54 protein-coding genes and 2 pseudogenes are annotated in these 56,082 nt (G+C 72.9%); 25 read left to right on the top strand and 31 right to left on the bottom strand.

What is annotated here, in order from left to right; genetic code table 11:
* The first annotated feature begins 123 nt into the window (after positions 1–123).
* The 4 genes from MTP10_RS32220 to MTP10_RS32205 are packed head-to-tail and all read left to right on the top strand — an operon-like array spanning position 124 to position 2,681.
* Positions 124–747, top strand: coding sequence for a hypothetical protein (locus tag MTP10_RS32220; RefSeq protein WP_310714152.1), 624 nt, complete (start codon positions 124–126; stop codon positions 745–747).
* Positions 744–1,070: a transcriptional regulator gene (locus tag MTP10_RS32215; RefSeq protein ID WP_310714150.1), complete on the top strand. Its 327-nt coding sequence runs from the start codon at positions 744–746 to the stop codon at positions 1,068–1,070. The genes MTP10_RS32220 and MTP10_RS32215 overlap by 4 nt, the downstream gene beginning before the upstream one ends.
* Positions 1,067–1,948 carry an ABC transporter ATP-binding protein gene (locus MTP10_RS32210; protein ID WP_310714148.1) on the top strand — a complete coding sequence of 294 codons (882 nt, stop codon included), beginning with the start codon at positions 1,067–1,069 and terminating at the stop codon, positions 1,946–1,948. Before MTP10_RS32215 ends, MTP10_RS32210 begins: the two co-directional genes overlap by 4 nt.
* The gene (locus tag MTP10_RS32205) at positions 1,941–2,681 is read left to right on the top strand and encodes an ABC transporter permease (RefSeq protein WP_310714147.1); all 741 of its coding nucleotides are present in this window, start codon (positions 1,941–1,943) and stop codon (positions 2,679–2,681) included. The genes MTP10_RS32210 and MTP10_RS32205 overlap by 8 nt, the downstream gene beginning before the upstream one ends.
* 118 nt (positions 2,682–2,799) lie before the next feature.
* Here the strand turns inward: MTP10_RS32205 and MTP10_RS32200 are convergent, their stop codons facing one another.
* The 8 genes from MTP10_RS32200 to MTP10_RS32165 all read right to left on the bottom strand — a co-directional run bounded on the left by MTP10_RS32200 (position 2,800) and on the right by MTP10_RS32165 (position 11,444).
* Positions 2,800–4,044 (bottom strand): trypsin-like peptidase domain-containing protein, encoded by a 1,245-nt coding sequence (locus MTP10_RS32200; protein WP_310714145.1) that lies wholly within the window; start codon positions 4,042–4,044, stop codon positions 2,800–2,802.
* Positions 4,045–4,200: 156 nt separating this feature from the next.
* Positions 4,201–5,751: an AMP-binding protein gene (locus MTP10_RS32195; protein WP_310714143.1), complete on the bottom strand. Its 1,551-nt coding sequence runs from the start codon at positions 5,749–5,751 to the stop codon at positions 4,201–4,203.
* A 114-nt stretch (positions 5,752–5,865) separates the two neighbouring features.
* Positions 5,866–6,693, bottom strand: a complete 828-nt coding sequence (locus tag MTP10_RS32190) for a MetQ/NlpA family ABC transporter substrate-binding protein (RefSeq protein WP_310714141.1) — start codon at positions 6,691–6,693, stop codon at positions 5,866–5,868.
* A gap of 36 nt (positions 6,694–6,729) precedes the next feature.
* Positions 6,730–7,386, bottom strand: a complete 657-nt coding sequence (locus tag MTP10_RS32185) for a methionine ABC transporter permease (RefSeq protein ID WP_310714139.1) — start codon at positions 7,384–7,386, stop codon at positions 6,730–6,732.
* The gene (locus tag MTP10_RS32180; RefSeq protein WP_310714138.1) at positions 7,383–8,333 is read right to left on the bottom strand and encodes an ATP-binding cassette domain-containing protein; all 951 of its coding nucleotides are present in this window, start codon (positions 8,331–8,333) and stop codon (positions 7,383–7,385) included. Before MTP10_RS32180 ends, MTP10_RS32185 begins: the two co-directional genes overlap by 4 nt.
* A 307-nt stretch (positions 8,334–8,640) precedes the next feature.
* Entirely contained in the window at positions 8,641–8,769 is a 129-nt protein-coding gene (locus MTP10_RS32175; protein WP_310714137.1) for a hypothetical protein, read from the bottom strand.
* 115 nt (positions 8,770–8,884) lie between these two features.
* Positions 8,885–10,147: an alpha-amylase family protein gene (locus MTP10_RS32170; protein ID WP_310714134.1), complete on the bottom strand. Its 1,263-nt coding sequence runs from the start codon at positions 10,145–10,147 to the stop codon at positions 8,885–8,887.
* Positions 10,131–11,444 carry an FUSC family protein gene (locus MTP10_RS32165; protein ID WP_310714132.1) on the bottom strand — a complete coding sequence of 438 codons (1,314 nt, stop codon included), beginning with the start codon at positions 11,442–11,444 and terminating at the stop codon, positions 10,131–10,133. Before MTP10_RS32165 ends, MTP10_RS32170 begins: the two co-directional genes overlap by 17 nt.
* Before the next feature lie 73 nt (positions 11,445–11,517).
* Here MTP10_RS32165 and MTP10_RS32160 point away from each other — a divergent pair, with 73 nt between their 5' ends.
* Entirely contained in the window at positions 11,518–11,982 is a 465-nt protein-coding gene (locus MTP10_RS32160; RefSeq protein WP_310714130.1) for a MarR family transcriptional regulator, read from the top strand.
* 99 nt (positions 11,983–12,081) lie between these two features.
* Here the strand turns inward: MTP10_RS32160 and MTP10_RS42085 are convergent.
* From MTP10_RS42085 to lon, 3 genes and pseudogenes are all read right to left on the bottom strand, one after another.
* Positions 12,082–12,267: pseudogene (locus MTP10_RS42085) on the bottom strand (alpha/beta fold hydrolase); the annotation flags it as partial.
* A 280-nt stretch (positions 12,268–12,547) separates the two neighbouring features.
* A pseudogene (locus MTP10_RS42080) lies at positions 12,548–12,829 on the bottom strand (alpha/beta fold hydrolase); the annotation flags it as partial.
* 262 nt (positions 12,830–13,091) lie between these two features.
* On the bottom strand, positions 13,092–15,464 hold the full coding sequence (gene lon, locus MTP10_RS32150) for an endopeptidase La (RefSeq protein ID WP_310714126.1): 2,373 nt from the start codon (positions 15,462–15,464) through the stop codon (positions 13,092–13,094).
* A 161-nt stretch (positions 15,465–15,625) separates the two neighbouring features.
* Between lon and MTP10_RS32145 the strand changes: the two genes are divergently transcribed.
* Positions 15,626–16,201, top strand: a complete 576-nt coding sequence (locus MTP10_RS32145; RefSeq protein WP_310714125.1) for a TetR/AcrR family transcriptional regulator — start codon at positions 15,626–15,628, stop codon at positions 16,199–16,201.
* Positions 16,185–17,297: a hypothetical protein gene (locus MTP10_RS32140; protein ID WP_310714123.1), complete on the top strand. Its 1,113-nt coding sequence runs from the start codon at positions 16,185–16,187 to the stop codon at positions 17,295–17,297. Before MTP10_RS32145 ends, MTP10_RS32140 begins: the two co-directional genes overlap by 17 nt.
* A 59-nt stretch (positions 17,298–17,356) precedes the next feature.
* On the opposite strand, the gene MTP10_RS32135 is transcribed toward MTP10_RS32140, so the two are convergent.
* Positions 17,357–17,551, bottom strand: a complete 195-nt coding sequence (locus MTP10_RS32135) for a hypothetical protein (RefSeq protein WP_310714121.1) — start codon at positions 17,549–17,551, stop codon at positions 17,357–17,359.
* 510 nt (positions 17,552–18,061) lie between these two features.
* Here MTP10_RS32135 and MTP10_RS32130 point away from each other — a divergent pair.
* The 3 genes from MTP10_RS32130 (at position 18,062) to MTP10_RS32120 (ending at position 20,838) form a co-directional block, all read left to right on the top strand.
* A complete protein-coding gene (locus tag MTP10_RS32130; RefSeq protein ID WP_397200058.1) occupies positions 18,062–18,709 on the top strand; it encodes a heme oxygenase (biliverdin-producing) in 648 nt (215 codons plus the stop codon).
* Positions 18,710–18,776: 67 nt separating this feature from the next.
* Positions 18,777–19,382: a TetR/AcrR family transcriptional regulator gene (locus MTP10_RS32125; RefSeq protein WP_310714117.1), complete on the top strand. Its 606-nt coding sequence runs from the start codon at positions 18,777–18,779 to the stop codon at positions 19,380–19,382.
* A 58-nt stretch (positions 19,383–19,440) separates the two neighbouring features.
* Positions 19,441–20,838: an MFS transporter gene (locus tag MTP10_RS32120; RefSeq protein WP_310714114.1), complete on the top strand. Its 1,398-nt coding sequence runs from the start codon at positions 19,441–19,443 to the stop codon at positions 20,836–20,838.
* A 14-nt stretch (positions 20,839–20,852) separates the two neighbouring features.
* Here MTP10_RS32120 and MTP10_RS32115 read toward each other — a convergent pair whose 3' ends face one another.
* Positions 20,853–22,097 carry a cytochrome P450 gene (locus MTP10_RS32115; protein ID WP_310714112.1) on the bottom strand — a complete coding sequence of 415 codons (1,245 nt, stop codon included), beginning with the start codon at positions 22,095–22,097 and terminating at the stop codon, positions 20,853–20,855.
* A 153-nt stretch (positions 22,098–22,250) separates the two neighbouring features.
* Between MTP10_RS32115 and MTP10_RS32110 the strand changes: the two genes are divergently transcribed.
* Positions 22,251–23,702 (top strand): FG-GAP-like repeat-containing protein, encoded by a 1,452-nt coding sequence (locus MTP10_RS32110; protein ID WP_310714110.1) that lies wholly within the window; start codon positions 22,251–22,253, stop codon positions 23,700–23,702.
* Here the strand turns inward: MTP10_RS32110 and MTP10_RS32105 are convergent.
* Genes MTP10_RS32105 through MTP10_RS32080 form a run of 6 tightly spaced genes read right to left on the bottom strand, consistent with a single transcriptional unit; the run spans position 23,687 to position 29,610 of the window.
* Positions 23,687–25,189: a HAMP domain-containing sensor histidine kinase gene (locus tag MTP10_RS32105; RefSeq protein ID WP_310714108.1), complete on the bottom strand. Its 1,503-nt coding sequence runs from the start codon at positions 25,187–25,189 to the stop codon at positions 23,687–23,689. The genes MTP10_RS32110 and MTP10_RS32105 overlap by 16 nt on opposite strands.
* Before the next feature lie 16 nt (positions 25,190–25,205).
* On the bottom strand, positions 25,206–25,898 hold the full coding sequence (locus MTP10_RS32100) for a response regulator transcription factor (protein WP_310714105.1): 693 nt from the start codon (positions 25,896–25,898) through the stop codon (positions 25,206–25,208).
* Positions 25,895–26,461 carry a hypothetical protein gene (locus tag MTP10_RS32095; protein ID WP_310714101.1) on the bottom strand — a complete coding sequence of 189 codons (567 nt, stop codon included), beginning with the start codon at positions 26,459–26,461 and terminating at the stop codon, positions 25,895–25,897. Before MTP10_RS32095 ends, MTP10_RS32100 begins: the two co-directional genes overlap by 4 nt.
* A 37-nt stretch (positions 26,462–26,498) precedes the next feature.
* Complete coding sequence (locus MTP10_RS32090; protein ID WP_310714099.1) at positions 26,499–27,755, bottom strand: ABC transporter permease; 1,257 nt, start codon at positions 27,753–27,755, stop codon at positions 26,499–26,501.
* Positions 27,752–28,483, bottom strand: coding sequence for an ABC transporter ATP-binding protein (locus MTP10_RS32085; protein ID WP_310714097.1), 732 nt, complete (start codon positions 28,481–28,483; stop codon positions 27,752–27,754). The genes MTP10_RS32090 and MTP10_RS32085 overlap by 4 nt, the downstream gene beginning before the upstream one ends.
* On the bottom strand, positions 28,480–29,610 hold the full coding sequence (locus MTP10_RS32080) for an efflux RND transporter periplasmic adaptor subunit (RefSeq protein WP_310714095.1): 1,131 nt from the start codon (positions 29,608–29,610) through the stop codon (positions 28,480–28,482). Before MTP10_RS32080 ends, MTP10_RS32085 begins: the two co-directional genes overlap by 4 nt.
* 203 nt (positions 29,611–29,813) lie before the next feature.
* Here MTP10_RS32080 and MTP10_RS32075 point away from each other — a divergent pair, with 203 nt between their 5' ends.
* Complete coding sequence (locus tag MTP10_RS32075) at positions 29,814–31,454, top strand: efflux RND transporter periplasmic adaptor subunit (protein ID WP_310714093.1); 1,641 nt, start codon at positions 29,814–29,816, stop codon at positions 31,452–31,454.
* Positions 31,455–31,512: 58 nt separating this feature from the next.
* Here MTP10_RS32075 and MTP10_RS32070 read toward each other — a convergent pair whose 3' ends face one another.
* The 8 genes from MTP10_RS32070 to MTP10_RS32035 form a co-directional block, all read right to left on the bottom strand.
* A complete protein-coding gene (locus tag MTP10_RS32070) occupies positions 31,513–33,069 on the bottom strand; it encodes an alkaline phosphatase D family protein (protein WP_310714090.1) in 1,557 nt (518 codons plus the stop codon).
* Positions 33,070–33,184: 115 nt separating this feature from the next.
* On the bottom strand, positions 33,185–33,778 hold the full coding sequence (locus tag MTP10_RS32065; protein WP_310714088.1) for an HAD family phosphatase: 594 nt from the start codon (positions 33,776–33,778) through the stop codon (positions 33,185–33,187).
* Positions 33,775–34,593 carry a hypothetical protein gene (locus MTP10_RS32060; RefSeq protein WP_310714086.1) on the bottom strand — a complete coding sequence of 273 codons (819 nt, stop codon included), beginning with the start codon at positions 34,591–34,593 and terminating at the stop codon, positions 33,775–33,777. The genes MTP10_RS32065 and MTP10_RS32060 overlap by 4 nt, the downstream gene beginning before the upstream one ends.
* A gap of 96 nt (positions 34,594–34,689) precedes the next feature.
* Positions 34,690–35,070: an ArsC/Spx/MgsR family protein gene (locus tag MTP10_RS32055; protein ID WP_310714084.1), complete on the bottom strand. Its 381-nt coding sequence runs from the start codon at positions 35,068–35,070 to the stop codon at positions 34,690–34,692.
* A gap of 59 nt (positions 35,071–35,129) precedes the next feature.
* Positions 35,130–35,537, bottom strand: coding sequence for an alternative ribosome rescue aminoacyl-tRNA hydrolase ArfB (gene arfB / locus MTP10_RS32050; RefSeq protein WP_310714082.1), 408 nt, complete (start codon positions 35,535–35,537; stop codon positions 35,130–35,132).
* A 170-nt stretch (positions 35,538–35,707) separates the two neighbouring features.
* A complete protein-coding gene (locus MTP10_RS32045) occupies positions 35,708–36,295 on the bottom strand; it encodes an NAD(P)H-dependent oxidoreductase (RefSeq protein WP_310714163.1) in 588 nt (195 codons plus the stop codon).
* 228 nt (positions 36,296–36,523) lie between these two features.
* Complete coding sequence (locus tag MTP10_RS32040) at positions 36,524–38,524, bottom strand: AarF/UbiB family protein (RefSeq protein WP_310714080.1); 2,001 nt, start codon at positions 38,522–38,524, stop codon at positions 36,524–36,526.
* Between the two features lie 128 nt (positions 38,525–38,652).
* Positions 38,653–39,582: an acyl-ACP desaturase gene (locus MTP10_RS32035; protein WP_310714078.1), complete on the bottom strand. Its 930-nt coding sequence runs from the start codon at positions 39,580–39,582 to the stop codon at positions 38,653–38,655.
* A gap of 74 nt (positions 39,583–39,656) precedes the next feature.
* Here MTP10_RS32035 and MTP10_RS32030 point away from each other — a divergent pair, with 74 nt between their 5' ends.
* Positions 39,657–40,130 carry an NUDIX hydrolase gene (locus MTP10_RS32030; RefSeq protein WP_310714077.1) on the top strand — a complete coding sequence of 158 codons (474 nt, stop codon included), beginning with the start codon at positions 39,657–39,659 and terminating at the stop codon, positions 40,128–40,130.
* Here MTP10_RS32030 and MTP10_RS32025 read toward each other — a convergent pair.
* A complete protein-coding gene (locus tag MTP10_RS32025; RefSeq protein ID WP_310714075.1) occupies positions 40,087–40,716 on the bottom strand; it encodes a hypothetical protein in 630 nt (209 codons plus the stop codon). The genes MTP10_RS32030 and MTP10_RS32025 overlap by 44 nt on opposite strands.
* 50 nt (positions 40,717–40,766) lie before the next feature.
* The gene (locus MTP10_RS32020) at positions 40,767–41,546 is read right to left on the bottom strand and encodes an HAD-IIA family hydrolase (RefSeq protein ID WP_310714073.1); all 780 of its coding nucleotides are present in this window, start codon (positions 41,544–41,546) and stop codon (positions 40,767–40,769) included.
* 71 nt (positions 41,547–41,617) lie between these two features.
* On the opposite strand from MTP10_RS32020, the gene MTP10_RS32015 reads away from it, so the two are divergent.
* From MTP10_RS32015 to MTP10_RS31980, 8 genes are all read left to right on the top strand, one after another.
* Positions 41,618–42,841 carry a M20 family metallopeptidase gene (locus MTP10_RS32015; protein WP_310714071.1) on the top strand — a complete coding sequence of 408 codons (1,224 nt, stop codon included), beginning with the start codon at positions 41,618–41,620 and terminating at the stop codon, positions 42,839–42,841.
* Between the two features lie 42 nt (positions 42,842–42,883).
* Entirely contained in the window at positions 42,884–43,687 is an 804-nt protein-coding gene (locus MTP10_RS32010) for an aminotransferase class IV (RefSeq protein ID WP_310714069.1), read from the top strand.
* A 175-nt stretch (positions 43,688–43,862) separates the two neighbouring features.
* A complete protein-coding gene (locus MTP10_RS32005) occupies positions 43,863–45,689 on the top strand; it encodes an ABC transporter substrate-binding protein (RefSeq protein ID WP_310714067.1) in 1,827 nt (608 codons plus the stop codon).
* A gap of 7 nt (positions 45,690–45,696) precedes the next feature.
* On the top strand, positions 45,697–46,704 hold the full coding sequence (locus MTP10_RS32000; protein WP_310714065.1) for an ABC transporter permease: 1,008 nt from the start codon (positions 45,697–45,699) through the stop codon (positions 46,702–46,704).
* Positions 46,701–47,639, top strand: a complete 939-nt coding sequence (locus tag MTP10_RS31995) for an ABC transporter permease (RefSeq protein ID WP_310714061.1) — start codon at positions 46,701–46,703, stop codon at positions 47,637–47,639. Before MTP10_RS32000 ends, MTP10_RS31995 begins: the two co-directional genes overlap by 4 nt.
* A gap of 2 nt (positions 47,640–47,641) precedes the next feature.
* On the top strand, positions 47,642–48,682 hold the full coding sequence (locus tag MTP10_RS31990; protein WP_310714059.1) for an ABC transporter ATP-binding protein: 1,041 nt from the start codon (positions 47,642–47,644) through the stop codon (positions 48,680–48,682).
* Positions 48,679–49,689, top strand: coding sequence for an ABC transporter ATP-binding protein (locus MTP10_RS31985; protein ID WP_310714058.1), 1,011 nt, complete (start codon positions 48,679–48,681; stop codon positions 49,687–49,689). Before MTP10_RS31990 ends, MTP10_RS31985 begins: the two co-directional genes overlap by 4 nt.
* Complete coding sequence (locus tag MTP10_RS31980; RefSeq protein WP_310714057.1) at positions 49,686–50,609, top strand: GNAT family N-acetyltransferase; 924 nt, start codon at positions 49,686–49,688, stop codon at positions 50,607–50,609. The genes MTP10_RS31985 and MTP10_RS31980 overlap by 4 nt, the downstream gene beginning before the upstream one ends.
* 2 nt (positions 50,610–50,611) lie before the next feature.
* On the opposite strand, the gene MTP10_RS31975 is transcribed toward MTP10_RS31980, so the two are convergent.
* Positions 50,612–51,724 carry a DUF1343 domain-containing protein gene (locus MTP10_RS31975; protein ID WP_310714055.1) on the bottom strand — a complete coding sequence of 371 codons (1,113 nt, stop codon included), beginning with the start codon at positions 51,722–51,724 and terminating at the stop codon, positions 50,612–50,614.
* Between the two features lie 57 nt (positions 51,725–51,781).
* Here MTP10_RS31975 and murQ point away from each other — a divergent pair, with 57 nt between their 5' ends.
* Entirely contained in the window at positions 51,782–52,753 is a 972-nt protein-coding gene (gene murQ, locus MTP10_RS31970) for an N-acetylmuramic acid 6-phosphate etherase (RefSeq protein ID WP_310714053.1), read from the top strand.
* Between the two features lie 128 nt (positions 52,754–52,881).
* Positions 52,882–53,943: a serine hydrolase domain-containing protein gene (locus MTP10_RS31965; protein ID WP_310714051.1), complete on the top strand. Its 1,062-nt coding sequence runs from the start codon at positions 52,882–52,884 to the stop codon at positions 53,941–53,943.
* 27 nt (positions 53,944–53,970) lie between these two features.
* Here MTP10_RS31965 and MTP10_RS31960 read toward each other — a convergent pair whose 3' ends face one another.
* Positions 53,971–54,873, bottom strand: a complete 903-nt coding sequence (locus MTP10_RS31960) for a TIGR03619 family F420-dependent LLM class oxidoreductase (protein ID WP_310714048.1) — start codon at positions 54,871–54,873, stop codon at positions 53,971–53,973.
* A gap of 18 nt (positions 54,874–54,891) precedes the next feature.
* Between MTP10_RS31960 and MTP10_RS31955 the strand changes: the two genes are divergently transcribed.
* Positions 54,892–55,746: a phosphotransferase gene (locus MTP10_RS31955; protein ID WP_310714046.1), complete on the top strand. Its 855-nt coding sequence runs from the start codon at positions 54,892–54,894 to the stop codon at positions 55,744–55,746.
* Positions 55,747–55,803: 57 nt separating this feature from the next.
* The gene (locus tag MTP10_RS31950; protein ID WP_310714042.1) at positions 55,804–56,061 is read left to right on the top strand and encodes a zf-TFIIB domain-containing protein; all 258 of its coding nucleotides are present in this window, start codon (positions 55,804–55,806) and stop codon (positions 56,059–56,061) included.
* The last annotated feature ends 21 nt before the right edge of the window (positions 56,062–56,082 follow it).

Below are 56,082 nucleotides of genomic sequence, written 5' to 3'. Positions count from 1 at the left end.
CACGGGTGACCAGGGAATACTGCAGCGCGCATCCGACCCGAACAGTGACATTTCGTCGAGTGTTGTGTTGGCGACATCAGCTGGTTTAATATACAAACCAGTTTGGCGGTGAGAGAGGTTGAGATGACAGACGACGCCGAGGCCCCGCCCAGTCCCGCGGAGACGCTGCGGCTCATCGAGGAGCAGCAGGCCGCCACGGTCAGGCGGCTCCAGGGCGAGCCGCTGCTGCTCTACGTCCCCTGGGGGGTCGCCTGGCTGATCGGTTTCACCGCGCTGTTCCTGCACTTCGGGCTGGACGGCCGGCCGCTGGCGCCGATCTCGCAGATGCAGGCGGTCGGCGTGCTCCAGGGCGCCCAGGTGCTGGCGGGCGCGTTCGCCGGCTACGGCATCGCGAGGATGAGCGGGCAGCTGCGCGGCGACAGCTCGGCGCGCGGGACGATGATCGGCTTCACCTGGCTCGCCGGGATGGTCCTCGTGTTCGCCATCGGCATCCGCATCTCCCTGGTCCTGCGGGAGGAGGAGGCCCAGCTGCTCTGGGCGGGCCTGTCGCTGCTCGTCGTCGGCGTGATCTACATGATGACGGCGGCGGTCTGGCTGAACTGGCCGATGTTCTTCCTCGGCGCCTGGACGATCGCGGTCAACGTCGTCGGGATCATGCTGGGCGCGGGCTGGCAGGCGCTGCTGAACGCGGTCCTGGTCGGCGGCGGGTTCATCGGGGCGGGGATCTGGCTGCGGTGGCGCGGATGACGGCCGACCCACCTCCGCCACCCGAGCTCGACCCCGTCATCCACGCCCAGGCCCGGCTGCGGGTGGTGGCGGCGCTCAACACGCTGGGAGACCGCGACGACATGGCGTTCCCGGCGCTGAAGGACCTGCTCGGCATGACCGCGGGCAACCTGTCCGTCCACCTCACCAAGCTGGAGGACGCCGGATACGTCCGGATCACCAAGACCCACAGAGGCCGCACCCCCGTCACGTACGTCGGGCTCACGAAGCGCGGACGGCTGGCCTTCGACGAATACACCAGGGCCATCCGCGCCCTGATCGACACCGCTGGAGGCTCCACATGACGGTCCTCGCCCGCACGGCCGAGGTGACCCGGAGGTACGGCGACGTGCTCGCGCTCGACCGGGTGTCGATCGACATCCGCGCCGGGGAGCTCGTCGGCCTGCTCGGCCCGAACGGGGCCGGCAAGTCCACCCTCATCAACCTGTTCGTCGGCCTGCGCCGGCCGACGTCCGGCACCGTGGAGCTGCTCGGCGGCTCCCCCCAGGATCCCGTCGTACGGCGGGGCATCGGCGTCACCCCGCAGGAGACCGGCCTGCCCGAGGCGCTGCGGGTCGGCGAGATCGTCGACTTCGTGTCCGCGCACTACCCGCGCAAGGCCGACAGGTTGGAGCTGCTCGAACAGTTCGGGCTCCAGGACCTGGTCAAGCGGCAGATCGGCGGCCTGTCGGGCGGGCAGAAGCGGCGGCTGGCCGTGGCGCTGGCCTTCGCCGGCCGGCCGCGGATGGTGTTCCTCGACGAGCCGACGACCGGCCTCGACGTGGAGGGCCGGCGCGCGCTGTGGGAGGGCATCAGGGGCTTCCACGAGCAGGGCGGCACGATCGTGCTGACCAGCCACTACCTGGAGGAGATCGAGGCGCTGGCGCAGCGGGTGATCGTCGTCGGCCATGGACGGGTGCTGGCCGACGACACCGTGACCGCGATCCGCGACGTGGTCGGCGTGCGGCGCGTGTCGCTGACCGCGGCCGCGCTGCCCGAGCTGCCGGGCGTCCTCGGCGTCGAGCGCGAGGACGGCCGCGTCCACCTGCTCACCACCGACCCCGACCGGCTGGTGGTGGAGCTCGTGCGCAGCGGCACGCCGTTCTCGGGGCTGGAGATCCGGCCCACCACGCTGGAGGAGGCCTTCCTGGCCATCACCTCGAAGGAGACCGCTCATGTCTAGCCTCATCCTCGCCCACACCCGCTACCAGCTCCTGGAGCAGATCCGGGTGCCGATCGGCCTGGTGGCCAGCGCGTTCTTCCCGGCGGCCTCGATGCTGGCGTTCGTCGTGCCGTTCGCGGGCGACGACCCGGTGGGCGCCACCCGCGCGACCGGGTCGATGATGATGATCGGCGCGATGTCGGCGGCGCTGATGGGGCTGAGCATCTCGGTCGCGCAGGACCGCGAGCAGCCCTGGAACCCCTACCTGCGCACCCTGCCCGCCGGGCCGCTCCCCCGCTTCGCCGGGCGGATCCTCACCACCATGGCGGTCATGATCGCGGCAGCCGTGCCGGTGGTGGTCATCGCGGCGCTGCTCACCGCGGCGACCGTCACGGCGCCCAGGCTGGCGCTCGGGCTGGCGGCGCTGCTCGCCGGGGCCGTGCCGTTCATGTTGATCGGGCTGTTCCTGGGGTTCCTGCTGGCCTCGAAGGCGGCGATCGGCGTGTCGCAGGTGGTGTTCTTCCCGGTCGCGATCCTGGGCGGGCTGTTCATGCCGCCGCAGATCATGCCGGAGTTCGTCCAGGCGCTCTCGCCGTACGTTCCGAGCCGCGGCGCGGTGGAGCTGGTGTGGGCCGCCACCACCGGCTCGGCCCCGAACGTGACGGCGCTGGTCATGCTGGCCGCATGGACGGTGGCGGGGGCGCTGGCCGCCGGCTGGGCCTACCGGCGCGACGAGGGTCGCCGGTTCTCCTGACGCCCTGCACGCGACGACGGCCCCGGTCTCCGGGGCCGTCGTATCGCAGACCTGAACGGGGGTGTGCCGCCGAGTCCGCAGCGATCTCGACGGCACACCCGTCCGTGAGGGGGTCCTGTTATTTCTTCTCTTCGAGAGTGACGGTGACGTTACTCGTCTTTCCATCCCTCATATATGTGATCTGAACCTGTTGGCCCACTTTGAAACCTCTGACCTGGCCAACGACCGTGTCGCCGCCGTCGACGGGCTTGCCGGCGATCTTCGTGATGAGGTCGCCCTCCCGGAGTCCGGCCTTGGCTGCGGGGCTGCCCTGGATCACCTGGCGCACCAGGGCGCCGGTGACATCACCGGTGGCGTCGGTGACGCTCACGCCGAGGTAGGCGTGGCTGACCTTGCCGCCGTTGACGAGCTGGTCGGCCACCTGCTTGGCGGTGTTGATGGGGATCGCGAAGCCCACCCCGATGCTGCCGCTGCTGCCGCCGTTGGTGGCGATGGCGGTGTTGATGCCCACGACCTGGCCCGCGGCGTCCACCAGGGCGCCGCCGGAGTTGCCGGGGTTGATCGCCGCGTCGGTCTGGATGGCGCCGCCGATCGTGGTGGTCTCGGCTGACTGACCGCCGGGCTGCCCCCAGCCGGGCGGGCCCTGCTGCTCCTGCTCGCCGCCGACCGTGAGCGTGCGGTCCAGGGCGCTGATGATGCCCGCCGTGACCGAGCCCTGCAGGCCGAGCGGGCTGCCGATGGCCAGGACCGGCGAGCCGACCCTGACCTGGTCGCTGTCGCCGAGCTGGGCCGGGGTCAGGCCGGACACGCCCTCGGCCCTGATGACCGCGAGGTCGCTCGTCGGGTCGGTGCCGACCACCGACGCCTTGGCGGTCTTGCCGTCGCTGAACTTCACCGACATCTGACCGCCCTGCCCGGCACCCACGACCACATGGTTGTTGGTGAGCACGAGGCCGTCGGCGGACAGCACCACGCCGGAGCCCTCGCCGGTGCTGCCCTGGATCATGACGACGGACGGCTGCAGCTTCGCGGCGACGTCCGAGACGGTCAGGGTGCTGGCCGCCTGCTTGAACGAGGCGGGCGCCGGGGCGGCCGTGGCCGCCACCGTGTCAGGCTGCATCGCGGTGGCGACGGCGGCCCCCGCCGCACCGCCGCCGAGGGCCATGGCGGCCAGGGCGAGGCCGGCGATGGCCTTCTGACGGGTGGAGATGCCCGGCCTGGCGGGCGCGGGCGGTGGGGGCGGAGGTGCGGGGTGACCCATGATGATGGTGTCTCGCCGGGGGAACCCCCCGGCGGAGGGCGGCGTGTCACCGAACTGGCTCCAGCCGCCGTTTCCCTGCTCGCGAGGCTCGTTCGCGTTCATTGTCATCTCCTCAAGTCCCGATGACCCAAGAGTGCCAAGTCGCGCGTAAGTGCAGGTTAAGACCGTGATCAGAGGTTCCTGAGAGCCCTGACACGGGCCTTATCACCGCTGGTGGGGGCTCGGTCACCTGTCCCGCGAACCAGAAAAAATCTTCATTTACCCGGACGTGCCGGGGTCGGCGGCCGGCCAGTACTCGTCCCGGAGCAGCCGCTTGTACAGCTTTCCGGTGGCGTGGCGCGGCAGCTCCTCACGGAAGTCCACCGACCGCGGGCACTTGTAGGGGGCCAGCCGCGAGCGGCAGTACGCGATCAGCTCCTCCTCCAGCCCCGGCCCCGCCTCGGCCATGGACGCCGGCTGGACCACGGCCTTGACCTGCTCGCCCATCTCCTCGTCCGGGACACCGAAGACGGCCACGTCGGCGACCTTGGGATGGACGGACAGGACGTTCTCCGCCTCCTGCGGGTAGATGTTCACGCCGCCCGAGATGATCATGTAGGAGAGCCGGTCGGTGAGGTAGAGGAAGCCGTCGGCGTCGAGGTGGCCGATGTCGCCGAGCGTGGTCCAGCCGCGCCCTCCGGGGTCCTGCACGGAGCGGGTCTTGCCGGGGTCGCCGTGGTACTCGAAGCGCACGCCGCTCTCGAAGTAGATGACGCCCGTCCGCCCCGCGGGCAGCTCCTCGCCCCGCTCGTCGCAGACGTGCACGGGGCCGAGCAGCGAGCGGCCGACCGTCCCCGGATGCGCCAGCCAGTCCTGCGGTGAGGCGTACAGGAAGCCGTTGCCCTCGGTGCCCGCGTAGTACTCGTGGACGATCGGGCCCCACCACTCCATCATCCGCTCCTTGACCTCGACCGGGCAGGGCGCGGCGGCGTGGATGGCGCACGTCAGCGACGACAGGTCGTACGACTTGCGCGTCTCCTCCGGCAGCTTGAGCAGCTTGCTGAACATGGTGGGCACGAGCTGCGTGTGCGTGACCGCGTACCTCTCGACGAGCCGGAGGTACTCCTCGGGGTCGAAGCGCTCCATCACCACGACCGTGGCGCCCAGCCGCTGGAACGTCATGCAGTAGCGCAGCGGGGCGGCGTGATAGAGCGGCGCGGGCGACAGGTAGACGCTGTCACCGGTGGGCCCGAACAGGCCCGCGACCAGCTTGTAGAGCATGGTGGGCTCGGTGAGCGAGGCCCGCGGCAGGGACGGCTTGACGCCCTTGGGGCGGCCGGTGGTGCCGGAGGAGTACAGCATGTCGGCGCCCTGGCGCTCGTCGGGGATCGGCGTGACCGGCATGCCGGCGACCGCCCTCTCGTACGACTCGAACCCCGGCGCCGTGCCCTCCAGCATGAGGCGGCGCTCGACGCGGGGTGTGGCGTCCGTGATGGACGCGGCGACGCCGGCCAGGTCCGCGCTGGAGATGAAGACGCGGGCGCCGCAGTTGCCGACGATGTAGGCCAGCTCGTCGGTGAGCAGCCGTGAGCTGATCGCCGTGTAGTAGAGGCCGGAGCGGTGGGCCGCCCAGGCGATGGCCAGGAAGAGCGGGTGGTTGCCGAGCATGAAGGCGACGTGGTCGCCCGGCCGCAGCCCGGCGGCGCGGAAGAGGTGGGCCAGCCGGTTGGACTCCTCGTCCAGCCGCCGGTAGGTGACGATCTCCCCGGAACCCGCCATCACGACAGCGGGTTTGTCGGGGTTCGCTGCCGCGATCACTCCCGGGTACATGAACCGAACACTATTCGGTCATCGGCCGCCACGCCAGCATCCTGATCTTCGCGTGCCGGTCCGGGCACGGCGGAGCCGCGGCCTCGTGCCGAGACCGCGGCTCCTTCACGGGGGTCACTGCGCGGGGATGACCGAGCCCTGGTACTTCTGCTTGATGAACTCCTTGACCTTCGGGTCCTGCAGGAGCTTGCCCAGGGTGACGATCCCGGCGTCCTTCTCGTGCCCGGCCTGCACGACCAGGCCGTTGACGTACGGGTTGCCCTCGCTCTTCTCCAGGGCCAGCGCCTGGGAGGCGGGCTTGAGCCCGGCCTCGATGGCGTAGTTGCCGTTGATGACCGCGGCGTCCACGTCGTCGAGCGAGCGCGGGAGCTGGGCGGCCTCCAGCGGCTTGAACGTCAGCTTCTTCGGGTTGCCGGTCACGTCACGCTCGGTGGCGGCGGTGCCGGCGCCGTCCTTGAGGGTCACGACGCCGTTGTCGGCGAGCAGCTTCAGCGCCCGGCCGAGGTTGGTGGCGTCGTTGGGCAGGGCGACGGTCGCGCCGGAGGGCAGCGCCGCCAGGCCGGTGACCTTCTTGGAGTACAGGCCCAGCGGCTCCAGGTGGACGGGCGTGACGAAGCTCAGCTTCGTGCCCTTGGAGGCGTTGAAGTCGTCCAGGTACGGCTTGTGCTGGAAGAAGTTGGCGGTCAGCTGGCCCTCGCTGAGCTGCACGTTCGGCTGCACGTAGTCGGTGAACTCGACCACTTCCAGCTTCAGGCCGGCGGCGGGCGCCAGGTTGTCCTTGACGTAGTTGAGGATCTCGGCATGCGGCACCGGGGAAGCGCCCACCTTGATCACGGTGTCGGCGGACTCGGCGCCCGCGCTCGTGGTCGCGGACTGCGACGTGCCGCATGCGGCCAGCAACACCGACAGCGCGGCCACACCTACAATGTTCCGAAATTTCATGACTTTTCCTTTATTTAGTGATGGTGTACGTGTGAGTCAGCGGTGCGACAGCCGGCGGGCCACCGCGTCGCCCAGGCTCTGCACGACCTGGACGATCACGACCAGGAGCACGACCGTGACGATCATGAGCAGGGTCTCGAAGCGCTGGTAGCCGTACCTGACGGCCAGGTCGCCCAGCCCTCCCCCGCCGATCGTCCCGGCCATCGCGGAGTAGCCGATGAGCGCGACGATCGTGACGGTCAGCCCCGCCACCAGGCCGGGGAACGCCTCGGGCAGCAGCACCTTCCGCACGATGGTCGTACGGCTCGCGCCCATGGCCTGCGCGGCCTGCACCACATCCGACCCGACCTCGCGCAGGGCCGTCTCGACCAGCCGCGCGAAGAACGGCACCGCGCCCACGGTGAGCGGCACGACCACGGCGGCGGTGCCGATCGTGGTGCCGACGACCAGCCGGGTGAACGGGATGATCGCGATCATCAGCACGATGAACGGCAGCGACCGGCCGACGTTCACCACCACGCCCAGCACGGACCTCAGCGCGGGGAGCGGACGCAGCCCGCCACGGTCGAAGACCACCAGCGCCACGCCCAGCGGCAGCCCGAACAGCACGGTGAGCAGCGTCGACCAGCCGACCATCTGCGCGGTCTGCCCGGCGGCCTCCCACAGCAGCGGGGTCATCTCGTCCCAGGTCATGAGGCCACCTCCACGAGCAGTCCGCGGTCGCGCAGGTAGGCGAGCGCGGGTTCGGCGTCACCGGTGATCGAGACGCGCAGCCGGCCGACCGCGCCGCCGGCCAGCTCCTCGATCGAGCCGCCGAGGATGCTGATCTCGACGTCGAACTTGCGCACCGCCTCCGACACGACGGGCCGCTGGGGGTCGCCGGTGAAGGTGAGCGTGACCGAGCCGGGCGGCGCGGGCTCGGGCAGCGGGAAGATCTCGCGGGTGAGGCGGGAGCCGGGCGTCCGGATGAGGTCCGCGATGGCACCGGACTCCTCGACCCGGCCGCCGGCCATGATGGCGACGGAGTCGCAGACGCTCTTGACGACGTTCATCTCGTGCGTGATGAGCAGGATCGTCAGGCCCAGCTCGGTGTTCAGCCGCTTGAGCAGGTCGAGGATGGAGCGGGTGGTGGCCGGGTCGAGCGCCGAGGTGGCCTCGTCCGACAGCAGCACCGACGGGTTGCCGGCCAGGGCGCGGGCGATGCCGACGCGCTGCTTCTGGCCGCCGGAGAGCTGGTGCGGGTGGTCGCCGCCGCGGCCGCCCAGTCCCACGAGGTCGAGCAGCTCGGCGACGCGGCGGGCGCGCTCGGCGCGGGGCACGCCCATGACCTCCAGCGGGAAGGCCACGTTGCCCGCGACGGTGCGGGAGGAGAGCAGCGCGAAGTGCTGGTGGATCATGCCGATGCGCTGGCGGGCGCGGTTGAGCTCGCGGGACGGCAGGGCGGTCAGGTCCTGCCCGGCGACCGTGACGGTGCCCGCGGTCGGCCGTTCCAGCAGGTTGACGCAGCGCAGCAGTGTGCTCTTGCCGGCGCCGCTCTGACCGAGCACGCCGTAGATCTCGCCTTCGCGCACGCGCAGGTCGACACCGTCGAGGGCGACGGTCTCGCCGTACAGCTTGCGCAGGCCGGAAACCTGGATCACGTGAAAACCCCACACTGGCAGCGGCCACGCCGCTGGAACGGACGAACGTCTGGAACCGTCTTCAATAGCGGACGCCTGGAGGAGACGTCCGCTCCGGACGACGGACGGACCGGAAGGACCGGAAGGACCGGGGCCGGGCGGCGGCGCGAGTCAGTGGGCGCCGGGGTGGAACGGCAGGTGGCTCAGCCTGCGCAGCACGTAGCTCGGTGCGATCATCTGAAGACCTTCGGGGGGGAGGGCGGACGGTTCCTGGCGCCGGCGGGCCGTTCCGCCCTCGGGCGGGTTACGGCAGGCGGCCGGCTCGCGGTCAGCGGGCGGTGGGGGCCGCCGCGCGCATGTGCGCGCCGGTCATGGCCCGCATGTGCGCCGGCTCCATGGCCCGCGTCATCGTCCGCGCGTGCGCGCGTGTCGCCGCGCGCATTCGCCGGGTGCGCATGCGACAACAGCGTCCGCCGATGGGAGCGCCGGGGTTGCTCGCGTGTGCCTCGTCCACGTCAGGTGCCAACAGATTCCTTGCTTCCCTATATTCCCGACACATTTGGTGATCTATGTCACGCCGGCTTCTCGGCGAGGATCCGCCACGCGTGCGGGCCGACGACCGCGGGGTCCTGGTGGCCGCGCTCCGGCTCCAGCGGCGTCAGCCGGGAGACGTCGATCGGGAAGCGGTAGGCGCGGTCGTCGAGGTTGAGCAGGGTGATCAGCGCCTCTCCCCCGGCGCTCGACCTGAGCGCCGCGGCCGTGTTGGTCAGGTGCTCGACGGTCGTGCGGGCGCGCACCAGCCACGGGTGGCGCCGGCGCATGCCGACGAGGTTCTGGTGCAGGCGGTACACCGCCCGGCCGTACGGGGCCAGGTCTCCGGGCGCGGCCGGGAAGGCGGGCCGGATCGCGTCGTCGCCGCCCTCGCGCTCCTCCTTCAGCCCCTCGAACGCCTGCTCGTCGCCGGAGTACAGGCTGGGCACGCCGCCGGCGGTGAGCAGGATCGCCAGGGCGTGGCCGAGATGGCGCCGGTCGTCGAGCCGGGTGGCGATCCTGGTGACGTCGTGGTTGCCGACGAAGGTGAGCGGCGTGAACGCGCCGAGCAGGTCGTTGTGCCGGTCCAGGGCCCAGGCCAGCTCGAACAGGTTGCGGTCGTTGAGCGAGCTCCAGACGGCCTTCCACAGCTCGTACTGGGTGACGGAGTCCAGCCCGGACTCCTTGACGTACCCGGTGTAGTCGCCGTGGATGACCTCACCGGCGAACCACGCGTCCGGATGCCTCTCCCTGACGCCCGGCAGCACCTGGCGCCAGAACGACGGGGGCACGGCGTAGGCGGCGTCGAGCCGCCAGCCGGCCGCGCCGCGCGTCAGCCAGTGGTCGAGCACCGCGGCGACGTGGTCGCGGACGGCCGGCAGGCCGTGGTCGAGGGCGACCAGGCGCTCGTGCCCCTCGAAGGTGTCGTAGCCGTCCCGTCCCTTCCTGAACCAGTCGGAGCCGGCGGCGAAGGATCTGCCGACGTGGTTGAACACGCCGTCGAGCACGATCCGCAGCCCGCGTCCGCGCGCCTCGGCGACGAGGGAGTCGAAGTCGGCGTCGTCGCCGAGGCGCGGGTCGACGCGGAAGTGGTCCACGGTGTCGTAGCCGTGGGTCTCGGAGGCGAAGATCGGGCCCAGGAGAAGGCCGGAGCAGCCGAGCTCGACGGCGTAGTCCAGCCACGGTTCGAGCTGCCGCAGCCGGTGCCGGACCGGCTCACCGGGCGGCGGGGCGACGGCGGGGGCCCCGGTGAAGCCGAGGGGGTAGACCTGCCACAGGATCGCGTGGTCACTCCACGACGGCACGGGCACTCCTCACATCGTCGGACCGGCTCTCGGCCCTGTCGTTCCGGCTGTGTACGGCGTTCTTCTGGCTGTGTACGGCGTTCTCGCGGCTCCGCGCCGCGTCCTTCCCGCTCCGCGCCGCGTCCTTCCGGTGGCGTACTGCCCAGGGTAGGTAGCCGAAACCGAGGGCGAGCGCGCAGCCGATGGCCGTGTCGGCGATCCGGTGACCGGCCATGCCCGCGGACGCGCCACCGCTGAGCAGCAGGACCAGGGGCGTCATCACGGCGGCGTACGCGGCGGGGCGGCGGTCCTTCAGCGGCGGCCTCAGGGCCGCCAGCGCGGCCACGAGCAGCGCCAACGGCCACGCGGCCGACGCCCAGGCGGGCATGACCGCCACGGCGAGGGCGCCGAGGGCGGTCCCCGCGGCCCGCTCGACGGCCCGCCGCGCCGCGCCGGTCAGCCGCCGCCGGACGACGATCACCACGGTGACGGAGATCCAGGACGCGGTCGGGTGGGGCCAGAGGAGTGCGATGACCTGGGCGGCCCCCAGGCAGGCGGCCAGCCGGCCCGCGTACTGCCGGCTCGTGGCACTCCACATGCCGCGCCACGCCACCCGCTGTGCCTTGCCCTTCCCGGTGCGCCCCTCCCGGGCACCTCCCGCCTGGACGCGCCCCTCCCGGGCGCCTTCCGCCTGGGCTGAGCCCGCCGCTCGGCCCAGTGGCAGGGCGAGCAGCACGCCCCACACGATCCCGACGGTGACGACGACGGCGACGGCGAGCGGGTGACCCTGCCGCGCCAGTCCGGTGGTGATGACCATGAAGGTGATGAAACGGGTGGCGGTCTCCGCCATGGCCCGGCTGACGCCGCCGACCAGCGCCGCCGCGGCCGCCAGAACGACCAGCGCCGACGCCCCGGCCCACCCGTGCCCGGCCACAGCGGCACCGGCGAACCCGGCAGCGGCCACGGCGACCACGATCCCGGCCCCCCTGCCCACCATCCTCCCCCACGCCCACTCCGAACGCCTTCCAGCCCGCCGAGCCCCGGCCCCCGAACCGCGACCGACCGCAACACCGCCCGCAGCACCGCCGGCAGCACCGGCCGCTGGGGCGTCAGCCGCCGAAGCGGCAGGGCGGCCGCCGAACGCGGACGAGCCGGGCGCCGGAACCTCGGGCGTCGCGGCCCCGGACGCGGAGACGCCGGTCGCGGCCAGGGCGCCGACGGCGGCGAGAGCGCCCAGGGCGGGGTGGCCCGTGGCGACTCCCAGGGCGACCGGCCCGCCCACGCCCAGCGCGGCGGCGGCCATCCGAAGCCAGATCATACGCAGAGCGTATCAATATGAGGGCCGTTTTCAGCAACTGCGGAGATATTCAGTAAGTGGTAGCGTAGTAATTGTGGAACAGGGAGAGTTGCGGACGACGGCCGCCTCGCTGCGGCGGGCCGCCGTCGGGCTCGCCAGGCGGCTGCGCGACGAGCGCACCGCTGAGGCACCGGGCAGGCTGGGGCTGTCGCTGCTGGGGCACCTGCGCCGGCGCGGGGCCATGACGGCGGGCGAGCTGGCGGCGGCCGAGCATCTGCAGCCGCAGTCGATCACGCGGGCGCTCGCGTCCCTGGAGGAAGGTGGCCTCATCCGCCGCTCCCGCGACGAGGACGACCGCAGGCGCCATCTCCTCGTGCTGACCGACAAGGGCGCGGAAGTGCTCGCCGATCAGGTGAAGGGGTCCGACGCGCGCCTGGCCGAGGCCATGTCCCGCGCGCTCACACCGGAGGAGTGCCGCGTCCTGGGTGTGGCGGCCGACCTGATCGAACGGCTCCTCGACGACCGTCCCGGCGGAGCGTCGCCACGTCGCGGCCCCTGACCCTCACCACGAAAGCGGCCACCACCACAAAAGCGACCATCAGCGCAGAAGGCCGCGGTTCCGCGGCATCACCGCGGAAGCGGCGCAGAAACGGCGCGGTCAGGCCAGGAAGGCCGCGGTCGTCGTCACGAAGCGGCCGGGGTCGTCGAGCCACGGGAAGTGGCCCGCCCCCGGCTGGACGGTGAACCCGGCCTTCGGCCAGAGCCCGGCGAACTCGGCCACGACGCCCGGGATCGAGTTCAGGTCCACCTCTCCGGCGAGGACCAGCACCGGCGCCGAACGCCGCGAGTGCCGCCCGGGTGGCGTCCGGGTCGAAGACGCCCTCGGCGCCGAAGGCGGCGGCTGCCTCGTCGTTCCGGCGCCCGTCCTGGGCCGCGTTGTGGGCCTGGGCCGCCGCGTCCCACCGGCCGTAGTAGAAGGGGTCGATGGCCTTCCAGTTGTCGTCGCTCATCCGGCCGGCCACGATCGCCTCCAGGGCCGCGAAGGCCGGCCCGAACCACGGCTCGTCCTTCCGTAGCCGCGCGGTCGCCATCCGGGCCTCGCCGGTGGCGTCGAGGCCGACGGCCCGGGTGCTCGGGGTGATCAGGGCGAGCCTGCCGACGCGCTCGGGGTGCCGTGCCGCGTACAGCGTCGCGAGGTTCGCGCCGGCGCAGTGGGCGAGCAGGTCGATCCGGTCGAGGCCGAGGTGCTCGCGCAGGGCCTCGACGTCGTCCACGAGCCGGTCGCAGCGGTAGGAGGCGGCGTCCTCCGGGATCGCGGACCGGCCGGTGCCGCGGGGGTCCACCATGATCAGCCGGCGGTGCGCCGTCAGCCCGCCGAGGTCGCCGAGGTATGCGGAGTCCTGCATCGGACCGCCCGGCAGGCAGACCAGCGGGTCGCCCTCTCCGAGCGCGTGGTAGGCGAGAGGGGTTCCGTCGTACGCGGTGAAGGCGGGCATCGCCGGATCGTGCCAGCGGCGCCCCGGCCGGCACAACCCATTATTCCGCGGGCGCGGCGCGGCGGTGCCGCGCGGGGGCGCGGCCCCGCCCGCCGTCCCGTGAGGGAGCGGCGGGCGGGCTCCGCGTCCGCCGCCGTCCAGGTGGCGGCGGACGCGTCTCATGGACGGCGGGTCAGGCCGCGGCCGTGGAGACGACCTTGGCCGGGTTGAGGGCGATGTCCAGCACCTCGCGCACGTCACTGACCGTGTGGATGGTCAGCTCGTCGCGCACCTCCTGGGGCACGTCGTCCAGGTCGGGCTCGTTGCGGGCCGGGATGAGCACCGTGGTGATGCCCGCCCGGTGCGCCGCGAGCAGCTTCTGCTTGACGCCGCCGATCGGCAGGACCCGCCCGGTGAGCGAGATCTCGCCGGTCATGGCCACGTCGCCACGGACCTGGCGGCCCGACAGCAGCGAGGCCAGCGCCGTGGTGAGCGTGACGCCCGCCGAGGGGCCGTCCTTCGGCACCGCGCCCGCCGGGAAGTGGACGTGGACCGAGCGGTCCTTCAGCGCGGTCACCGGCAGCTCCAGCTCCGCGCCGTGCGAGCGGAGGTAGGACAGGGCGATCCTGGCCGACTCCTTCATCACGTCGCCGAGCTGGCCGGTCAGCGTGAGGCCGGTCTCGCCGGTCTCGGGGTCGGCCAGCGACGCCTCGACGTACAGGACGTCGCCGCCGGCGCCCGTGACGGCCAGGCCGGTCGCCACGCCCGGCACCGAGGTGCGCTGCTTGGACTCGGGCAGCGACGACTCGGGCACGAACCGCGGCCGCCCGATGTAGCCGACCAGGTCGTCGGCGCCGACCGTGACCGGCAGCTCGCCGTTGGCGGCCACCTTGCGCAGGATGCGGGCGACCGACCGCTCCAGGGAGCGGACGCCGGCCTCACGGGTGTACTCGGCCGCCAGCCTGCGCAGCGCCGCGTCCTCGACCGTGACCTCCTCGGCCGTCAGCCCGGCCAGCTCCAGCTGCCGGGGCAGCAGGTGGTCGCGGGCGATGGCGACCTTCTCGTCCTCGGTGTAGCCGTCGAGGGTGACGACCTCCATGCGGTCGAGCAGCGGCCCGGGGATGGCCTCCAGGACGTTGGCCGTGGCGAGGAAGAGCACGTCGCTCAGGTCCAGCTCGACCTCGAGGTAGTGGTCGCGGAACGTGTGGTTCTGCGCCGGGTCCAGCACCTCCAGCAGGGCGGCCGTCGGGTCGCCGCGGTAGTCGGCGCCGACCTTGTCCACCTCGTCGAGCAGGACGACCGGGTTCATGGAGCCGGCCTCGCGGATGGCGCGGACGATGCGGCCGGGCAGCGCGCCGACGTACGTGCGCCGGTGGCCCCGGATCTCCGCCTCGTCGCGCACGCCGCCGAGGGCGACGCGGACGAACTTGCGGCCCATCGCGCGGGCCACGGACTCGCCGAGCGAGGTCTTGCCCACTCCGGGAGGGCCGGCCAGGGCGAGGACGGCTCCGCTGCGCCGGCCGCCGACGACACCGAGGCCCTTGTCCTGGCGGCGCTTGCGCACGGCCAGGTGCTCGATGATGCGGTCCTTGACGTCGGCGAGGCCGGTGTGGTCGGAGTCGAGCACGGCCCGCGCGCCGGTGATGTCGTAGTTGTCCTCGGTCCGGTCGTTCCACGGGATGTCGAGGACGGTGTCGAGCCAGGTGCGGATCCAGCCGGTCTCCGGGGACTGGTCGGAGGTCCGCTCCAGCTTGTCGACCTCCTTCAGCGCGGCCTCGCGCACCTTCTCCGGCAGGTCGGCCGCCTCGACGCGGGCCCGGTAGTCCTCCTCCTCGCTCTCGGAGGTGTCGCCGTTGAGCTCCTTGAGCTCCTTGCGGACGGCGGCGAGCTGCTGGCGCAGCAGGAACTCCCGCTGCTGCTTCTCCATGCCCTCCTGGACGTCCTTGCGGATCGTCTCGGCGACGTCGAGCTCGGCGAGGTGCTCGCGGGACCACTCGACCAGTCTGGCCAGCCGGTCGGCCGGGTCGGCGGCCTCGAGCAGCTCGACCTTCTGGGCCGTGGTCAGCCAGGGGGTGTAGCCGGAGCTGTCGGCCAGCACCGAGGGGTCGTCGATCTGGTTCACCTGGTCGACGACCTGCCACGCGCCGCGCTTCTGCAGGATGGTGGTCGCCAGGGCCTTGTACTCCTTGGCCAGCTCCTCGGCGCGCTCACTGACGGGGACGGCGTCGACCGTGATGGCCTCCACCCACAATGCGGCGCCGGGCCCGGTGGTGCCGGTGCCGACGCGCACCCGGTCCACGCCGCGCACCACGGCGGCGGGCTCGCCTCCGGGCAGCCTGCCGACCTGCTCCACGACGGCCTGCACGCCGACGGCGCCGTAACGGCCGTCGATGCGGGGAACGAGGAGGACTCGCGGCTTGTTGCGTCCGGATGCGCGGCTCGACGACTCGGCCGCGTCGATCGCCGCACGCACCTCGGAGTCGGACAGGTCCAGCGGGACCACCATGCCCGGCAGGACCACCTCGTCGTCCAGCGGCAGGACCGGGAGGGTCAAGCTCTCACTCATGCGAACTCCCAAGGGTTGAGTTATACAGACTCAATTCATTGGAGCCCTCCAGTGTTCCCTTCCTTGCCGATGTTCGCTCAGAGCGATCGTAATCATGTAAGCCAGAGCTTTGACGCCCGGAGAGGTATACGTAGTAGACCGTCTGGTCTACGCTGTATACCGTGAAGACGACATCAGAGCGCCTGGCCGAGATGGCGCACGACATCCTGGTGCGTGAAGGCCCCGAGGCCGTGACCATGCGACGGGTCGCCGACGCGGCGGGCGTCACCGCCATGGCGATCTACAAGCACTATCCGAACCGCCAGGCGCTGCTGGGCGTCGTGGTGGACCGCGCCTTCCGGAGCCTGGAGACGGGCTGGGGCCTGCGCGGGGCGGGCGGCGACTGGGAGAGCCGGCTCTTCGGGCTGCTGGAGGACTTCCTGGACTTCGCCCTCGGCACCCCGCATCTGTACACGTACCTGATGACCGAGCGGAGGGAGCACGCCAGGCGCTTTCCCGACGACTTCACCGGCGGCCGCTCACCCGCCTTCACCCACCTGGTGGCGCTGGTGGAAGAGGCCATGCGCGCCGGGCGACTGCGCGACGACGACCCGCTCGAGGTGACGCTGGCGCTCACGTCCGGGGTCCACGGCCTGGTCCAGCTCCACCTGGGCGGGCGCGTCGGGTTGCCGGAGGAGGAGTTCCGCGCGCTGTGCCGCAGAACGGTCAGGAGGGTCCTCGATGGCGTCAAGGCGTAGGCGCGGGCTCGTCGTGGTCCTGACTCTCGTGGTCGCCGCGGTGGCCGCGGTGGGCTACGGCGCCTGGTACGGCAGCGAGCAGGCGGTCGGCGTCGTCCACTACGGCGAGGCCAACACGATGGTGCTGGCCTCCCGGCCGGACGCGGTCACCCTCACCGAGACGCCCGAGACCCGCAAACCGGGCATCTACTGGCTGGAGTGGACCGGGGCGTACACCATGCTCGGACCGATCAGCACGCGGCGGGACGGCCGGGTGACGCGCACAGTGCTGCGCGGCCGGGTCCCCTCGGCGGGCACCCCCGGCTGGTTCGGCAACGTCCCGCCCGGCAACCCCGAGGTCGCCTGGGGAGTGGACTTCTCCGAGATCGCCGTCCCCACCGACCTCGGCCCCGCCCCGGCCTGGTACGTGCCCGGCCGCGGCACCACCTGGGCCGTCGCGGTGCACGGGCAGAACGGCAGGCGCAAGGCCGAGCTGAAGGTGCTGCCGGTCGTGCACGAGCTGGGCCTGCCGTTCCTGGTCATCACCTACCGCAACGACGAGGGCGCGCCCCGCTCCCCCGACGGACTGCTGCACCAGGGGGTCAGCGAGTGGCGTGACCTGGAGGCGGCCATGCGCGCGGCGCAGGGCATGGGAGCGCGGCGTTTCGTCCTGTACGGGACGTCCATGGGCGGTGCGATCATCGGCCAGTTCCTGACCCACTCGGCGCTGGCGGGCACGGTGGACCGGGTGGTCCTGGACGCTCCCATGATCGACGCCGGCATGACCAGTGAACAGGGCGCGAAGAACCTCGGCATGCCGGCGATCTTCGGGACACTCGCCGCCGGCGTCATCGCCTGGCGCACCGGCGTGGATCTCGACCGGATCAGCCTCATCCGGCACCCGCCCGTGGTGCGGCCGCCGCTGTTGCTCCTCCACACCACGGGCGACACCGCGCACCCGGTGCGCGAGTCACGTGACCTGGCCGCCGCCGGGGCACGGCTCGGCTGGGACGTCCGGCTGGAGGAGTTCCCGTACGGAGAGCACACCGAGGCCTGGAACACCGACCGGGCGCGCTACGAGCAAGCCGTGCGCGCCTTCCTGTCGGAGGGCGCATGACCTCGGCTTGTCCGAGCGCGCGCGACCTCGGCGGCGTCCCCCTGCGGTGCGACCGCGGGTCAGCCGGGCGGAGGGGCGCCCTCCTCCGCGGGGCCGTCGGTGGCGGTATCGGCCGCAGGCTCGCCGGGGGCGTGCTGCGCGGACGTTCGGCCGGCGCTCTGGTGGCCGAGCAGATACGCTGAGTAGCCGTTCGCCGCCGGAGAGGCGCCCGCCTCATGGGGGGTGACGAACATGGGGAACTGGTGTTGAGTCATGTCGAGTCGCCTTCGTTGCGTGTGACGGGGCGCCGACGGGCCGAGGGGGACGACTCCTGGTGCAACAGGATGCCGCCGTCCCCCTCGCCCACTGACGCCGGGGCGTTGCCGCTCTCCGCATGACGGCCATTCATCGTACGTGAATACGATGCACGTTCACGTTCACTTCCGAGGGCGCGCGGGGCCCTCTCGACGGAAGCGTACAAAACATCGAGACCGCCCCGTGCGGGTACTCGTGAATCAAGCTCGGATCAATTTTCCTTCAGGAATCGTACTGGTCAGGAGGCACTTGCTCGGCCGGCGGCGCGCATGCGAGCAGCCCAGCTGGGGTCATTTATCCGCATTTATAGAAAATGCTGTTGTAGCCGGGGCACGGAATTCTTCGTGAAGAAGAAAAGGAGCGCGGGCGACCGGGATTTTTAACGACACGGTGTCATCATCCGCTTGACGGGAGGGCCGCAGGTTTGTGACACTGTGTCATGAAACTGCGGTACGTGATGAGGTGTGGGTGTGACGTCGTTCTCCGAAGCGTTGAGGAACGCCACGTGGGGTGACCACCAGGCGGCCGAGGGCGAGAGCTACCTCACGGAGCTCATGGGCGGCCGGCTCAGCGCCGCCGAGTACGGCGAAATGGTCGCGCAGCACCACTTCGCGTACGCGGCGCTCGACGGCGTGTCCCGCGAACTGACGGACCACCCGGTGGCGGGACGGTTCGTGTTCCCTGAGTTGTACCGCGAGCGGGCGCTGGAACGCGACCTCGCCACGATCTACGGCGAAGGATGGCGCGACCGGATCACCCCGTCGAAGTCCACCCGGACCCTGGTGGCCCGGATCGAGCAGGTGGCCGGCTGGCCCGGCGGGTACGTCGCCCACCACTACACCCGCTACATGGGCGACCTGTCGGGCGGGCAGTTCATCCGGATGGAGCTCCAGCGCATCTACGGGTACGCGAAGGGCGGCGGGGTCGACTTCTACGTGTTCGACGAGGTGGGCAGCCTGCCGAGGTTCAAGCAGGAGTACCGCTCCCGGCTGGACGCGTTCGGGGAGGGCCTCGACGAGCAGGAGCGGCAGCGCGTCGTCCGCGAGGTGAAGCTGGCCTACCAGCTCAACACCGAGGTGCTGGCCGAGCTGCTGCACACGGTGCGCGCGGCGGCCTAGGTCACCGCGCCGTCACAGGTCCGGGCTCCGCCTCGGCCTGCGCGGCCGCGCGGCCTACCATGACCCTATGCCCCGGATCTCCGCCGCGACCATCGGCGAGCACCGCGCCCGCACGCGCGAGCGCATCCTCCAGGCGGTCTCCCGCCTGTCGCGCGAGCAGGGCATCGACGCGCTCTCGATGACCGACGTCGCGCACGAGGCCGGCATCACCAGGACCGCGCTCTACAACTACTACCCCGACAAGGCGGCGCTCCTGCTCGCCTTCACCGAGCAGGTCACCAGCTACTTCATCGAGAGCTACGAGCGGGAGCTGCCCTACGGGGCGACCCCCGCCGAGCGGCTGCGCGCCTACGTGCGGCTCCAGCTCACCGGCCTGGTCGCCCACCCGCATCCCGGCCCCGCCGACCTCGGCGCCGCCCTCGGCCCCGACGCCTACCAGCGGCTGGCCGAGCACGTCGCCCCCATGCAGCGGATCCTGGCGGAGATCCTGGAGAGCGGCGCCGCGTCGGGCGACTTCGAGGTGCCGGACGTGGCGGCGACCGCGCGGATGGTGCTGGCGGTGATCGGCGCGGAGCGGGTGCCCCTGGTGAGCGGCGCCGACACCGTGGACCGGGCCGGGGAGCGGGTGTCGGACTTCGTGCTGCGCGCCCTGGGGGCCCGCACCGGGGGCTGACCGCAGGGGCCCGGGGGGAGATCAAGGTCTACCTCGGGGCGGTGACAGGATGGGGCCCATGGAGAACGGCCACATCCGGCTCGCGTCCGCCCGGGGGCGGTGGATCCTCGCCGCCACGGTCCTGGGCTCCGGCCTGACCTTACTCGACAGCACGATCGTCAACGTCGCCCTGCCCTTCCTCGGCAAGGAGCTGGACGCCGACATGGCGGGCCTGCAGTGGACGGTCAACGCCTACACGCTCACGCTGGCCGGCCTCATCCTGCTGGGCGGGTCGCTCGGCGACCGGTTCGGCCGGCGCAAGGTGTTCGTCATCGGCACGGTGTGGTTCGCGATCGCGTCCGCGATGTGCGGGCTGGCCCCCGACGTGGGGTTCCTGGTGGCCGCGCGGGCGCTGCAGGGCGTGGGCGGGGCGCTGCTCACGCCCGGCTCGCTGGCCATCATCCAGGCGTCGTTCGTGAAGGCCGACCGGCCACGCGCGGTGGGCGCCTGGTCCGGGCTGGGCGGCGTGGCCGCCGCTGTGGGCCCGCTGCTCGGCGGCTGGCTGGTGGAGTGGGCGGGCTGGCGGTGGGCGTTCCTCATCAACCTGCCGTTCGCGGCGCTGGTGGTGCTGGTCGCCGCGCGGCACGTGCCCGAGAGCAGGGACGAGCAGGCCTCCGGCCGCTTCGACGTGCTGGGCGCGGTGCTGGCGGCGCTGACGCTGGCCGGCATCACGTACGGGCTGATCGACCTGAGCGCCCCCGCGCCGCTGATCGCCGGCGTGGCGCTGGGTGTGGCGTTCGTGCTGGTCGAGCGGCGGCGCTCACCGGACGCGCTGGTGCCGGTCGGGATCTTCCGCGACCGGGTGTTCACCGCGGTCAACGTGGTGACGCTGATCATGTACGCGGCGATGGGCGTGGTGTTCTTCCTGCTGGTGGTGCAGCTCCAGGTGGTGTCCGGGTTCTCGCCCATCGCGGCGGGCCTGTCGCTGCTGCCGACGACCGTGCTGATGCTGCTGCTGTCGGCGCCGGCCGGGGAGGTGGCCAAGAGGTTCGGGCCGCGCCTGCCGATGACGGTGGGCATCGTCGTGGCGGGCGCCGGGTTCCTGTGGATGAGCACGATCTCCACCGGCGCCTCGTACCTGCTCCAGGTCCTTCCGGCGGTGGCCGTCTTCGGTCTCGGCCTGTCGGCGGCCGTGGCCCCGCTGACGGCCACCGTGCTGGCCACCGCCGAGGAGCGGTACGCGGGCACGGCCAGCGGCGTCAACAACGCGGTGGCGCGCACGGGCAGCCTGCTCGCGGTGGCCGCGGTGCCGCCGCTCGTCGGCCTGGTCGGCGACGCGTTCGAGCAGCCGGCGGTGTTCGACGCGGGCTTCCGGACCGCGATGATGGTCAGCGCGGTGATGATGTTCGTCTCCGCGGCCATCACGTTCCTCACGATCAGGACGAACGTGCTCGACCCGGAGCGGGCCGACCGCTGAGGCGCCCCGCGGCCCTAGAACGTGAACGGCTGGCTGCGGACGCTGTTGTCGAAGTTGGACAGCAGCAGCTCCGGCTCGCCGACCGCGCGGATCCCCGGCAGCCGCGTGAGCAGCTCGCGGAACATCGTGCGCATCTCCTGGCGGGCCAGATTGGCGCCGAGGCAGAAGTGCGGCCCCGGCCCGCCGAAGCCGACGTGCGGCTTGGTGTCGCGGGTGATGTCGAACGCGTCGGGGTCGGGGAAGACGCTCTCGTCGCGGTTGGCGGAGCCGTAGAAGAGCACGACCTTGTCGCCCTGCTTCAGCTCCAGCCCGCGCAGTGAGTAGTCCTGTGTGACGGTGCGGCGGAACTGCATGATCGGGGAGACGTAGCGGACCATCTCCTCGATGGCGCCGTTGATGTGGCCGTCGAAGTCACTCGCCAGCAGCTCGCGCTGGGCGGGGTTGTCGGTGAGCAGCTTGATGCCGTGGGCCATCGTGTTGCGCGCGGTCTCGTTGCCGGCGACCAGCAGCAGCGCGAAGAACGAGCCCAGCTCCTTGTCGGTGAGCTTCTCGCCGTCGGGGTTGGCGGTGACCAGCAGCGAGATCAGGTCGCCCTGGGGGTCGGCGGCGCGCTCGTGACCGAGCTTGATCACCATGCGCTGCAGGGCGAGCAGGGCCAGCATGTTCTGGCCGGCGAGCTGGATGCTGCGGGCCAGGCTGGGGCGCACACCGGTGTAGGCCGTGGAGACGTCGACGTGCTCGTGGACCTTCTCGCGCAGCTCCTGCGGGATGTCGAGCATGTCGCAGATGACGTGGATGGGCAGCCGGGCGGCGACCTGGTGGACGAAGTCGCGCGGCCCGTCCTCGACCACGTCGTCGACGATCCGCGCGCAGGCCGCCTCGATGTCGCCCTGCAGACCGGCCAGCATGCGCGGGCTGAAGGAGCGGGTGACGATGCGCCGCAGGCGGGCGTGGCGGGGGTCGTCCATGTTGACCATCGACTCGCCGAACACCTGCTTCACCCAGCCGGGCGGCTCGGGGTTGGTGACGGCCGGCTCGCTGGAGAACACCTTGGCGTTGCGGCTGGCCTCCACCACGTCGGCGTGGCGGACCAGGGCGTAGAAGCCCTTGCCGGAGCGCAGGAGCGGCACCCGCTTCTCCTCGAAGAACACCGGGTGCTCCAGCTGCCGGAGCCGGGCGAACGCCTCGTTGCGCTCCTTGGGGGGCTTGCGCCAGAAGTCCAGGTCCGCGAGATCGATGTCCGCCACGTCGATAGCCACGCGCCTATCCTGGCACGGTCCCGGGCCGGCCCGTGATGGGATCGTCGTGCCGGCCGGGCTTCCTGTTCGCGGGGGTCGATGTGCATCCGGACCTCTTGGCGCGTTCCCGTGCCGTTCAGGCCCGGTTCCTTCCGGGGAGTCATCACTGGAGACATGAAAGCGCTGCTCGCCGCATGTCTGCTCCTCCCTCTCGCCTCCGGCCCGGCTCACGCCGAGGCGGGTACGGCCGCCTCCGGCAGGGTCGCTGCCGGTACGGCCGCCGCCGCGCGGTCGTGCGGCGGCGGGGCCTCCGACTTCGACGGCGACGGCCGTCCCGACCTCGCCGTGGCGGCGCCGTACGACGACCGGCGCGCCGGCTCCGTGACCGTCCTGTACGGCGACGGGCGGAAGGTGCGGCTCGTCCAGGACGACGCCGAGCCGGGTGACTCGTTCGGCTCGGCGCTGGCCACCGGGGACTTCGACGGCGACCGGTGCGCCGACCTGGCGGTGGGGGTGTCGGAGGAGTTCGCGGGCGAGCGGGTGCCGGGCGGTGACGGCAACGGCGCGGTCCAGGTCTTACACGGCTCACCGGAGGGGCTGCGCGCGGGCGAGCGGCTGGTGCTGCGCAAGCCGTCCAGCGACCGGTTCGGCGCCACGCTGGCGGCGGGCGACCTGGACGGCGACGGCCGCGACGAGCTGGCGGTGGGCGCGCCCACCCGGGGGCGGGGCGGCGCGGTGGTCGTCTACTGGATGAAGGGGCGCGGCCCGTACGAGATCACGCAGCGCACCCGCTGGGTGCGGCAGGCCGCGAACGTCACCGACCAGGGGGGCGGCGCGCTCGCGATGGGCGACTTCGACGGCGACGGCCGCGACGAGCTGGCCGTGGGCGCGCCCGCCGACAGCGTCACCCAGGACGGCCAGGGCTCGGTGACCATGCTCGACGTCGCGCGCGGCCGGGCCCTGGGCCTGACGCAGAGCAGCCCGGGGATCAAGGGCTCGGCGGAGAAGTGGGACGCGTTCGGCGCGGCGCTGACCTCCGGCGACTTCGACGGCGACGGCCGCGACGACCTGGCCGTCGGGGTGCCCGGCGAGGGGCTGAGCGCCAACCAGCGGGCGATGGACTACGGCGACGGGGCCGTGCACGTGCTCTACGGGGGCCGCTCCGGGCTGCGGGGGGCCCGGAGCGAGATGTGGACGCAGCGGCTGCTGCGGGGCGAGCCGCGCTACTACGACCGGTTCGGGGCGGCGCTGGCGGCCGGGGACTTCAACGGCGACGGCGACGACGAGCTGGCGGTGGGGGTGCCGGGCGAGAACGCGGTGCAGGTGCTGGCCTCCGCCCCGGCGGGCGGCCTGACCCGCCACGGGGACGGGCTGGTCAAGGGGCGCGGCGCGGTCCCGGCCGTGCTGCCGGCCGCGCGCGGCGAGCACGTCTCGGCCCTGTCCGTCACGGCGGCGAGGAAGGCGCCCGGAGGACCGGCTGACGGGCTGGTGGTGGCCGAGCCGGACAAGGGCGCGGTGTGGCTCGTGCCGGGCGCGCGCAAGCCGGGCCCGTACCCGGGGGTGCGGCCCGGCCGGGCGCGGGAGCTGGGCGAGGGCGCCGGCCTGTACGGCTACGCGCTGGGGTAGGAGCCCGGCTCGGCGGCGGGCAGGACGACGCGGAAGACCGCGCCCTTCCCCGGCTGCGACGAGGCGGTGATCGCGCCCCCGTGCGCCTCCACGAGCGTGGCCGCGATCGACAGGCCCAGCCCGGCCCCGCCGGCGCCGCGCGCCGGGTCCGCCCGGTAGAAGCGCTCGAACACCAGCTCCGCGATCTCCTGCGGGAACCCCGGCCCCTCGTCGGCCACCTCCAGCTCCACCCGGTCGCCGGACACGCCGACCCCGACGCGGAACGGCGTGCCGGGCGGCGTGTGGGTGAGCGCGTTGCCGATGAGGTTGCCCAGCACCTGGCCCAGGCGCGGCTCGTCGCCGACCACCGGCACGGGCCCCTCTCCCCCGTCGAGCCGGACCAGCTCGATGACCCGGTCGGGGGCGAGCGTCTGCGCGTCGATGACGGCGGTCGCGGCCAGGCTCAGCAGGTCCACGGGGCGCCGGTCGAGGGCGCGCCGCTGGTCGAGCCGGGCCAGCAGCAGCATGTCCTCCACGAGCAGCCCCATGCGGGCGGCCTGCCCCTCGATGCGGCCGAGCAGCCGGACCGCCTCGTCCAGGCTCCGCTCCTCACCCAGCCGGTACAGCTCGGCGAAGCCCCTGATGGAGGTGAGCGGGGTGCGCAGCTCGTGGGAGGCGTCGGCCATGAACCTGCGCATGACCTCCTCCGACCGCCGGGCGGCCGTGGCCGAGCGGCGGGCCTCCTCGGCCGCCGCCTCCCGCTCCCGCACCGCCACCTCGATCCGGCCGAGCATGCCGTTGAGCGCCCGGCCGAGCTTGCCGACCTCGGTGGTGGCGGCCCACAGCGGCACCCGGCGCGACAGGTCGCCGCCGGCGATGTCGCGGGCGGTGCGGGCGATCTCGCCGAGGGGGCGCAGGCTCCGCCGTACGACCCAGTAGCAGGCGATCCCCAGCACGACCAGCGTGCCGCCGCCGCCCACGACGACGATGAGCATCAGCTGCGAGACGGTGCCGTCCACGTCGCCGAGGTTGATCGCGACGACGCGGCTGTCGCCGTCGCGGGCGGGCACGGCGATCACCCGCCACAGCGGCCCGTCGGCGGGCAGCGACTCGACGGTGAAGGGACGGCCGGCGCGGCGGGCGACCTCGGCGCTGGTCAGGCGGGGCAGGTTCGGGGTGTAGTCGTCGGTGGACTCGGAGAACCTGCGGATCACGGTGCCGCCCGCGTCGACGAGCACGCCGTGGAACAGGCCGTAGAAGCGCTCCGGCGACCGGGGGCCGGCGGTGGGGTCGGGGGGCGGCGGCATGCGCGCCGGGCGGCTGGCGGAGTGGAGCTGCTGGTCGACCCGCTCCACGAGGTAGCCGCGCAGCAGCCGGACGGCGAACAGCCCGGTCAGCGCGATGGCCAGCGTGACCATCAGCAGCGTCGCGGAGACCAGGCGCAGCCACAGCGGGGTGCGCGCCAGGCGGCGCCGCACGCCGTGGACGGCCTCAGTCCCGCGTCCCACGCTCATTCCCTCCGGGTCAGTCCTTCGGCGGGCGCAGGATGTAGCCGACGCCGCGCAGGGTGTGCAGGTGCCGGCGCTCGCCCGTGTCGAGCTTGCGCCGCAGGTAGGAGACGTACGACTCGACGAGGCCGACGTCGGTGCGCCAGTCGCCGTTCCAGACGTGGTCGAGGATCTGGGTCTTGGACAGCACCCGGCCGGTGTTGAGCATGAAGTAACGCAGCAGCCGGAACTCGGTGGGCGACAGCCGCACGGGCAGCCCGTTGCGCCACACCTCGTGCGTCTCCACGTCGAGCTCCAGGTCGCCGGAGCGCAGCCGGTTGGGCAGGGGCGCGCCGCGCCGGGTGCGGCGCAGCACGGCGCGGATGCGGGCGATGACCTCCTCCAGGCTGAACGGCTTGGTGACGTAGTCCTCGCCGAGCCCCAGCCCCGCCAGCCGGTCCTCGGGGGTGTCCTTGGCGGTGACGAACAGCACCGGGACGCGCCGGCCGCGCGAGCGCAGCCGGGTGGCGACGGTCAGGCCGTCGAGGTCGGGCAGCATCACGTCGAGCATGACGAGGTCGGGCGCGCGCTCCTCGGCCACCCGCAGCGCGCTCTTGCCGTCGGCGGCGGTGAACACCTCGAAGCCGGCCATGCGCAGGCTCGCCGAGAACAGCTCCCTGATGTTGGGCTCGTCGTCGACGACCAGCAGCCTGGCCTCGGGGACGCTCATCGGCCGCCGCCTCCCTGGGTGATCGACACGGCCGACACCGAGCCGTCGGCGGCCTTCTCCCCGCGCACCACGACGGTGGTGCCGGTGGCCAGGTCGGACACCTTGGCGGGCTTGGAGATCTGCACCGTGGTCGAGCCGGTGGTCGTGACGGTGACGGTGGAGCCGTCCATGGCCTTCAGGTATACCTTGCCGTCCGCCACCTTCTCGACGGTGCCCACCGTCCCGCCGCCTCCCATGCGGCCCATGCCGGGCTGCCCGCCCGGCTGCCCGCCGGGCTGACCGCCGTAACCGGGCGGGGTGCCGTACCCCTGGGGCATGCCGTTGCCGCGCTGGCCGTACCCCTGGGGCCCGGCGCCCGCCTGCCGGCCGGCGGCGGCCGGCACGGCGTCGCCGCCCAGCGTCTTGTGCGCCTGGATGCCGATCAGCACGCCGGCCACCAGCACCACGCCGGCCCCGAGCGCGAGCGTGAGCTTGGACGGCGCCCGGCGCGGCTGGACGGCCAGCTCCTCGCGCAGGTCGTCGCGGAACGGCGAGGAGTCGAGCGAGCTGTCGCGCTCGGCCATGTCAGTCTCCTAGGGGGATACGGGGATGGGGGACGCGTCACTCGTGGCGCAGGGCCTGGATCGGCCTCAGCTTGGCGGCCCGGTTGGCGGGATAGCTGCCGAAGAACAGCCCGATGCCGACCGACACGCCGAGGGCCAGCACGACGGACGACGGGACGAGCACCGGCTCGATGCCGGCGATGGTGAACCGGGTGCCGGCGAAGGCCACGAGCACCCCGGACAGCCCGCCGACGAGGCTCAGCAGCGTGGCCTCCATCAGGAACTGGCCGAGGATCGCGCCGCGGGGCGCGCCGATGGCCTTGCGGATGCCGATCTCCCTGGTCCGCTCGGTGACGGTGACGAGCATGATGTTGGTGATGCCGATGCCGCCGACCAGCAGGGAGATCGCCGCGACCGCGCCGAGCAGCACCGTGAAGGTGCTGGTCGCCGCGCTGACGGTCTCCTGGAGGGTGGCCTGGTTGAGGATGCGGTAGTCGGCTGCGGCCGTGCCGGTGATGCCGTGCCGCTGGTTGAGCAGCGCCGTGACCTCGGCCTGCGCCGTCTCGGTGGCGGACGCCCCGGTGGCCCGGACGACGATCGAGCCGAGCGACCCGAACCCGGTCAGGCTCTGCTGGACGGCGGGCAGCGGCGCGATGGCCACGTCGTCGGCGTCCTGCATGCCGCTGGAGCCGCTCTCCTTGAGAACGCCGACGACCGTGAACGGCACGCCCGACACGCTCACCTGCCGGCCGACCGGGTCGAGGTCGCCGAACAGCTCCTCGGCCACGGTCGTGCCCAGCACCATGACCTTGCGGGCGGCCAGCACGTCGTCGTTGAAGAAGTACGTGCCCCGCTCCACCTGCTTGTTCATGGCCTCGAAGTAGCTCGGGTAGGTGCCGACGAGCTGCGAGACGGTGTGGCTGGCGGCCTCGTAGGTGGCGGTGGCCGAGCCGGCGGTCACGACGGGCGAGACGGTCGCGACCGACGGGGCGGCCGCCTTGTCGGTCAGGGCCTCGGCGTCGGCCAGGGTGAGCTGCCTGGCCTGCGTGCGGGGGCCGGTGTTCTGGCCTCCGCCGCCGGGGGCGCCCCGGCCGCCGCCCGCGCCTCCGCCGGTGAAGGACGGCGAGATGGTGAGGGTGTTGGCGCCGAGCCGCTGGATGTTCTGCTGGATGCTCTGGGACGAGCCCTCGCCGACGGCCACGAGCAGGATGACCGCGGCGACGCCGATGAGGATGCCCAGCGTGGTCAGGGCGCTGCGCATCTTGTTGGCCAGCAGGCCGCGCAGCGCGAAGCGAACGATCTCCAGCCGGTTCACCGGGCGGCCTCCGCGAGCCTCGGCGGCGGGCCGTCGACCGGCGCCTGCCTGCGGTCCTCCACGACCTCGCCGTCCACGAGCCGGATGACCCGCTTGGCGTGCGCGGCGACGTCGTCCTCGTGGGTGATGACCACGATCGTGCGGCCGGACTGGCTGAGCCGGTCGAGGATGTCGAGCACGTCGCGGGTGGAGGCGGTGTCGAGGTTGCCGGTGGGCTCGTCCGCCAGCAGCAGGGCCGGCGCGGTGACGAGGGCGCGGGCGACGGCGACGCGCTGCTGCTGGCCGCCGGAGAGCTGGTTGGGCTCGTGGTGGATCCGGTCGGACAGGCCCACCTGCTCCAGCGCGGCGAGCGCGCGGGCTCGGCGCTCGGCCTGGCCGACGCCGCCGTACACGAGCGGCAGCTCCACGTTCGCCAGCGCGCTCATCCGCGGGATCAGGTTGAACGACTGGAAGACGAAGCCGACCCTGCGGTTGCGCAGCAGGGCGAGCTGGTGCTCGTCGAGCAGGCCCACGTCGGCGCCGTCGATCCGGTAGCTGCCGGAGGTGGGGACGTCGAGGCAGCCGAGGATGTTCATGAGGGTGGACTTGCCGGAGCCGGAGGCGCCCATGATGGCGACGTAGTCGCCCTTGTCGACGTCGAGGTCCACGCCGCGCAGCGCGCGGACCCGGGCGTCGCCCTCGCCGTACTCCTTGACCAGGTCCCGCACGCGCAGGACGGGAGCGGTCACCGCCCGCCTCCGGGCACGCCGCCGCCGCCGGGGAAGCCGCCGCCGAAGCCGCGCTGCTGGCCGTTGCCCGTGCCCGTCCCGGTGCCGGTGCTGACGGAGGGCAGGACGAGCACGTCGCCCTCGGACACGCCGGAGGTGATCTCCGAGGTGGCGGTGCCGCGCACCCCCACCTGGACCGGGGTCCTGACCTGGCCGCCGTTCCTCAGCAGCGTGACCGTGCTCTGGCCGCCGCTGGTGGAGATGGCGGCGGTGGGGACGGTGACGGCGTTCTCGGCGGTGCCCACGACGACCTCGACGGTGGCGGTCTGGCCGAGCCGGACCTGCGCGGGCACGCTGCCGAACGTGATCGTCACCGGGTACTGGACGACGTTGTTGCTGGTGGCGGCGACCGGCTGGATCTGGCTCACCTTGCCGGTGGCGGTGACGCCGGGCAGCGCGTCGAAGGTGACGGTGGCGCTCTGGCCGACCTTCAGCTTGCCGGCGTCCGACTCGGTGAACGAGCCGACGAGCTGGAGCTTGCGGGTGTCGGCCACCTCGATGAAGCCCGACGTACCGGACGAGCCGGACGAGGCGGACGAGGCGGACGAGCTGTTCGCCCCCGGCTGGCCGGACTGGGTCTGCCCTGAGCCCGAGGACGAGCCGGAGCCGGAGGAGGAGCCGCCGACGCTGCCGTTCACGGCGGTGACCGTGCCGGCGAAGGGCGCCCGGATCACGGTGCCCGCGACCGTGCGGCTCGCCTCGCGGTAGGCGTTGCGCGCCTTGACGTAGGCGGCGTAGAGCTGCGCGGTCGAGGTTCCGTCCTCGGTGGCGGAGGCCAGCGTGGCCTCGGCGGCCGACAGGGTCTCCCGCGCGGCGGCGTCGTCCACCTCGGCGAGGATGTCGCCCTTGCTCACCTTGTCGCCGGCCTTGACGTTGACGCGCTCGACCGTGCCGCTCGTGCCGAACGTCAGCGCCCTGCTCTTGGCGCTCTCCACGGAGCCCGACGCGGTCACCGAGGCGGTCACGCTGCCCCGGCCGGCCGTCGCGGTCCGCAGGGCCGTCTCGCCGGCCGCCTCGTCCGTGCCGAGCTGGGCATAGGCGAACGCGGCACCGCCCAGGAGGAGCACCACCAGCGCTCCGTTGGTCACCAGCGTCCTGCGGCTGGTAGTGGTCGTCGGCGCTCTGCGCCTGGGGGACACCTTCACAGGCGGTGACCCTGGCACACCAGCCTGCGCCGGAGCCGGGAGCTTGCTGAAGGTTCGCTGACAACGACCGCCGCCCCGAAGGCACACAGCGAACTCTGAGCCGGCTCGCAGGAGGGCGTGAACCTGCCGCGCCAGGATGGGCCGTCATGAGACCGACTTCGCGGCCGAAGGCGCTCGCGCTGGGCGCGCTGGCCCTGGCCGTCCTGGCGGGCGGCTCCGGCCTGGCCGTAGCGCTGCGCGACGACGCCCCGGCCACCGCCCGGATCCAGCTGGCGGCGGCCAGGCGCGGCGCGGTGACCGCCTCGGTGACGGCCGCCGGCAACACCGTCGACGGGTCGCGCCGCGACCTGGCCTTCGGCGGCTCGGGGACCGTGACGCGCGTGTACGTCAAGGTCGGGGCCAAGGTGCGCAAGGGGCAGGTGCTGGCCCGGATCGACGGCCGCGCCGCGCGGGAGTCGTACGAGGCGGCCAAGGCGGACCTGGCGGCGGCCGAGGAGGCGCTGGAGGACGCGTCGTCGTCCACGACGGCCACCTCGTCCTGCGCCCCGTCCTCCTCGGCGGCCCCGGCAGCCGCCGCCCAGGGTCTCGCCGCACAGGCAGCCGTGTTCCGGCAGGCCGGGACGCCCGCCCCTCTTCACGGGACGGCTGCCTCCCCCACGCCCACGCCCTCCTCGGCGTCGCACCCTCCCGGCCGCCCCTCGCCGGACCCGACCCGGCCTGAGCCGCGGCCCACGGCGACCGTCACCGTGACGGCCACCGTGACGGCCACCGTCACGGTCACCGCGACGGCGACGGCGACGGCGACGGCGACCACGACCGTCACCGCCGCGCCGCCGACCCGCCCCTCGACCACGGAGCCCACCGCCGGACCGACGGGCGGCCCGGCTCCGACTCCCACTGTGCCCCCCGCTGGGTCCCCCACGGGACGTCCCACCGGCGGCCCGAGCGCCGGCCCGACCGGCAAGGCCAGCCCGGGGACCAGCGGCAGGCCGACCGGGAAGGCGACCGGCAAGCCCACGGGCAAGCCGTCGGGCGGGCCCTCCGGCCGGCCCTCGGGCGGTCCCAGCACCCGCGCCTCCAGCGGCGCGCGTCCCTCCCAGGGGGCGTGCGCCCCGGGCGGCGGCGCGAAGGGCGGGCTCGGCGAGGAGCAGGCGCAGGCGAACGTCGACCGCGCCCAGGCGGCGCTGGAGCAGGCCGCCGACGCCGTACGGGGCACCCGCATCGTGGCCCCCGCCGCCGGCACGGTCCTGTCGGTCGCGGGCCGGGCCGGTGACGCCGCCGGCGGCGGCACGTTCGTCAGCCTCGGCGACCTGGACGAGCAGCAGGTCCAGGCCATGGTCACCGAATCCGACGTGAACCGGCTCAAGATCGGCCAGAAGGCGCAGATCACCCTGGCCACGCGCCCCGGGCAGCGGTACGCGGGCCGGGTGACCGGCATCGCCCCGACCGCCACCACGGACGGCAGCCTCGTCCGCTACTCCGTCGCGCTGGCCTTCGACGAGCCGCCGTCGGGCATCATGCTGGGTCAGACGGCGTCGGTCGTGGTGACGACCGGCAGCGCGGCGGACGCCGTCTACGTGCCCGTCGCGGCGGTGCGCGGCCGCGCGGACGGCGCCTCGGTGGTCACCGTGCGCTCGGGCGGCCGGGACGCCACCCGCGTGGTGCGCACGGGCGTGCGCGGCGACCAGTACGTGCAGGTCACCTCGGGCCTCAGCGAGAGCGACCAGGTGGTGCTGGAGGGCGGCTCGGGGAGCGGATTCCCCGACGGGGCCTGGCCGGGACGCTGAGCCAATCTTCAGCGTCCGCACAGGAGACGGTCAGGCAGGGACGGACAGGCAGAGACGGTCAGGCGCGGGCCTGGGCGGTGGACGGGATCGTGACCCGGTGCGCCGTCCTGGCCCTGGCTCCCCTGCGGGAGATGTAGTCGAGGGTCCGGTAGTCCACCGACAGCTCGTCGGGGGTGAGCCTGGCCATCAGGTACCCGCGCCGCTGGTCGATGAACGAGATGTGCGGGTTCTCCGACAGCGCCTCGGCGATCCACGCCTTGTCGCGGTAGCCGTCGCCGTCGCTGGCGATCGAGGAGGCGATGAGCTCCTTGGCGATCACCGGCGCGTCGGGGTCGTCGAAGTCGGTCTTGAGGTCGGCCAGGTGGTGCATGTGGGCGTCGCCGGTCAGGACGACCGGGTTCGACGTGGCCGCGAGCGAGCCGAGGAGCCGGGTGCGCTCGGGGGCGTAGCCGTCCCAGGAGTCGAGGTTCACCTCGCGGCCCGGCCCGACCTTGTAGTCGCGCTGCGTCATCATGATCTGCTGCCCGAGCAGGTTCCACCGGGCGGTGGAGCCGCGCAGGCCGCTCTCCAGCCAGCTCCACTGGTCCGGGCCGAGCAGCGTCCGCCCGGAGTCGAGCCGGTCGTCGCAGCCGGCCCGCACCCCGTCCAGGCACGCCTGGTCGTCGCGGAACTGGCGGGTGTCGAGCAGGTGGAAGCGCGCCAGCGGCCCCCAGGAGACGCGCCGGTTGACCCGCAGCACGGCGCCCTGCAGGCTGGCGCGGCGCAGCGGCATGTTCTCGTAGTAGGCGCGGAAGGCGTGGGCGCGGCGGCCGGCGAACCCGGGCGCGCCGGTGCTGGAGACGGAGCCGGCCCAGTTGTTCTCGATCTCGTGGTCGTCGAAGGCCACCAGCCACGGGGCCGTGGCGTGGGCGAGCTGGAGGTCGGGGTCGCTCTTGTACTGGGCGTGGCGGAGCCGGTAGTCGGCGAGCGTGGCGCACTTGCCGGGCGTGTGGGTGCGGACCCGGCCGGCGAGCGCGGTGTAGCCGCTCGGGCCGTACTCGTACATGTAGTCGCCGAGGAAGACGACAAGCTCCGGCTCCTCCTCGGCCAGGCGCCGGTAGGCGGTGTAGTAGCCGTGCTCGTAGTGGGCGCACGCGGCGACGGCGAACGCGAGGGACCGCTCCCCCGCGGGAGCGGTCCGGGTCCGGCCGGCGGGCGACAGCCGGCCCTGGGAGCGGAAGCGGTAGAAGTACTCGCGGCCGGGCTCCAGGCCGTCCACCTCGACGTGGACGCTGTGCGCGGCGCCCGCGCGGGCCGTGGCGGTGCCGGAGCGGACGACGGACCCGAAGCGCTCGTCGGCGGCGATCTGCCAGTCGACGTCCACGTCGCGGGACGGCATGCCGCCGCGTCCGTCGCCGCCGAGGGGGTCCAGGGCGAGGCGGGTCCAGAGCACGAACCCGTCGGTGGAGGGGTCGCCCGAGGCGACGCCCAGCGTGAACGGGTCGCCCTTGAGGGCGAGGGAGCCAGCCGCCGCGAGGGAGGCGGAGGCCCCCGCCGGTGAGGTGGGGGTGGTGAGGGCGCCGGCCTGGGTGAGCAGGCCGGCCGCCGCCGCGGTGAGGAAGGATCTGCGGTTCACGCCTCAGGTATGTCCGGCGCCGCTGACCCGGTCATGACAGCGGCGCCACGTACGAGTGAACAGCGTCGGTCGAGGCCGTGGGCCGGCGCGTGGATCAGCGCTGATCAGCGGGCGATCAGAGGTTGCTCAGAGAGGTCAGGTCGGCGCGCAGCGTGCCGGCCGTCGTGAACGGGACGCCGGTCATTCCCGCCTCCCGGGCCCCAGCCACGTTGACCTGGCGGTCGTCCACGAAGACCACGTCGGCGGGGTCGGCGCCCAGCTCGCGGGCGAGGTGGTCGTAGATCGCGCGATCGGGTTTGACCAGGCCGATCCGGCCGCTGAAGACGCGGTGCGGGATGGCGGCGACCCAGGGCAGCGCCTCCAGGCCGTCCGCCTGGGAGGCGGGGGCGTTCGACAGCAGGCCCACGCCGCTGCCGCCGGCGAGCAGCTCGCCGAGGAGCGCGACCACGCCCTCGTCCGGGTGCGACCAGCTCGCCACGTCCATGGCGTTCAGGCGCGCCGCCTCCCCCGCGTCCACGGACCGGCCCAGGACCGCCGACCAGTACTCCTCCGTCGTCAGGGCGGCCCGGTCGAAGTCGAGGCGGTGCTTCCAGTACCCGGCCCGGAACGCCGCGGGGTCGGCGCCCGCCGCGCGGACCATCTCGTCGACCTCGGATTCGGGCTGGGGCAGCGACAGGACGTTGCCGTAGTCGAAGACGATCCATCTCATGACAGAAAGGGTCGCAGATGCGGGTCGATCGCCGGGCAGCCCAGGTACTTCTCGGCCGTGTGGAAGTCGATCCAGTCCAGGTTCACCAGCTCCTCGACGTCGACGCCGGCGAAGCTGTCGCACAGGTCCGGGGGGATGGCGGCGATGTCGTCCTTGTCGGCGATGTTCACCCACCGCCGGACGCCGGGCGGCCGCCCGCCGCGGCCGTTGACGGGGGCGGGCAGGAGGCGCTCGAAGACGACGTTGCGCATGCCGAGGGGGCTGCCGAGGGTCAGCAGCAGGTCCACCTCGACACCTGGGTCGGACCAGAGAGCCTCGTAGGCGACGACGCTGCCCAGGGAGTGGGCGATGACGACGCGCGGCCGGTTGCGCCGGATCGTCGCGGCGACGGCCTGCCGCGACCGCTCCCGCCTGACGGGGTCCGTCAGGTACGCGGCGACCTCGGGCGCGAAGAGCTGGGCGAACGCGGCCGAGCGGGCGTCGAGCCGCGTCAGCAGCCAGCCCGTGAACGTGCGGAGCGCGCCGGTGACGTGCTCGCCCCAGCCGCACTGCCGGGCCCACTCGGCGAGCACGTGGTGGGCGTCGGTCCCCATGGCGGCGAACGCCTGCGGGCCCCGCTCGGGGGCGCGGTCGTGCAGGAGGTGCGAGAAGTAGGCGACCTCGGTGACGTACGGCCTGGCCTCCCCGCCGAGCGCCGCGTGCAGGTAGCGGTTCCACTTGAGGCGCATCGCCTCGGCCGCCCCGCTCACCGAGTTGCCGGCTTCGAGGTAGTAGGTGTACTTCCCGATCCCGTGCACGCCGACGATCCCCGCCACAGCGCCTCCCCACTAGACCCGCGGATTCCCGGCGATGGTCGCACATGTGGCTTGCATCCCACCATCAGAAGATCGACGGGAGGTCGCCTCCAGCGGCTACTCGTCCGGGCGGGCCGGCTCGCGCTCCAGGACGGAGCGGACGGCGTCCGGTGAGCGGCCCACCACCGCCGTCCCGTCGTCCGCGGTGATGATCGGCCGCTGGATCAGGACGGGATGGTCGGCCAGCGCCGTGATCCAGCGATGGCGGTGGCCGTCGTCGCGCGGCCAGTCGGTGAGGCCCAGCTCGGCCGCGGCGGCCTCGTTGAGGCGGGTGATGTCCCAGGGCTGCAGGCCGAGGCGCCGCAGAACCTCTTCGATCTCCTGGGCGGTCGGCGGCTGTTCCAGGTAGTGCCGGACGGTGTAGGAGGCGTCGGCGGCGTCCAGGAGAGACAGCGCGCTCGCGCACTTGCTGCAGGCGGGGTTGATCCAGATCTCCATGCCGTGGTCCTACCGCATCGGGACCTCGCGGGGCGAGCGCGCCCCGCGTGTCGGGCCGGTCAGGGGTCGCGGCGGAGGCGTTTGAGGTCGGCGCGCTGCTTCTTGGCGGTGATGCGCCGCTCGACCGCCCCGCGGCCGGGCTTGGTGGGGCGGCGGCGCTTGGGCGGGGGCGCGATCGCCTCCCTCAGGCGCTGCGCCAGCCGCTGGCAGGCGGCCTCACGGTTGCGCAGCTGCGAGCGGTACTCGGAGGCGGCGATCGTGATGACCGGCGAGCCCAGCCGGTCGAGGGCGCGGGCCTTGAGCGCCGGCGGGAGCGCGGTGCTGGCCGCCACGTCGAACGTCAGCTCCACCCGGCTGTCCGTGGTGTTGACGCCCTGGCCGCCCGGGCCGGAGGAGCGGGAGAAGCGCCACACGAGCTCGGCGTCGGGGATGACGACCGCGTCGTTGACGACCAGCGGGCCGGGCATGGTGGTCTGCTCCTGTCGTTCGTCGTGACCGGGGTTCCGGTGACCCCTCCACCGTACCGAGCGGACATATGCCACGGCCAACGGCTTTTCTCCGGTACGTGTCCCGTACACGGCTCCGGCCCGACCGGTGTGCGGTCGGGCCGGAGGCGTGACGAGCGACGCGGGCCCGGTCAGGCGGTGAGGGCGGCCTCGCGCCGCAGCGCGGGCTGCCTGACGGGTACGGGCTCCATGACGGGCACGGGCTCGCCGACCGGGGCCGGGCACAGGCGGCTCACCACGTCCCGCACCTGCTCGCGCAGCCGCCCCACGGTCAGGCGGCCCCGCTCGTCGAGGTGCGGGCACAGCGGCGAGATGACCAGCTCGGCCCCCGTGACCATGGCCCCCGCCTCGCTGAGCTGCCGGTACAGCTCCGCCTGCGCCCACATGGCGCCGCAGGCTCGGGCGCTGGCGCTCATCACCGCGACGTGCTTGCCGGTCAGGGCGCCGGAGGCGGACATCCACCGCAGCGCGTCCCCCAGCTCGACCGGCAGCAGGCTGTGCTCGGGCGCGATCAGCAGCAGCGCGTCGGCGCCGTCCACCAGGCGGCGCAGGCCCGCTGGCGTGTCGGGCATCGGTCCCCCGGTGAACGGCGGCACCGCGGCGAGCCCCGTCCAGGGCGTGAACTCCACGCCCGGCGGCAGCTCCCCGCCCACCGCTGTCAGCAATCTATTGATGAAGGATCCAGCGTGGAGGCTCGCGGCGATCCCGATGATTCTCACCCTTCGCTCCCGAAGGATCTCAATGTGGTGGCCATGGCCGGGAACCTGCCCGATGTCGGGGATGTCCAACACCAGGTCAAGGTCAAGTTGTGGCCCAGGCCGGCACGGGACTCCGGCGCGCCTCTGACCTGCGGGGACGTTTACTCGCTAGAGATCAACAGAATGAGGTTCTGTTACCGGCGGGGCCAGAGTGTTGACCGGGAGGGTGGTTTTTACCGGCCTGAGTGGCTACGGGCGCTGGTCGCGGGGGCGGCGGAAGACGACGGCCAGCACCCGCAGCACCAGGATCCCGCTGATGACGAGCAGGTTGTATCCGATGAGCTGGAAGAGGCTGATCTCCGGGGTCACCCGCGGGCCGCCCTGGACGCCGAGGAGCAACACCGCCATCAGCCCCGCCGTAGCCCCGAGGACCGTCAGCAGCACCTGGTGGAGCAGCCCGGTCAGGAAGCGGCGGTCGCGGTCGTCGGCGAGGAGGCGGACGTTGACACCGAGGCGGCCGTGCTCGGCGGCGCTGGCGATGCGCTCCATCCTCCGGGGCAGGCGTCGCAGCATGGGCAGCAGCGCGGCCACCTCCTGGACGACGGTCTCCTTCAGCGCCCCGCCGTCGAGCCGCTCGGCGAGGTGGCGCCCGGCGAACGAGCGCGCCTCACCGACGAGGTCGAACCCCGGAGCCAGCCGCTGCAGCGTTCCCTCCAGCGTGGCCAGCGCGCGGAACACGGCGGCGACCTCCGGCGGGACGGACAGGCCGTGCCCGGAGACGATCCTGAACAGGTCGGTGAACATCTGGACGCTCGCCGCGCCCGGCACCAGGTGCCTGGCCATGAACTGCCCGAGGGCGCGCTCCAGGGCGGGCTCGTCGATGTCCTCGGGCCTCGGCATCACCTCCAGCAGCGCGTCGGTCACGGCCAGGGGGTCCTGCCGGTTCATGGCGAGCAGGAACCGCTGGAGGGCGGAGCGCATGGAGGTGTCCAGGCGGCCCACCGAGCCGAAGTCGAGCAGGCCGAGCGTGCCGTCGTCGAGCAGCATGAGGTTGCCGGGGTGCGGGTCGGCGTGGAAGACCCCCTCGACCAGCACCTGCCGGAGCAGGCAGTCGAGCAGGGCGCGGGCGAGCTCAGGGCCGCTCTCCGCGCCGGCGGCGGCGAGCGGGCGGCCCGTCAGCCGCTCCATGACGAGGACGCGCTCGCCGCACAGCGCCGTGACGGGGGCCGGGTACGTGACCGCGATCCGGCCGGAGTCCGCGAGCCCGCCGGACGGCCCCGTGGGGGCGGACGGCCGGGACGCGGTGACGGCGGCCATGTTGGCCGCCTCGACCCGGAAGTCGAGCTCCTCGCGCAGCGCCGCCGCGAACCCCTCGGCCAGGTCGCGCACCCCGAGCGAGCGGCCCCAGCGCGTGCGGCTCTCCAGGGTGGCGGCGAGGCGGCGCACGATGTCGAGGTCCCTGGCCACGATCTGGTCGATGTCCGGCCGGCGCACCTTCACCACGACGCTCTCACCGGAGCGCAGCCGGGCGGCGTGCACCTGCGCGATGGACGCGGCGGCCAGCGGCGTCCGGTCGAACTCGGCGAACACGGTCTCGGCCGGGCCGCCCAGCTCGGCCGTCAGCACCGGCTCGACCTGCTCCCACGGGGCGGGCGCGACCTGGTCCTGCAGCAGGCCCAGCTCCTCCACGAACTCCGGCGGCAGCAGGTCGCGGCGCGTGGACAGCACCTGGCCGAGCTTGACGAACGTGACGCCGCCGTCGTCGAGCGCCCGGCGCAGCGAGGCCGCGAGCCGCTGCCTGCCGGGCCGGTCCTCGACCCGGTCGCCGCGCCCGCGCAGGTACGGGCCGAGGCCGTGCCGGACGGCGATCCGGGTGATCTGGGAGTAGCGCCTGGCCCTGGAGATCCGGCCGCGCAGCGACCGGGCCAGCTCCAACGGCCCCGGGATGGAGCCCGGCGGCACCAGCGCCTCGGCCAGCACGAGGATCACCATGGGGATGAGCACCACGCACATGGTCACGAGCAGGACCACCCACACGGCTCCGATGCCGGGATCGGCCTGCCGTCCCGCGGGGAACGAGCCCATGATCGGCGAGAGCAGCGGTGCGGCGATGGTGAAGGCGAGCAGCGCGGCCAGGAACGTGCGGACGGCCCCGAACCTGACCCCCAGGAGCCGCCGGGCGGCGCCGGCCAGCAGAATGATCAGCACCAGTGCGGCGAGGGAGACGGTCAGCGCCACGGGGAAGTCCATGGCCCCCGATCATCCCAGACATACCACCCGAGACGGACCATTCCCGCCTCTCCCGGCACAGAGCCGCGCGGCGGGGGGCCGGGCCTGGCGGGGCGCGGGGCGCTCCCGGAGGCCCGGGCTGTGGTCGGTCAGCGAGCGGCGGCGGCGCGGGCGCGGCGCTCCTCGCGGCGCTCCACGAAGCGCGCGGCCGTGGCCTCCGTCTTGGCCAGGAACGCCGACAGCTCCTCGCGCGCCTGCTCACCCTCGGCGTCGAGCCCGGTCTTGTCGAAGACCGACCACTGGCGCAGCACCGGCATGAGCACGTCGTCGAGGTGGAGGCGCAGGTCGTAGATGCCCTCGTGAGCGATGATCATTGCCTTGCGGGTGAAGCCCTCGATGCTCGATCCCGGCATCTGGAAGGTGGTCACCACGTCCGTCACGGCCCGCATGGTCTGGTTGGGCTCGAGCTCGAAGGCCGCCTTGAGCAGGTTGCGGTAGAAGAGCATGTGCAGGTTCTCGTCGGCGGCGATGCGGGCGAGCAGCCGCTCGCAGCCCTCGTCGCCCGACGCCCGGCCGGTGTTGCGGTGTGCGATGCGGGTCGCGAGCTCCTGGAAGGAGACGTACGCGAGCTGCTGGAGCATGGTCCCGTATTCGCTGGCGAAGCCGGTCTCCATGTGGGTCATGCGGGCGCGCTCCAGCGCGACCGGGTCGACCGCGCGGGTGACGGTCAGGTAGTCGCGGATCGCGGTGCCGTGGCGGTCCTCCTCGGCGGTCCAGCGGTGGACCCACGTGCCCCACGCGCCGTCGCGGCCGAAGGTGGTGGCGATCTCGCGGTGGTAGCTGGGCAGGTTGTCCTCGGTCAGCAGGTTGACGATGAGCGATACGCGCGCCGCCTCGGGCATCTTGGAGTCGCTGTCCTGCCACGCCTCGCCCCCGTAGACGCCGTCGAAGTCACGGCCTTCGCTCCACGGGACGTACTTGTGCGGGAACCACTCCTTGGCCATCGTGTGATGGCGGTCGAGCTCTCCCGCGACCACGGGTTCGAGCTCGTGCAGAAGCTGTGTCTGCGTCATCGCCATAAGAACGTTCTCCTTTGTTACGGGACCGTAGGTTAGGTTACCCGAAGGTGGTCCCCGTCCCGTAAGGTGCCGTCATGCTTCCCAGCGTGCGTGGCCTGCTGCTCGACGGCGACGAGCGGCTGATGCTGTTCCGGCGCACGGTTCCGGGACGCGAGGTCTACTGGTCGGTCCCCGGCGGCCATGTGGAGCCCGATGACGCCACGCTGGAGCACACCCTGCGCCGGGAGCTGCTGGAGGAGCTGGGCGCGACGGTGTCGGGCGTCACGCCGCTGACCACGGTGAGCTATCCGTGGCAGGGCGGGGTGAAGGTGCAGCACGTGTACGGCTGCCGCCTGGCCGGCATGGACTGGGCGCTGCGGCACGGCCCCGAGGTGGACGACCCGGCGCGCGGGCGCTACGAGGTGGAACGGGTGCCGCTGCTCCCCTCGGAGATCACCTCGCGGCACGTGGTGCCGGAGCCGGTCGCGGGCTACCTGTCGGAGCACATCGCGGCCCTGCCCCGGCTCATCCGCCGCGACGGTCCTCGATCTCCCACAGGTGGTCGATGACGTGCCAGGCCACGCGCCGCAGGGCGTAGCGGGGCGTCCACCCGGTCTCGCCCGGCGGCTGCCAGGGCCGGGCGAGCACCCCGGCGAGCTCCTCGCGCATCGCGTCGCGGTCCTCGCGCGAGGCGTACCGCTTGTGCCGCACGCCGAGCTTGCGGGCGTAGGAGCGCTCCGCCTCCACGACGTGGTCGTAAATCTTCGACGTGTCGCGCCCGCCGCCGCGCGGGCCCTTGCGCAGCTCCTCCGGCGAGGCCGCCACGGTCTCGTCGAACAGCTCCCAGGCGGCCCGCAGCAGCGCCACCTGCCGGGCGGCCTCCTCCGCCCCGAGGGGCTCCAGGTCCAGGTCCGGCGTGGCGGACGGCGCGCCGAAGTCCGTGGTCATGTCGCCGGGCACCCGGGCGGCCACGGCCGGCTCCCCCGGCTCGAACGCCAGGCCGGCCCGCTCCGCGATCGCCCGGTAGCGGGGGGCGTACTCCACGAGCAGGTCGAGCGCCGCCTCCTCGCCCTTGGCGACCCGGCACCAGCCGGGCCACTCCAGCGAGCAGGCGAAGACCTTCTTGGGGCCGAGCTCCAGATAGACACGGGTCATGGTCTCCACCATGCCAGCCGTACCTGTCAGGAGCTGTCAGGTACGGCGGCTCACACGAGATCGACGAGCTCGGCCACCGAGCCGACGACGAGCGAGGGCCGGTAGGGGAAGCGGTCGATCTGCTGGGGCTGGGTGACGCCGGTGAGGACGAGGATCGTGTAGAGGCCGGCCTCCATGCCGCACACGACGTCGGTGTCCATGCGGTCGCCGATCATCGCGGTCGTCTCGCTGTGGCCCTCGATGGCGTTGAGCGCGCTGCGCATCATCCGGGGGTTGGGCTTGCCGACGAAGTACGGGTCGACGCCCGTCGCCTTGGTGATCATCGCGGCGACCGCGCCGCAGGCCGGCAGGGAGCCCTCGGTGGAGGGGCCGATCGGGTCGGGGTTGGTGGCGATGAAGCGGGCGCCGTTCTCGATGAGCCGGATCGCGCGGGTGATCTGGGTGAAGCTGTAGGTGCGCGTCTCGCCGAGCACGACGTAGTCCGGGTCGAGGTCGGTGAGCACGTAGCCGACCTCGTGCAGGGCCGTGGTCAGCCCGGCCTCGCCGATCACGTACGCCGAGCCGCCGGGCCGTTGGTCGTCGAGGAACTCGGCGGTCGCCATCGCGGAGGTCCAGATCGACCTCTCCGGCACCTCCAGCCCGGCCGCCGCCAGCCGTACGGACAGGTCGCGCGGGGTGTAGATCGAGTTGTTGGTCAGCACCCTGAACGGCTTGCCCGACTCGCTGAGCCGCTTGATGAAAGTGTCGGCACCGGGCACCGGGCGACCCTCGTGCACGAGGACGCCGTCCATGTCGGAGAGCCAGTAATCAATCCGTTTACGCTCGGTCACCCGGTCATCGTACCGAGAGGGTCTTGTCGACTTCGCGACCGGCATGTGAGCGAATAGTGCCTATGTCGCACATGCCGTTCACTGAATCCGCCCGTGACCTGCGGGACGAGCTGGTCGCGCTGCGCCGCTCCCTGCACGCCACCCCCGAGTTGGGCCTCGTGCTGCCGCGCACCCAGGAGAAGGTCCTGGCGGCGCTCGACGGACTGCCCCTGGAGATCACGACGGGCACCGCGCTCAGCTCCGTCACCGCCGTGCTGCGCGGCGGGCGGCGGCCGGCCGGTGGGGAGGCCCCGGTCGTGCTGCTGCGGGGCGACATGGACGGCCTGCCCGTCACGGAGCGGAACGACCTGCCGTACCGCTCGGAGATCGAGGGCCGGATGCACGCGTGCGGCCACGACCTGCACACCGCAATGCTGGCGGGGGCGGCGCGGCTGCTGAGCGAGCGGCGCGAGGAGCTGCCGGGCGACGTCGTGTTCATGTTCCAGCCCGGCGAGGAGGGGTTCGAGGGCGCCAAGGTCATGATCGACGAGGGCGTGCTGGAGGCGGCGGGGCCCCGGCCGGTCGCGGCGTACGGACTGCACGTGATCTCCTCGATGCTGCCGCCGGGGCTGTTCACCTCGCGGCCGGGGCCGATCATGGCGGCGGCCGACGTCTTCCGGGTGAAGGTGAAGGGGCGCGGCGGCCATGGCTCCAGCCCGCACCGGGCGCTGGACCCGGTGCAGGCGGGCTGCGCGATGGTGACGGAGCTGCAGACGATGGTCACGCGCACGTTCGACGTGTTCGACCCGGTGGTGGTCACGGTCGGGCAGTTCCACGGCGGGACGGCCGACAACGTGATCCCGGACGAGGCGTGGTTCGAGGCGACGGTCCGGACGTTCAGCGCGGACGCGCGGGCCGTGGTGAAGCGGCGGCTGGTCGAGGTGGTGGAGGGCGTCGCGGCGGCGCACGCGCTGGGCGTGGAGACGTCGTTCGGCATGGGGTACCCGGTGACGGTGAACGACGCGGACGAGGCCGGCTTCGCCGAGCGGACGGCCGGGGAGCTGTTCGGGCCCGGCCGGTTCTTCGTCACGCCGCAGCCGGTGATGGGCTCGGAGGACTTCTCGTACGTGCTGGAGCGGGTGCCGGGCGCGTTCCTGTTCCTGGGCGCGTGCCCGGCGGACCTCGACCCGGCGGCGGCGCCGTACAACCACTCGCCCGAGGCGCGGTTCGACGACGCGGTGGTGCCGGACGGCGCGGCGCTGCTGGCGACGCTGGCCTGCGACCGGCTGACGGCGGCGGCGACCCTGGCCTCCTGACCTGCGCCGGAGCACTCCGCGCGGGTCCGTACGCTGGACGTCATGACCGGTGTCCGTACCTTGGACGGCTCGGCCGCGGTCCGTACGCTGGGCGCCATGATCGATCATGTCGCCGTCGACGGGCGGGCCGCCGGTGCCGCCGACCTCGGGGCGGCCGTGGCGGCCCGCTACGGCCACTTCACCGCCATGCAGGTGCGCGGGGGCCGGGTGTGCGGCCTGGCCCTGCACCTGGACCGCCTCCGCGAGGCCACCCGGGAGCTGTTCGGCACGGCCCTCGACGAGGAGCTCGTCCTGGCCACCGCCCGCCTGGCCCTGCGGGGCGAGCCCGACGCGAGCGTGCGGGTGATCGTCGCCGAGCGCGACGGCCTGCGGGTGATCGCCACGGCGGCGCCTGCGCACGCGTGGCCGGCCGGGCCGCAGGCCCTCCTCCCGGTGCCGTACCAGCGCTACCTGCCGCACATCAAGCACCTCGGCGGCTTCCCGCAGGCCCACCTCGGCCTGCGGGCCAGGGCCGAGGGCTTCGACGACGCGCTGCTCGTGGGGCCGGACGGCCTGATCTCCGAAGGGACGATCGCCAACCTGGGCTGCTCCGACGGAGAGCGGATCGTCTGGCCGGAGGCGCCGATGCTGCGCGGCATCACGATGGCGCTGCTGGAGGGCGAGCTGCCGGCCGAGCGGCGCCCGCTCACGGTGGCGGATCTGCCGGCCCATCCGGCGGTCTTCATGACCAACTCGTGGGGCGTCGTGCCGGTGTGCCGGGTGGGCGACCTGCCGTTGAAGACGGACGAGACGGCCATGGCGCGGGTGGCGGCGGCCTACGAGGGCGTGCCCTGGGACGTGCTCTGACCCGCGGGTCCGGGCCCCGGACGGGATGGCGCCGAGCGCCATTGCGGACACCGATGAAGGAAAGTTACATTAACCTCACAACCCCTGGAGATTATTGACGCGTCTTTCCCCCGACCGTAGGGTCCGGGTCAATCCTGCAGATCCTGAACAGGCGAGACATCCCCCGGAGCGGAACATGAAGCGACTAGCAGCGGTAGTGGCGTTGCTGGGCCTTGCCACCGTGACAGCGTGCAGCAGCGGTGGTTCCACCAACAAGTCCGGTTCGGGCGGAGGTGGCGGGCTCTTCACCACGATCGACGTGAACAGGCCCGGTCTGGACGCGTCGGCGCCGGCCAACCCGTACAACCCGAAGGGGAACTCGTTCCCCGGGTTCAACTCCATGAAGCTGGGCTGGGTCAAGAACCACCTGACGGACCCGAACCAGGCGCTCCCCGGCATCGCGGCCAGCTGGGAGGTCGCCCCCGACAACTCCGCCATCACGCTGAAGCTGCAGCCGAACGCGAAGTGGTCGGACGGCCGGCCGGTCACCGCCGAGGACGTCAAGATGTCCATCGGGATCGCCTACACCCAGGGCAGCACCGCCTTCTCGGTCACCCCGGGCGCCGCGGGAGCCGCCGCGGACGTGACCGTGGTGGACGACAAGACCCTGAAGATCACGCAGGAGATGGCCAACCCGAGCCCCAAGTTCGTGCGCGGCGTGCTGGACACCACGGTCCTGCCCTCGCACGTCTGGAAGGACGTCCTGCCCGCGACGTTCTGGGACACGCTGAAGACCGCCCGCGGTGACGGCGCCGACGCCGAGAAGGCGCGCGCCGACATCACCGCGTTCGGCCAGAAGGTCCTCACCTTCGCCCCGCCCAAGGACGTCTCGGCCGGCCCGTTCGTGCTGGAGCGGGTCAACCCCGGCGAGGCGCTGCTGGTCAAGAACAAGAACTTCTACAACGTCGCCAACGTGGCCCCGGCCCAGGTGAAGTTCCTCAACTACACCGGCAACGAGCAGATCTGGAACTACCTCACCGCCGGCAAGCTCGACCAGTCCGGCTTCGTCGCGGCCCCCACGGACGTGATGAACCGGATCAAGCAGGCGCCGGGCAACGAGGTCATCAAGGGCTACTCGCCGGTGGCCGTGAGCATGGCCTTCAACCAGTCCAAGAAGCCGTACGACAACGTGCACGTGCGCCGCGGCCTGGCCTACCTCATCGACCGCGACCAGGTCACCAAGGTCGCCTCGCCGGAGGGCGGCACCCCGGCCGTGACCACCAGCGGCATCCACCAGAAGGCCGCCGCGGCCTGGATCCCGGACACGCTCCCCAAGCTCGACCCGTACAAGGTGGACGCGGCCAAGGCGGAGGCCGAGTTCAAGCAGGCCGGCCTGTCCAAGAAGGACGGCAAGTGGACCCTCGCCGACGGCACGCCGTGGAAGGTCTCCATGCACGCGCCGTCCGGCTTCTCCGACTGGCTGTCGGCCCAGGAGAACATCAAGAGCCAGCTCGTCAAGAACGGCATCGACGCCGAGGTCGTGACCACCACCGACTACCCGCTCTACCTTGAGGAGCTGGCGGCCGGCAAGTACGACGTCGGCTTCTGGCTGATGGCGCTCGGCCCCGCGCCGTACGACATCTTCCAGCGCCTCTACGGCGCCTCCAACGGCTGGACCAACGTCGCCGGCAAGGTCACGCACGCCGCGCCCGGCAAGGGCGGCAACTGGATGGGCGGCCCCGAGGAGATCGAGGTCGACGGCGCCAAGATCAACCCGGGTGAGCTGACCGGCAAGCTGAACACGGCGACCGAGGACCAGGCCAAGCCGATCATGGCCCAGCTGGCCACCGCCGCCAACCAGGACCTGCCGGTCATCCAGCTCTGGGACTACGTCAACAACCAGTTCGTCAACAACAGCCGCTTCACCGGCTGGCCGCACGACGACGAGATCCTCCGTCTCGGCACCGGGGTGCTCCCCGCCGGCGTGTGGATCCAGCTCGGCATGGTCAAGGCGAAGCAGTAAGGCACTTATGACGGTCATCGCACGGCGACTCGCGGGCCACCTGGCCCGCGGGCTCGTCATGATCCTTGTGGTCGCCACGGTCAGCTTCTTCATCGTGAACAACATCCCGGGCGACCCCATGGCCGCCCGTTACGAGAAGCTGATCGAGGGCGGCATGTCCCCGGAGGCGGCCGCGCAGGCCGTCAAGGTGCTCTACGGCTTCCAGCCGACGGGCACCCTGTGGCAGCAGTACACCGACTACATGGCCGGGCTGGTCCACCTGGACCTCGGCGTCTCCGTCAGCAGGCCGGGCACCCCGGTCCTCGACGTGCTGGGCGAGGCGGCCAAGTGGACGGTGCTGCCGGTGCTGGCCGGCACGCTGCTCAGCTTCCTCGTCGGCGTCATGCTCGGGGTGTTCGCGGCGATCAAGCGCAAGAGCAAGCTGGGCGACGCCCTGGCGATCTCCGGCTCGCTGCTGCACGGCATCCCGCAGTACGTGCTGGCGATGCTGCTCGTGGTGATCTTCGCGACGCTCATCCCGATCCTGCCCGACGCCGGGCCGGTGGACATCCTCTTCGAGCCCGGGTTCAACGCCGGCTACATCGGCTCGCTCGCCGAGCACGCCGTGCTGCCGGTCGTCACCTACGCCCTGTCGGCGTACGGCGGCTGGGTCCTGGCGATGAAGTCGAGTGTGGTGACCGTCCTGGGCGACGACTTCATCCTGGCCGCGGAGCTGCGCGGGATGAAGCGCTCGATCGTCTTCCGCTACATCGCGCGCAACGCGATCCTGCCGCTGTTCACGATCCTGGCGCTGTCGCTCGGGCTGCTGCTCGGCGGCGCCGTCTTCATCGAGAAGATCTTCAACTATCCGGGCCTCGGCCTGATGCTCATCAACGGCGTCAACGACCGCGACTACGCGCTGATGAGCGGGGCCTTCCTGCTCATCACGACGGCGGTGATCGTGGCGAACATCGTGGCCGACCTGTTCTACACCACGATCGACCCGCGGGTGCGCAGCGGAGAGGAGGCGTCATGAGCGCCACGCTCATCCCCGAGGCGGCGTCCGGCGGGACCGGCGCGGGGCCCGGGGCCCCGTCCACGGCCTCGACCATGCGGCGCAACTTCTGGCGCGGCGTGTGGCGGGTGATGAAGCGCAAGCCCAGCCGGCTGGCCGGCGCGGTCATCCTCGTGGGCTTCGCCTTCATGGCGATCTTCGGGCCGATGTTCTACCCGGACCAGCTGCCGGACAACGCCAACGCGATCACCCAGCCGCCGAGCTGGGAGCACTGGTTCGGCACCGACCCGCAGGGCCGCGACGTGCTGGCGCTGGTCATCACCGGCTCCCGGTACGTGCTGCTCAGCGCCGCCGTCACCGCGCTCATCACCGTGGTCTTCGGCACCGGGCTCGGCCTGTTCTCCGGCTTCAAGCGGGGCCGCTGGGACACCGTGCTCATGCGGGTCACCGACATGAAGCTGACGATCCCCGGCCTGCCCCTGCTGCTCGTCCTCGCGACGGTCTGGAAGTTCGGCAACCCGCTGCAGATGGGCCTGGTGCTCGGCCTGCTCGGCTGGGGCGGCGTGGCCCGCGCGGTGCGGGCGCAGACGCTGTCGCTGCGCGAGCGCGGCTTCATCGAGGCGGCGCGCGGCCTCGGCCTGTCCACGCGCCACATCATCGGCAAGGAGCTGCTGCCGAGCATGGCGCCGTACATCGCGATGAACATGCTCATCGCGGTCACCGGCGCCGTGTACGCGCAGGTCGGCCTGTTCTTCCTGGGCGTGCTGCCGTACGAGTCGAACAACTGGGGCGTGATGCTCAACCTGGCCGTCTTCCAGGCCGGCGCGATGATCACCCCCTACGCGCTCGGCTACCTGCTGGCGCCGCTGCTCGCGATCCTGCTGCTGACGCTCGGCATCGTGCTCGTGGTCGACGCCATGGACGAGATCTTCAACCCCCGGCTGCGTGAGGAGTAACGGTGGCCCAGCCAGAGACGGCAGCCCCGCAGGCGGCGCCCGAGCCGGTCACGGCGCCGGCGACGCCCGCCCCCGGGGTGCGCATCGACGGCCTGACCGTCGTCTACAAGACCCCCGCCGGCGAGCTGCCGGCCGTCCGCGACGTCAGCCTCACCCTGGAGCCCGGCTCGATCACCGGCATCGTCGGCGAGTCCGGCTCCGGCAAGTCCACGCTGGCGCTGTCGCTGCTCAACGCGGTGCAGCCGCCGGGGCGGATCTCGGCGGGCAGCGTCGAGATCGACGGGCTCGGCGACGTCGTCGGCCTCGCGGGCGAGCGGCTGCGCAAGGCGCGCGGCGCGCACATCGGGTACGTCTTCCAGGCGGCCCAGAACTCCCTGAACCCGCTCAAGACGGTCGGCAAGCAGCTCCTCGACCTGGGCCGCTCCCACGGCGTGGACGACCTGCGCGGCCTGGTCCGCGAGGCGAAGGAGCTGCTCGGCCGGATGGGCCTCGACGGGGCCCGGGTCCTCGACTCGCACCAGCACGAGCTGTCCGGCGGCATGCGCCAGCGGGTCGGCATCATGCTGGCGCTGGTGCTCAACGCGCACCTGGTCGTCCTCGACGAGCCGACCACCGCCCTCGACATGATCACCCAGGCGAACATCCTGAAGATCGTCCGGGAGGTCCACGCCGAGCGCGGCCTGACCACGCTGGTCATCACGCACGACATCGGCGTGGTGGCCGAGGTGGCCGACCGGCTGGCGGTCATGTACGGCGGGCGGCTCGTCGAGCAGGGACCGACCCGCGAGGTGCTGGGCGCGCCCAGCCACCCGTACACCCGGGGCCTCATCCAGGCCATCCCGCGGCTCGTCGGCGACATCGACGAGGCGCGGGCGCTGCCCGGCCGGCCGCCGACGCTGGCGACCGTGCCGAAGCAGGGCTGCGTGTTCCGGGAGCGCTGCGCCCTGCGCATGGACGTCTGCGAGAGCGACGACCCGGCGGCCGTCGCACACGGGCCGAGGATCGTGGCCTGCCACGCGGTGGGCGTCAAGGAGCACGCGTGATCACGGGAACTGGCATCACCAAGACCTTCAAGCAGCGGGGCGGCGTGCTCGCCGGGCGTGAGGTGCGGGCGCTGCGCGGCGTCGACTTCACCATCGCCAAGGGCGGCGCGGCCTCGTTCATCGGCGAGTCGGGCTGCGGCAAGACCACGCTGGGCCGGATCATCGCCGGGCTGGAGACGTACGACGAGGGCGAGATCGCCATCGACGGCACGCCGATGACGCCGCTCAGGACCAAGCAGCGCCAGCCGCACTTCCGCAAGATCCAGATGATCCATCAGGACCCCTACTCGGCCCTGAACCCCACCCGCACCATCCACCAGACCCTCCAGGCTCCGCTGGCGCTGCGCGCGAAGCAGACCGGCCGGTCGAGGAAGTGGATGGAGGAGCGGGCCGCCGAGGTGCTGTCGCTGGTCGGCCTCGACCCGGGCACCGTGCTGTCGCGCTACCCGCACCAGCTCTCGGGCGGCATGCGGCAGCGCGTCGTCATCGCCCGCGCGCTGACCGTGGACCCCGAGATGCTCGTCGCCGACGAGGCCGTCTCCATGATCGACGTGTCGTTGCGGCTGGGCATCCTCGCGCTGCTGAAGGACCTGCGCGAGCGGCTCGGCGTGGCCGTGCTGTTCATCACCCACGACGTGGCCACCTCCCGCTACATCGGCGGCGACGGCGAGCTGTACGTCATCTACCGGGGCCAGGTCGTGGAGCGGGGGCCGGTGGACACGGTCATCGCCGACCCGGTCCACCCGTACACGCAGTCGCTGCTGTCGGCCATTCCGGTGCTGCACGGGCTGGAGCAGCCCGGCGAGCAGCCGGTGGTGCCGCTGGAGTCGCTGGACGAGTCGAAGGCCGACTCCGGCTGCCTGTTCGCCCGCCGCTGCCCGTTCCGGAGCGAGCGGTGCGAGACGGAGCTGCCGCTGCTCCGGGCGACCGACGGCGTCCCGCAGGAGCACGCGTGCTTCCACCCGGAGCGCCGCGACGTCATCGCCCGCCCGCTGAGCGGCGTGTGAGCCGGGTGCCGCAGGCCGCCGGACTCGGTGGGGCGGAGCTGCGGGAGGCCGTGCGGGCCGCCGAGGCCGCGCTGACGCTCGACTCCGCCGAGGCGGGCGCGCTCGTACGGCGGCTGGCCGCGCCCCCGGCGGACCGGAGGTGGACCGCGCTGGTGGCGGGCGGCGGCGTCGTCATGGCGTCCCTTTCGTCCAAGGATCCCTCCGTGGGGCACCTCGACCTGCTGGCCGTCCACCCGGAGCGGCAGGGGCGCGGCGTCGGCCGGGAGCTGGTCCGGGCGGCCGAGGAGTGGCTGCGCGGGCAGGGCGCGACGCAGGCCCGCTTCGCCGGCAACCCGCCGTGCTACGCCTGGCCCGGCGTGGACGTCCGCTACACCGCAGCCGCCTGCCTGGCCGAGAGCCTGGGCTACGAGCGCTACCACGTCGCCTGGAACATGACCGCCCGCCTCACCACAACCCACATCACCACGGGCGACACCGCCACGGCCGGGCTCGCCACGGCCGAGCTCGGCACGGCGGACGACCTCGCGCTCCTGGCCGAGGCGGGGGTGGCCGTGCGCCGCGCGGACGACGGGGACGAGCGCGGCCGGGTGGCCGCCTTCGTGGGCGAGCACTGGAACGAGCGCTGGGCCTGGGAGGCGCTCAACGCCACCGGCCTGCACTACGCCGAGCGCGACGGCCGGGTGCTGGGGTTCGCCGCCTGGGGCTCGCGGCCCTCGTGGTTCGGGCCGATGGGCACGGCGCCGGAGGCACGCGGGCTCGGCGTGGGCCGGGTGCTGCTGCGCCGGTGCCTGGCCGAGCAGCGCGCCGCCGGCCAGGCCACCGCCGAGATCGCATGGGTGGGGCCGCTGCGGTTCTACGCGCGCGCCGTGGGCGCGCGCGCCGAACGCGTCTTCTGGCTCTACCGGCGCGACCTGGCGTGATGTCAGGTGTAGAGCAGCGGCCCGCCGGGGGGAGCGGGCTCGGGGCACAGGGGGCGCGGGTCCTCGCCCTTGTCCAGGCACGCCGTGAGCGTGTCGGACCCCCACAGGTGGTTCTCGGCGTTCTCGGGCCCCCACCAGCCGAAGCCGTCCGGGTAGAGCGTGCGGGCCACGTGCAGCATGGACACGCCGGTCAGCACCGGCCGGAACGCGGCCCGGTCGTGCACGTGGAGCTGGACGCCCCGCACGGCCGTCCCCGCGTGCTTGTGGAAGGTGGGGGTGAACCAGGTGTCACGGAAACGCACCCCCGGCAGGTCCAGCGCGGCCAGCTCGGCGGCGAACCGCTCGTCCGCGAACGGCGCGCCGACCAGCTCGAACGGCCGGGTCGTGCCGCGCCCCTCCGAGAACGTGGTGCCCTCGAACAGGCCGGTCCCGGGGTAGACGAGCACGGTGTCGGGGGTCGGCATGTTGACCGACGGCATCACCCACGGCAGCCCGGTCGCGGCGGCGTCCATGTCGCGCCGCCAGCCCTCCATCTCGACGACGCGCAGGTCCAGGTCGAAGCCGAACAGCACGGCCAGCTCCCCCGCGGTCCTGCCGTGCCGCACCGGCAGCGGGAACCTGCCGACGAAGCTCGCGAACGCCGGGTCCAGCTCAGGGCCCTCCGTCACGGTCCCGCCCAGCGGGTTCGGCCGGTCGAGCACCACGAACCGCAGCCCCAGCCGCGCGGCCGAGGCCATCAGGTCGTACATCGTCCACACGTAGGTGTAGAAGCGGGTCCCCACGTCGGCGATGTCGAAGACCAGCGTGTCGGCCCCGGAGCGGGCCACCACCTCGTCCAGCGCCTCGCCGGAGCGCTTGTGCGTGTCGAAGGCCGGCAGCCCGGTCCGCGGATCGGTCGTGTCCGGCTCGCTGCCGTCGGCCTGCGCGGTCCCGCGCACGCCGTGCTCCGGGCCGAACAGCGCCACCAGCGGCGCTCCGGCCGCCAGCAGGGCCTGCGCCGTGGGGGTCAGGTCGGGCAGGACTCCGGTGGGGTTGGTGATGAGGCCGAGCCGCCGTCCGCCCGCCAGGGAGGGATCCGCGGCCAGCCGCTCGGCACCGGTTCGTACATAGGTCATGAATCCATAATCTGAAAGATATTTACAAGAGAGAAGGAGAAGGTGGAAATTAGCGTCATGATTGATCCGCTATCCGAGCCCTCCACCGTGTCGTCCACCGGTGCGTCAGCCGCTCCTGCCGACGGTCAGACCTCAGTGCCGTCCGGCGAGCTGGCCACCGAGCAGAGCGACCCCCGCTACGCCCAGATCGACCGGCTGCCGACCGAGCAGATCGCGCGCCTGATGAACCAGGCCGACGCGGCCGTGCCCGCCGCCGTCGCGGTGGTGATCCCCGCCATCTCGGCCGCCATCGACGCGATCTCCGCGCGGATGGGCTCGGGCGGCCGGCTGCTGTACGTCGGCGCCGGCACGTCGGGGCGGCTGGCCGTGCTCGACGCGTCGGAGTGCCCGCCCACGTTCGGCACCGAGCCGGAGCTCGTCCAGGGCGTCATCGCCGGCGGCCCGGACGCGCTCACGCGCTCCGTGGAGGGCGCGGAGGACGACGCCGAGGCCGGCGCCGCGGACCTGGCGCGCCTGGAGGTGGGACCGCTCGACTCGGTGGTGGGCGTGTCCGCCAGCGGCCGCGCGCCGTTCGTGCTCGGCGCCCTGGCGGAGGCGCGGCGGCGCGGCGCGCTGACCGTCGGCCTGTCGTGCAACGACGGCGCGCCCCTGTCGGCCGCCGCCGAGCACGCGATCGAGGTCGTCGTGGGACCCGAGGTGGTGGCCGGCTCGACCCGGCTCAAGGCCGGCACCGCGCAGAAGCTCGTGCTCAACATGATCTCCACGATCGCGATGGTGCGGCTCGGGCGCACGTACGGGAACCGGATGATCGAGATGTCGGCCATGAACAGCAAGCTCGCCGATCGGGCGGTGCGCATGGTCAGCGACATCACCGGCACCGACCGGGAGACCGCGGCGCGGGCCGTGGACGAGGCCGGCGGGCAGGCCAAGACGGCCGTGGTGATGATCCGGCACGGGCTCGACGCGGAGGGGGCGCGGGCGCTCCTGGAGTCGCACGGCGAGCGGCTGAGCGACGCGCTGAGCGGCTGACGCGCCGCGCCGGGCGCCGCCGGTTTCCAAGGGCGGCGTGCCGGGGGACGGCATCCTGGAAGCCGTACGTCCCGGAGCCCGTGGCGGGTGGCCGGAGGAGAAGACGCGAAGCGGAGAGGGGAGGGAAGGTGGCGGAAGGTCTGGACGCGGTCCTGGCCGGGGCGGTCCCGCGCGTGTGCTCGGCGGCGGTCGCGCTCGTCGCCGTGGACGGCGAGGTCGCGGCGGCGGCGGTGGCCGGCGAGCTGGGCAGGGACGCCGACGCCGAGGGGACCCTGGCCGGCGACCGGCCGCCGGCGCGCCGCGACTCGATCTTCGACCTAGCCTCGGTGAGCAAGCTGTTCACCACGGCCGTCGTCCTGTCGCTGGCCGAGGAGGGCCGCCTGGGCCTGGACGAGCCCGTGGCGGCCTGGCTGCCCGGCCGTGACCCGCGGATCACGCCGCGCCGCCTGCTCACCCACACGGCCGGGCTCCAGCCCACGCGCCGCGTCGACCTGGAGCTGCCCGCCGCCGGCCACGCCACCCGGCTGGCCGCGATCATCGACACGCCCGTCACCGGCCCCGTGGGCGGGCCGTACCTCTACACCGACGTCGGCATGGTCACGATGGGCCGCGTGGCCGCATTGGCGGGCGGCGCCCCGCTCGACGAGCTGGTCCGTGCCCGCGTCACCGACGTGCTGGGCCTGACCGCCACCGGTTACCGGCCGGGCCCCGGCCTGCTGCCGCGGGTCGCGGCCACCGAGTGGAAGCCGGAGCGGCCGCTCACGTCACCACCGGGCTGCGTGCGCGGCGAGGTGCACGACGAGACGAGCTACGGCCTGGGCGGCGTGGCGGGCCACGCGGGACTGTTCGCCCCGGCCGACGACCTGCTGGCCTTCGGCGAGGCGCTGCGGCTCGGCGGCGGCAAGATGCTGCGGACCGAGACCGTGGCCGAGATGGTCCGCGACCAGGGCGCCGAGGGGGCGCCCTTCCGGCACGGGCTCGGGGTCCGGATCGGCGACCCGGGCATCGTCGGACCGCTGGAGGGCGCGTACGGGCACTCCGGCTTCACGGGGACGTCGCTCGTCGTGGACCCGGCGCGCGGGCTGACGGTGGTGCTGCTGACCAACGCCGTGCACCCGGTGCGCGGCCGGGACGGCATCCGGGACCTGCGCCGCGCGGTGGCCGCCGAGGCCCTGAACCTGTCCCGCTGATCGCGCCTGTCCCGCTGATCCCGGGACTCAGGAGGCGGGGGCCAGAGCCTCCAGGGCCTCCTCGGCGCGCAGCATCGCCTCCTTGGGCTCGGCGGTGACGATCTCCGGGTCGAAGTTGAGGTCGTGGAAGACCTCCGTCACGCCGCGCGCCGTCAGGTCGTCCACGTCACGCCGGATCTCCTCGAACGTGCCCGTCAGCGGCGGCCGCTCCCCCTCGGCCGCGCCCGCGGGGCGCACCCGGGTGACGCCGCGGCAGACGATGCGCAGCGCCTCGGGGTCGCGCCCCGCCTCCCGGGCCGCCTCCTTGATGATCGCCACGCGCGGCTCGATGCCCGCCAGGTCCTCCCGGCTGGAGCTGATCCAGCCGTCGGCGATGCGGCCCGCCCGGCGCAGCCCGGCCTCGGCCGCGCCGCCGAGCAGGATCGGCGGCGCCTGCGCCGGCCGCGGGTCGAGGTGGGACGGCGGGATCCGGTAGAACTCCCCGGAGTGCTCGACCTCCTCCTGCGTCCACGCCTCGCGCAGCACCTGCGTGAACTCCTCGATCCGCCGGCCCCGCCCCTCGAAGCCCACCCCCGCCGCCTCGAACTCCTCGCGCACCCAGCCCAGCCCCAGCCCGGCCGTCAGCCGCCCGCCGGACAGGATCTGCAGCGACGCGAGCTGCTTGGCCAGCACGACCGGCTGCACGTACGCGTTGATCACGGCCACGCCCAGCCCGATCGCCTCGGTCACCCCCGCCAGGTACGACAGGGTGACCAGCGGGTCGTGCACGCTGCGGTAGATCGGCCCCATCGGGTGGCCCACCGGGTAGAGCACTCTCTGGAACGTCCACAGCTGCTCGTACCCGAGCTCCTCGGCCCTGGCGGCGACCCGCCGCATGTTGGCGGGGGTGGCCCAGGGGCCCGACTGCGGCACGGCGAATCCGATTCCCATGCCCTCTAGTCTGTACGAGTGGATCTGCAGGCGGAACTCGGGGCCATCGCCGGAGCGCACGGTGGCACGGGGGAGCCCTCCCTCCACCCCACCCGCACCGACGTCGTGGTGTTACGCCGGGGCGAGGTCGTGGTCAAGGCGCACTCGCGGCGCGACGACGCCGAGGCGCTGCGGCTGCGGGTGCGCGCCGCCGCCTCCGCCGCGCTCAGCGGCCTCCTGCTCCCCCCGCTGCGGCCCGACGTGCTCACGGTGGCGGACCGCGCGGTCACGGTGTGGCCGGCCGGCACGCCCGTCTCGCACGACGAGCTCGACGCCGCGCCCTGGGAGGAGGGCGCCCGGCTGCTGGCCCGCCTGCACGCCGTCCCGCTGACGCTGCTGCCGCCGCTGCCCGAGGCGGGCGCACCGGCGCGCGCGGCCCGCGCGGTGCGGCGGATGCCCGGCGACGGCCCGGTCGAGCGGCTGTTACGCCGGGCGTTCGCGGAGCTGCCGGAGCCCGAGCCGGCGCCCGGCCTGCTCACCCACGGGGACTGGCATCTGGGCCAGCTCGTCCGCCGCGACCGGTGGCTGCTCATCGACGTGGACGACCTCGGCGTCGGCGACCCCGCGTGGGACCTGGCCCGGCCCGCCTGCTGGTACGCGGCGGGGCTGCTCGACCCGGCCGTGTGGGACCGGTTCCTCGGCGCGTACCTGGCCTTCGGCGGGCCCGCCCTCGGCGACGGCGCCGACCCGTGGCGCCGGCTCGACCTGCCGGCCCGCGCGGTGACGATCCAGCTGGCCGCCGTGGCCGTCGTCAACGCCGGCCGCGACGGCCGGGAACTCGACGAGGTGGAGCAGTCGTTGATCGAGGCGTGCAACAGAATCGTCAGAGCGTGACGGGGTTGCGCGCGGTAGGTTTTCCTCACAGATCCGAGGCCAAGGAGACCGACGAAGATGCAGTGCCCCAAATGCCGCGGCAGCATGCGGACTTATGAGCGCAACGGCGTCCACATCGAGCAGTGCGACAACTGCCGGGGGATCTTCCTCGACTACGGCGAGCTGGAGACGCTGACCCGGATGGAGGCCAGCTACCACGCCGCTCCCCCGCCGCCCGCCCCCGGCCCCGCCTGGGGCGCCCCGCACGGCGGCCACGGCGGCCACTACGGCCACCACCGCCAGCGCAGCTGGGTGGGCATGCTGTTCTCGTCCTGACGGACACCGGCTCACACCGGA

It is taken from the genome of Nonomuraea sp. 3-1Str (assembly GCF_031570565.1).
In the GTDB taxonomy this organism is placed as follows: Bacteria; Actinomycetota; Actinomycetes; order Streptosporangiales; family Streptosporangiaceae; genus Nonomuraea.
The sequence above is the reverse complement of the archived record's forward strand: the minus strand, read 5'-3'. Positions and strand labels throughout refer to the sequence as shown.

Bases quoted from the DNA above. Each gene is read 5' to 3' on its own strand.
- MTP10_RS32125 (WP_310714117.1), top strand. From the start codon at position 18,777: ATGCCCCGGATCTCCGCCGCGACCATCGGCGAGCACCGCGCCCGCACG.
- MTP10_RS31995 (WP_310714061.1), top strand. From the start codon at position 46,701: ATGAGCGCCACGCTCATCCCCGAGGCGGCGTCCGGCGGGACCGGCGCG.
- MTP10_RS32035 (WP_310714078.1), bottom strand. From the start codon at position 39,582: ATGGCGATGACGCAGACACAGCTTCTGCACGAGCTCGAACCCGTGGTC.
- MTP10_RS32220 (WP_310714152.1), top strand. From the start codon at position 124: ATGACAGACGACGCCGAGGCCCCGCCCAGTCCCGCGGAGACGCTGCGG.
- MTP10_RS32030 (WP_310714077.1), top strand. From the start codon at position 39,657: ATGCTTCCCAGCGTGCGTGGCCTGCTGCTCGACGGCGACGAGCGGCTG.
- MTP10_RS32065 (WP_310714088.1), bottom strand. From the start codon at position 33,778: ATGAGATGGATCGTCTTCGACTACGGCAACGTCCTGTCGCTGCCCCAG.
- MTP10_RS32005 (WP_310714067.1), top strand. From the start codon at position 43,863: ATGAAGCGACTAGCAGCGGTAGTGGCGTTGCTGGGCCTTGCCACCGTG.
- MTP10_RS32175 (WP_310714137.1), bottom strand. From the start codon at position 8,769: ATGCGCACCCGGCGAATGCGCGCGGCGACACGCGCGCACGCGCGGACG.
- MTP10_RS32195 (WP_310714143.1), bottom strand. From the start codon at position 5,751: ATGTACCCGGGAGTGATCGCGGCAGCGAACCCCGACAAACCCGCTGTC.
- MTP10_RS32205 (WP_310714147.1), top strand. From the start codon at position 1,941: ATGTCTAGCCTCATCCTCGCCCACACCCGCTACCAGCTCCTGGAGCAG.
- MTP10_RS32110 (WP_310714110.1), top strand. From the start codon at position 22,251: ATGAAAGCGCTGCTCGCCGCATGTCTGCTCCTCCCTCTCGCCTCCGGC.
- MTP10_RS32025 (WP_310714075.1), bottom strand. From the start codon at position 40,716: ATGACCCGTGTCTATCTGGAGCTCGGCCCCAAGAAGGTCTTCGCCTGC.
- MTP10_RS32100 (WP_310714105.1), bottom strand. From the start codon at position 25,898: ATGAGCGTCCCCGAGGCCAGGCTGCTGGTCGTCGACGACGAGCCCAAC.
- MTP10_RS32055 (WP_310714084.1), bottom strand. From the start codon at position 35,070: ATGGAGATCTGGATCAACCCCGCCTGCAGCAAGTGCGCGAGCGCGCTG.
- lon (WP_310714126.1), bottom strand. From the start codon at position 15,464: ATGAGTGAGAGCTTGACCCTCCCGGTCCTGCCGCTGGACGACGAGGTG.
- MTP10_RS32140 (WP_310714123.1), top strand. From the start codon at position 16,185: ATGGCGTCAAGGCGTAGGCGCGGGCTCGTCGTGGTCCTGACTCTCGTG.
- MTP10_RS32010 (WP_310714069.1), top strand. From the start codon at position 42,884: ATGACCGGTGTCCGTACCTTGGACGGCTCGGCCGCGGTCCGTACGCTG.
- MTP10_RS32215 (WP_310714150.1), top strand. From the start codon at position 744: ATGACGGCCGACCCACCTCCGCCACCCGAGCTCGACCCCGTCATCCAC.
- MTP10_RS32120 (WP_310714114.1), top strand. From the start codon at position 19,441: ATGGAGAACGGCCACATCCGGCTCGCGTCCGCCCGGGGGCGGTGGATC.
- MTP10_RS32210 (WP_310714148.1), top strand. From the start codon at position 1,067: ATGACGGTCCTCGCCCGCACGGCCGAGGTGACCCGGAGGTACGGCGAC.
- murQ (WP_310714053.1), top strand. From the start codon at position 51,782: ATGATTGATCCGCTATCCGAGCCCTCCACCGTGTCGTCCACCGGTGCG.
- MTP10_RS32095 (WP_310714101.1), bottom strand. From the start codon at position 26,461: ATGGCCGAGCGCGACAGCTCGCTCGACTCCTCGCCGTTCCGCGACGAC.
- MTP10_RS31960 (WP_310714048.1), bottom strand. From the start codon at position 54,873: ATGGGAATCGGATTCGCCGTGCCGCAGTCGGGCCCCTGGGCCACCCCC.
- MTP10_RS32040 (WP_310714080.1), bottom strand. From the start codon at position 38,524: ATGGACTTCCCCGTGGCGCTGACCGTCTCCCTCGCCGCACTGGTGCTG.
- MTP10_RS31950 (WP_310714042.1), top strand. From the start codon at position 55,804: ATGCAGTGCCCCAAATGCCGCGGCAGCATGCGGACTTATGAGCGCAAC.
- MTP10_RS32135 (WP_310714121.1), bottom strand. From the start codon at position 17,551: ATGACTCAACACCAGTTCCCCATGTTCGTCACCCCCCATGAGGCGGGC.
- MTP10_RS32185 (WP_310714139.1), bottom strand. From the start codon at position 7,386: ATGACCTGGGACGAGATGACCCCGCTGCTGTGGGAGGCCGCCGGGCAG.
- MTP10_RS32015 (WP_310714071.1), top strand. From the start codon at position 41,618: ATGCCGTTCACTGAATCCGCCCGTGACCTGCGGGACGAGCTGGTCGCG.
- MTP10_RS32075 (WP_310714093.1), top strand. From the start codon at position 29,814: ATGAGACCGACTTCGCGGCCGAAGGCGCTCGCGCTGGGCGCGCTGGCC.
- arfB (WP_310714082.1), bottom strand. From the start codon at position 35,537: ATGCCCGGCCCGCTGGTCGTCAACGACGCGGTCGTCATCCCCGACGCC.
- MTP10_RS32000 (WP_310714065.1), top strand. From the start codon at position 45,697: ATGACGGTCATCGCACGGCGACTCGCGGGCCACCTGGCCCGCGGGCTC.
- MTP10_RS32200 (WP_310714145.1), bottom strand. From the start codon at position 4,044: ATGAACGCGAACGAGCCTCGCGAGCAGGGAAACGGCGGCTGGAGCCAG.
- MTP10_RS32165 (WP_310714132.1), bottom strand. From the start codon at position 11,444: ATGATCTGGCTTCGGATGGCCGCCGCCGCGCTGGGCGTGGGCGGGCCG.
- MTP10_RS32190 (WP_310714141.1), bottom strand. From the start codon at position 6,693: ATGAAATTTCGGAACATTGTAGGTGTGGCCGCGCTGTCGGTGTTGCTG.
- MTP10_RS31975 (WP_310714055.1), bottom strand. From the start codon at position 51,724: ATGACCTATGTACGAACCGGTGCCGAGCGGCTGGCCGCGGATCCCTCC.